This is a genomic window from Fructilactobacillus sanfranciscensis DSM 20451 (assembly GCF_001436035.1).
Taxonomy (GTDB): domain Bacteria; phylum Bacillota; class Bacilli; order Lactobacillales; family Lactobacillaceae; genus Fructilactobacillus; species Fructilactobacillus sanfranciscensis.
In genome coordinates this window covers 1-47,771 of record NZ_AYYM01000008.1, presented here as the reverse complement: position 1 = coordinate 47,771, position 47,771 = coordinate 1, and the positions used below count along the sequence as shown (strand labels likewise).

At 35.1% G+C, this 47,771-nt stretch carries 45 protein-coding genes and 1 tRNA gene; 40 read left to right on the top strand and 6 right to left on the bottom strand.

Annotated features, from left to right (window positions below; genetic code table 11):
• The first annotated feature begins 58 nt into the window (after positions 1–58).
• Positions 59–131: transfer RNA gene (locus FD36_RS03550), tRNA-Thr, on the top strand.
• Between the two features lie 152 nt (positions 132–283).
• Positions 284–652, top strand: a complete 369-nt coding sequence (gene mscL / locus FD36_RS03545; RefSeq protein ID WP_056958024.1) for a large-conductance mechanosensitive channel protein MscL — start codon at positions 284–286, stop codon at positions 650–652.
• A 12-nt stretch (positions 653–664) separates the two neighbouring features.
• Here mscL and helD read toward each other — a convergent pair whose 3' ends face one another.
• Entirely contained in the window at positions 665–2,962 is a 2,298-nt protein-coding gene (gene helD / locus FD36_RS03540) for an RNA polymerase recycling motor HelD (protein WP_056958022.1), read from the bottom strand.
• Between the two features lie 306 nt (positions 2,963–3,268).
• Between helD and trpS the strand changes: the two genes are divergently transcribed.
• The 16 genes from trpS (at position 3,269) to FD36_RS03460 (ending at position 18,719) form a co-directional block, all read left to right on the top strand.
• Positions 3,269–4,288, top strand: coding sequence for a tryptophan--tRNA ligase (trpS, locus tag FD36_RS03535; protein ID WP_014081697.1), 1,020 nt, complete (start codon positions 3,269–3,271; stop codon positions 4,286–4,288).
• A 27-nt stretch (positions 4,289–4,315) separates the two neighbouring features.
• Positions 4,316–5,239, top strand: a complete 924-nt coding sequence (locus FD36_RS03530) for a Ppx/GppA phosphatase family protein (protein WP_056958020.1) — start codon at positions 4,316–4,318, stop codon at positions 5,237–5,239.
• 19 nt (positions 5,240–5,258) lie between these two features.
• Positions 5,259–6,515: a hydroxymethylglutaryl-CoA reductase, degradative gene (locus tag FD36_RS03525; RefSeq protein WP_014081699.1), complete on the top strand. Its 1,257-nt coding sequence runs from the start codon at positions 5,259–5,261 to the stop codon at positions 6,513–6,515.
• A gap of 1 nt (position 6,516) precedes the next feature.
• Positions 6,517–7,479 carry a hypothetical protein gene (locus FD36_RS03520; protein ID WP_014081700.1) on the top strand — a complete coding sequence of 321 codons (963 nt, stop codon included), beginning with the start codon at positions 6,517–6,519 and terminating at the stop codon, positions 7,477–7,479.
• A 13-nt stretch (positions 7,480–7,492) separates the two neighbouring features.
• Positions 7,493–8,203, top strand: coding sequence for an NAD-dependent protein deacylase (locus FD36_RS03515; protein ID WP_056958018.1), 711 nt, complete (start codon positions 7,493–7,495; stop codon positions 8,201–8,203).
• 2 nt (positions 8,204–8,205) lie between these two features.
• A complete protein-coding gene (locus tag FD36_RS03510; RefSeq protein WP_056958016.1) occupies positions 8,206–9,042 on the top strand; it encodes a DUF72 domain-containing protein in 837 nt (278 codons plus the stop codon).
• Between the two features lie 72 nt (positions 9,043–9,114).
• On the top strand, positions 9,115–11,157 hold the full coding sequence (gene metG, locus FD36_RS03505) for a methionine--tRNA ligase (RefSeq protein ID WP_056958015.1): 2,043 nt from the start codon (positions 9,115–9,117) through the stop codon (positions 11,155–11,157).
• 59 nt (positions 11,158–11,216) lie between these two features.
• On the top strand, positions 11,217–11,990 hold the full coding sequence (locus FD36_RS03500) for a TatD family hydrolase (protein WP_056958013.1): 774 nt from the start codon (positions 11,217–11,219) through the stop codon (positions 11,988–11,990).
• Entirely contained in the window at positions 11,991–12,539 is a 549-nt protein-coding gene (rnmV, locus tag FD36_RS03495) for a ribonuclease M5 (RefSeq protein ID WP_056958011.1), read from the top strand. It begins immediately after the preceding gene.
• Positions 12,540–12,549: 10 nt separating this feature from the next.
• Complete coding sequence (gene rsmA / locus FD36_RS03490) at positions 12,550–13,437, top strand: 16S rRNA (adenine(1518)-N(6)/adenine(1519)-N(6))-dimethyltransferase RsmA (protein ID WP_014081706.1); 888 nt, start codon at positions 12,550–12,552, stop codon at positions 13,435–13,437.
• 61 nt (positions 13,438–13,498) lie between these two features.
• The gene (locus FD36_RS03485; protein WP_056958009.1) at positions 13,499–13,732 is read left to right on the top strand and encodes a Veg family protein; all 234 of its coding nucleotides are present in this window, start codon (positions 13,499–13,501) and stop codon (positions 13,730–13,732) included.
• 72 nt (positions 13,733–13,804) lie between these two features.
• The gene (locus tag FD36_RS03480; protein ID WP_056958008.1) at positions 13,805–14,494 is read left to right on the top strand and encodes a metal ABC transporter ATP-binding protein; all 690 of its coding nucleotides are present in this window, start codon (positions 13,805–13,807) and stop codon (positions 14,492–14,494) included.
• A 1-nt stretch (position 14,495) separates the two neighbouring features.
• Positions 14,496–15,293, top strand: a complete 798-nt coding sequence (locus tag FD36_RS03475; protein WP_056958006.1) for a metal ABC transporter permease — start codon at positions 14,496–14,498, stop codon at positions 15,291–15,293.
• Positions 15,294–15,423: 130 nt separating this feature from the next.
• Complete coding sequence (gene purR, locus FD36_RS03470) at positions 15,424–16,254, top strand: pur operon repressor (RefSeq protein WP_014081710.1); 831 nt, start codon at positions 15,424–15,426, stop codon at positions 16,252–16,254.
• A 9-nt stretch (positions 16,255–16,263) separates the two neighbouring features.
• The gene (gene glmU / locus FD36_RS03465; RefSeq protein WP_056958004.1) at positions 16,264–17,643 is read left to right on the top strand and encodes a bifunctional UDP-N-acetylglucosamine diphosphorylase/glucosamine-1-phosphate N-acetyltransferase GlmU; all 1,380 of its coding nucleotides are present in this window, start codon (positions 16,264–16,266) and stop codon (positions 17,641–17,643) included.
• A gap of 71 nt (positions 17,644–17,714) precedes the next feature.
• Positions 17,715–18,719 (top strand): ribose-phosphate diphosphokinase, encoded by a 1,005-nt coding sequence (locus tag FD36_RS03460; RefSeq protein ID WP_056958002.1) that lies wholly within the window; start codon positions 17,715–17,717, stop codon positions 18,717–18,719.
• Positions 18,720–18,774: 55 nt separating this feature from the next.
• Here the strand turns inward: FD36_RS03460 and yidA are convergent, their stop codons facing one another.
• Complete coding sequence (gene yidA / locus FD36_RS03455) at positions 18,775–19,584, bottom strand: sugar-phosphatase (protein WP_056958000.1); 810 nt, start codon at positions 19,582–19,584, stop codon at positions 18,775–18,777.
• Position 19,585: 1 nt separating this feature from the next.
• On the bottom strand, positions 19,586–20,959 hold the full coding sequence (locus FD36_RS03450; protein ID WP_056957998.1) for an HD domain-containing protein: 1,374 nt from the start codon (positions 20,957–20,959) through the stop codon (positions 19,586–19,588).
• 130 nt (positions 20,960–21,089) lie between these two features.
• On the opposite strand from FD36_RS03450, the gene FD36_RS03445 reads away from it, so the two are divergent.
• The 5 genes from FD36_RS03445 to FD36_RS03425 all read left to right on the top strand — a co-directional run bounded on the left by FD36_RS03445 (position 21,090) and on the right by FD36_RS03425 (position 25,642).
• Entirely contained in the window at positions 21,090–21,524 is a 435-nt protein-coding gene (locus tag FD36_RS03445) for a YwiB family protein (protein ID WP_014081715.1), read from the top strand.
• Positions 21,525–21,572: 48 nt separating this feature from the next.
• Positions 21,573–22,112 (top strand): DNA-directed RNA polymerase subunit delta, encoded by a 540-nt coding sequence (gene rpoE / locus FD36_RS03440; RefSeq protein ID WP_056957996.1) that lies wholly within the window; start codon positions 21,573–21,575, stop codon positions 22,110–22,112.
• A 150-nt stretch (positions 22,113–22,262) separates the two neighbouring features.
• Positions 22,263–23,879: a CTP synthase gene (locus FD36_RS03435; RefSeq protein WP_056957994.1), complete on the top strand. Its 1,617-nt coding sequence runs from the start codon at positions 22,263–22,265 to the stop codon at positions 23,877–23,879.
• 118 nt (positions 23,880–23,997) lie between these two features.
• Positions 23,998–25,287 carry a UDP-N-acetylglucosamine 1-carboxyvinyltransferase gene (locus FD36_RS03430; protein ID WP_056957992.1) on the top strand — a complete coding sequence of 430 codons (1,290 nt, stop codon included), beginning with the start codon at positions 23,998–24,000 and terminating at the stop codon, positions 25,285–25,287.
• 106 nt (positions 25,288–25,393) lie between these two features.
• The gene (locus tag FD36_RS03425; RefSeq protein WP_041817614.1) at positions 25,394–25,642 is read left to right on the top strand and encodes a type B 50S ribosomal protein L31; all 249 of its coding nucleotides are present in this window, start codon (positions 25,394–25,396) and stop codon (positions 25,640–25,642) included.
• Between the two features lie 63 nt (positions 25,643–25,705).
• Here FD36_RS03425 and FD36_RS06480 read toward each other — a convergent pair whose 3' ends face one another.
• The 3 genes from FD36_RS06480 to FD36_RS03410 form a co-directional block, all read right to left on the bottom strand.
• Entirely contained in the window at positions 25,706–26,386 is a 681-nt protein-coding gene (locus FD36_RS06480; RefSeq protein WP_225361240.1) for a DUF4097 family beta strand repeat-containing protein, read from the bottom strand.
• Between the two features lie 280 nt (positions 26,387–26,666).
• Positions 26,667–27,902, bottom strand: coding sequence for a multidrug efflux MFS transporter (locus FD36_RS03415; RefSeq protein ID WP_056957988.1), 1,236 nt, complete (start codon positions 27,900–27,902; stop codon positions 26,667–26,669).
• Between the two features lie 3 nt (positions 27,903–27,905).
• Positions 27,906–28,385, bottom strand: coding sequence for a low molecular weight protein-tyrosine-phosphatase (locus FD36_RS03410; protein WP_041817616.1), 480 nt, complete (start codon positions 28,383–28,385; stop codon positions 27,906–27,908).
• Positions 28,386–28,570: 185 nt separating this feature from the next.
• Here FD36_RS03410 and FD36_RS03405 point away from each other — a divergent pair, with 185 nt between their 5' ends.
• The 17 genes from FD36_RS03405 to lysS all read left to right on the top strand — a co-directional run bounded on the left by FD36_RS03405 (position 28,571) and on the right by lysS (position 47,543).
• Positions 28,571–29,359, top strand: coding sequence for a hypothetical protein (locus FD36_RS03405; protein WP_056957985.1), 789 nt, complete (start codon positions 28,571–28,573; stop codon positions 29,357–29,359).
• 91 nt (positions 29,360–29,450) lie between these two features.
• Positions 29,451–30,824 carry a UDP-N-acetylmuramoyl-tripeptide--D-alanyl-D-alanine ligase gene (locus tag FD36_RS03400; protein WP_056957983.1) on the top strand — a complete coding sequence of 458 codons (1,374 nt, stop codon included), beginning with the start codon at positions 29,451–29,453 and terminating at the stop codon, positions 30,822–30,824.
• Positions 30,825–30,996: 172 nt separating this feature from the next.
• On the top strand, positions 30,997–32,472 hold the full coding sequence (gene cshA, locus FD36_RS03395; protein WP_056957981.1) for a degradosome RNA helicase CshA: 1,476 nt from the start codon (positions 30,997–30,999) through the stop codon (positions 32,470–32,472).
• Between the two features lie 163 nt (positions 32,473–32,635).
• On the top strand, positions 32,636–33,805 hold the full coding sequence (gene alr, locus FD36_RS03390; protein ID WP_056957979.1) for an alanine racemase: 1,170 nt from the start codon (positions 32,636–32,638) through the stop codon (positions 33,803–33,805).
• Positions 33,789–34,061 carry a hypothetical protein gene (locus tag FD36_RS03385; protein ID WP_056957977.1) on the top strand — a complete coding sequence of 91 codons (273 nt, stop codon included), beginning with the start codon at positions 33,789–33,791 and terminating at the stop codon, positions 34,059–34,061. The genes alr and FD36_RS03385 overlap by 17 nt, the downstream gene beginning before the upstream one ends.
• Entirely contained in the window at positions 34,058–34,423 is a 366-nt protein-coding gene (locus FD36_RS03380; RefSeq protein ID WP_056957976.1) for a type II toxin-antitoxin system PemK/MazF family toxin, read from the top strand. Before FD36_RS03385 ends, FD36_RS03380 begins: the two co-directional genes overlap by 4 nt.
• 121 nt (positions 34,424–34,544) lie before the next feature.
• Positions 34,545–35,102: an aminoacyl-tRNA hydrolase gene (gene pth, locus FD36_RS03375; RefSeq protein WP_056957973.1), complete on the top strand. Its 558-nt coding sequence runs from the start codon at positions 34,545–34,547 to the stop codon at positions 35,100–35,102.
• A gap of 37 nt (positions 35,103–35,139) precedes the next feature.
• Positions 35,140–38,664 carry a transcription-repair coupling factor gene (gene mfd / locus FD36_RS03370; protein WP_056957971.1) on the top strand — a complete coding sequence of 1,175 codons (3,525 nt, stop codon included), beginning with the start codon at positions 35,140–35,142 and terminating at the stop codon, positions 38,662–38,664.
• Between the two features lie 9 nt (positions 38,665–38,673).
• Positions 38,674–38,961: an RNA-binding S4 domain-containing protein gene (locus FD36_RS03365; RefSeq protein WP_014081732.1), complete on the top strand. Its 288-nt coding sequence runs from the start codon at positions 38,674–38,676 to the stop codon at positions 38,959–38,961.
• Positions 38,962–39,029: 68 nt separating this feature from the next.
• A complete protein-coding gene (locus FD36_RS03360; protein WP_056957970.1) occupies positions 39,030–39,389 on the top strand; it encodes an FtsB family cell division protein in 360 nt (119 codons plus the stop codon).
• A 78-nt stretch (positions 39,390–39,467) separates the two neighbouring features.
• Entirely contained in the window at positions 39,468–39,911 is a 444-nt protein-coding gene (locus FD36_RS03355; RefSeq protein WP_056957968.1) for a S1 domain-containing RNA-binding protein, read from the top strand.
• Positions 39,912–39,960: 49 nt separating this feature from the next.
• On the top strand, positions 39,961–41,316 hold the full coding sequence (tilS, locus tag FD36_RS03350) for a tRNA lysidine(34) synthetase TilS (protein WP_056957967.1): 1,356 nt from the start codon (positions 39,961–39,963) through the stop codon (positions 41,314–41,316).
• Between the two features lie 11 nt (positions 41,317–41,327).
• Entirely contained in the window at positions 41,328–41,870 is a 543-nt protein-coding gene (gene hpt, locus FD36_RS03345; RefSeq protein ID WP_056957965.1) for a hypoxanthine phosphoribosyltransferase, read from the top strand.
• A gap of 67 nt (positions 41,871–41,937) precedes the next feature.
• On the top strand, positions 41,938–43,986 hold the full coding sequence (ftsH, locus tag FD36_RS03340) for an ATP-dependent zinc metalloprotease FtsH (protein WP_056957963.1): 2,049 nt from the start codon (positions 41,938–41,940) through the stop codon (positions 43,984–43,986).
• Between the two features lie 62 nt (positions 43,987–44,048).
• Positions 44,049–44,942, top strand: a complete 894-nt coding sequence (hslO, locus tag FD36_RS03335) for an Hsp33 family molecular chaperone HslO (RefSeq protein ID WP_056957960.1) — start codon at positions 44,049–44,051, stop codon at positions 44,940–44,942.
• On the top strand, positions 44,942–45,970 hold the full coding sequence (gene dusB / locus FD36_RS03330; RefSeq protein ID WP_056957958.1) for a tRNA dihydrouridine synthase DusB: 1,029 nt from the start codon (positions 44,942–44,944) through the stop codon (positions 45,968–45,970). Before hslO ends, dusB begins: the two co-directional genes overlap by 1 nt.
• Before the next feature lie 88 nt (positions 45,971–46,058).
• Complete coding sequence (lysS, locus tag FD36_RS03325; protein ID WP_056958027.1) at positions 46,059–47,543, top strand: lysine--tRNA ligase; 1,485 nt, start codon at positions 46,059–46,061, stop codon at positions 47,541–47,543.
• The last annotated feature ends 228 nt before the right edge of the window (positions 47,544–47,771 follow it).

Sequence of the window (47,771 nt, the reverse complement as noted above, 5' to 3'; positions counted from 1 at the left end):
GCGAAAGCTAAGGTCTTTTTTATTTTGTAAATAATGATAGTTATGTTAAAATCAAACTGCCGCTTTAGCTCAATAGGTAGAGCACTTCCATGGTAAGGAAAAGATTCAGGGTTCAAATCCCCGAAGCGGCTTAAGTACTTATTTCTTTTGCAATAATGTTATTAAAAATCAAGGTGACTAATTAATAGTCACCTTTTTGGATGGAATAGGTATAAAAATTTTGAGATTATTGTTATGATATAATATGTAGTTTTAAATTTAATGTGAGAGGAGATTAATAAGAATGTGGAAGGAATTTAAGGCATTTATTTCTAAAGGTAATGTTGTTGATATGGCAGTTGGGGTAATTGTAGGAGCTGCATTTACTTCAATCGTTAGTTCGCTAGTCAAAAACATTATTAATCCTTTTATTGGGATTTTCCTAGGTAAAATTGATCTTTCTAATTTAGTGTTTAAAGTAGGACACGCTACTTTTAAATATGGAGTATTTCTGAATTCAGTAATTAACTTTTTGATTATTGCGTTTGTTGTATTCATTATTGTTAAGCTACTAAATAAGTCACACACAGTTTCTAAAAAGGAAACCAAAGAAGATCCTAAAGAAAAGTATCTCAAGGAAATCGTTACTTTATTAAAAGAAGACCAAAAATAAAAAGTTGAGAAATCATTTCTCAACTTTTTTTATTTTGATTAGATTATTTTCGATAGCGTTGTTTGAAATTAAAGGACTGATAGTTTGATTACTAATTAAGGTTAACGAATGCATAGCTCTTGTAACAATTGTATATAAAATTCCTAAGCTATGTTGATTAGGATAATTTTCTTTTGAAATATCCCAACCGATAATATCATCGAATTCCATTCCTTTTGCTAGATAAACAGGTAAGATAATCAATTTTTTATCAATCGTGCGAGCAGAGTCAGAAACAAGTAGTGGATCGAAATTCTTTCTTAATTTACGATATAATGTTTCTGCTTCTTGTCGATTTTTGGTAATAATCGCAACTGAATCTTGTAATTTTAGTTTATCTTTAATTACTTGTTGTAAACGATTGAAACTAGCCGTTTGGTTAGGCTCAACGTAAAGAACAGGTTTCTCACCATCCCGATTGAATGCCTCAATATGTTCACCATCAGGTAACAGAGAGCTAGCAAAAGTTGTAATTGGATATGTCGAACGGTAGGAACGGTTTAAATTAATTAAACGGGGATGTTTAACGGGAATAGCATCATTTAATTTTTTGAGTAATTGTGGAGCTGATTCGACGTCTTTAAAGATGGCTTGCTCACTATCACCAATCAAATTAAACTTAGCGTTTTTAAAAATTAATTTTAAATACATAATTTCAGCAATTGAATAATCTTGAACTTCGTCAATAAACAAATATTTAATATTATTATTTTTATTTTCACCAGTAAATTTATCTCGTAAATATAACATTGGAGCTGCATCAGCTAAGCGCATTTGATGAAATTCTAGTTGATGTTGAAATTGTGCTACGTCAGTTTGCCAATCACTGGAATTAATTCCAGTTGGTAAAACGACTTGATTGAGAAAATTAAGATATTGGGTAAATGGATCCCAAAAACTATTATTATAAATTGCATCATAAACAATTCGTAAGTGCTCTTTAGCAATTTTTTTAGCAATATAATCGTGTTCGGCATCAAAATCTTCAAAATCAGATGGTTTCGTATCGATTAAATAATTATGGTATTCTTCATCAGATAATGAATCCATCTTTTCAAGAACCCATTCATCATGAATGTCAGCCTGAACTCTCTTCTTTAATGCTTTAATTAATTTGTTTTTGGTTTGCAATAGTTTGTCTGCTAATTGTAGATTAGAGTTCAGACTCCCGTAGATTTTTTGAATTTCTTCTTTGGCAAAGAAAATCTCACCTTGAAAATAAATATCAGTGAAAACAATTTGTTTTTCAGTTAAATGATTTAAATAATCATCAATTTGATTAATAAAAGTTTGACTCCCTTTTAAATCATTAATTTGATTATTAGTTGTTTGTGATTCAAAGCGACTAAAGAGGGTTTGCACTTTAATTCCCTCTAAGCGTTGTGCAAAAAATTCGGCTAACGTTACTTGTCGCATATTTCGTTCTCCTAAACTAGGGAGCACGTCCCTAATATAGTTAGAGAATAATAAGTTGGGGGAGAACAAAATAATTTGGCTGGCATTTAATTCATCACGACTATGATAAAGTAAAAAAGCGATTCGTTGTAACAAAGCCGACGTTTTTCCAGAACCGGCAACCCCTTGTACTACTAATAAGTCACTTTTAGTGTCCCGAATAATATCATTTTGTTCTCTTTGAATAGTGGCAACGATATTACGAAGTTGCTCAGAACTTTTATCGCTTAACTCTTTTTGTAAAAGTTCATCACCAACGGTTTCGTTAGTATCAAACATGTTAATGATTTGTCCATCTTTAATTTGAAATTGACGTTTTTTTAACAAATCAGTGTTCTGTTTGCCGTTCGGTGTTTCATAACTAACCTTTCCTAAATTTCCATTGTAATAGATACTAGAAATGGGAGCACGCCAGTCGTGAATTAAGAATTCACCGGTTTTATCGTCCAAAAGAGAAGCCGTTCCGATGTATAATTGTTCTGTTTCATCGTACCCCTCGTCTTTAATATCAATTCTTCCAAAGTAAGGAGAGTGTTTTAATTCTTGGTATGTCCGAAGTTGGCGTTTAACGATATTTTCATCTTCTACAACTTTGTTAACCAAACTTCTTTGTTGTTGCAAATCAGCTTTGGTTTCAATTCGGTCATCTGCTTCTAAATAGTTAACTGAGGTGTTGATGCCATAGTTTTTTTGGACTTTTTGTGCTTCTGTTTTGGCGTCTTCCACATCTTGTTTAGTTTTGTTAATTTTTTGGTTTAATAAGTCTGAAATAAAGGTGACACGTTGCTGTTCTTGTTGTTCATCTTGATTGTTCAAAATAACTACTCCTCGTTTATAAGTCGGTGCTTATTTTAATTGTAAAAAAAGGGCCTGTCAATGAGTTTGAACTTTGACATTTGAACATAAAACACCTAAAATTAACATTAAAGTTGAGTAGTGGCGTCGCCTTAACAGAGAGATTACGGTTGCTGAAAGTAGTCAGACAAAACGAAATGGGTAAATGGTTAACAACCTTACAGTTATTAGTGGCATTTTTATAAATGCAAATTAGGTGGTACCACGTTTAGGCGTCCTATTGATTTTTATCAATGGACGTTTTTTTGATAGAAAGGAAAATTTAAAATGACAAAAAAACCAATTATCTTAACCGGAGATCGTCCTACTGGCAAATTACACATTGGACACTTTGTTGGTTCATTGAGAAATCGAGTTGAATTACAAAATACCGGAGATTATGAACCATTCATTATGATTGCTGACATGCAGGCCTTAACGGATAATGCACGGGATCCAGAAAAAATCAGAAACAGTCTTTTCCAAGTTGCCTTAGATTATCTTGCAGTAGGAATTGATCCAACTAAGTCAACGATTTTTGTACAATCACAAATTCCAGCTTTAAACGAATTAACGATGATTTATATGAATCTAGTTTCAGTTGCACGTTTGGAAAGAAACCCAACTGTTAAACACGAAATTCAACAAAAGAGTTTTAAGGAAAGTGTTCCAGCAGGTTTCTTAACTTATCCAGTTTCACAAGCAGCTGATATTACAGCATTCAAAGCTACGGTTGTACCAGTTGGTGATGATCAAGAACCAATGCTCGAACAAACCAGAGAAATTGTGCGAAGCTTTAATAGTGCATATCATACTGATATTTTGGTTGAACCAAAGGGTTACTTTCCACCAAAGGGTGAAGGCCGAATTCCTGGTTTAGATGGTAATGCAAAGATGAGTAAATCACTTAATAATTGTATCTACTTATCTGATGATGCAGAAACTATCAAGAAAAAAGTGATGTCTATGTATACTGATCCTAACCACATTCATGTTGAAGATCCTGGTCAAGTAGAAGGAAATACAGTTTTCACTTATCTTGATATCTTTGCGGATGATAAAGCAAAGGTTCAAGAATTGAAGGACCAATACACTCGTGGTGGCTTGGGAGATGTTAAAATTAAATTATACTTAAATGAAGTTCTACAAAATATCTTGACCCCAATTCGTGAACGTCGGGAAAAATTTGAACAAGATCCCGCTAAAGTTTATCAGATTCTAAAAGAAGGCAGTAAAAAGGCTAACCAAGTTGCAGAAAAAACTTTACAAGAAGTTCGTGATGCAATGGGAATTAATTACTTTAACTAGTTAGGCCCACTAGTAGAGGAGATTCGGATGGAAAATTTTGTCATCATTGATATCGGTTCGAACTCGGTACGCATGGCTGTGTATCAAATTAATGCAGATGGAACCTACCATGAAATAAAACGAATGAAAAACGATACCCGCCTTTCTGAAGGAATGGGAAACAAAAACATTTTACAATTTTCTGCGATGAAACGAACGATTGCGACCTTAAAACACTTCAAATCAGAGTATAGTAAGTTATCTAATGTGACAGTGAAAGCTATCGCAACTGCGGCCGTTCGTCAAGCACAAAATCAACAAGATTTTTTGCACAGCATTAAAGATGAAATTGGAATCACTGTTCAAGTCTTAACTGGTAACGAAGAAGCTTATTACGATTATGAAGGAGTGGTAAAGCGTCTGAGTGTTCGAGATTACGTCTTAATGGATATTGGTGGAGCAAGTGTTGAAATTGTGCACGTGCGGAACAAACAGGCCATAAATTACGTCAGTATTCCCACGGGAGCTGTGAAAATGACAGAACGGTTTAAATTACAAAATGAAATTACAGCCGCAAACTTATTTTCCGCCCAACAATTTATCATCGAAATGTATAGCAAGATTGGTTGGTTAAAGCATCCACTGCACTATCCGATTGTTTTAATTGGTGGAGCTGCTCGAACCTTAGCCCGAATTAATCGGCGTCATCAACACTTTAAATACGTTGATCGAATTCAAGACTATCAACTTACCAGAAAACAAATTAATCATACAATGAGTATTTTTTTGAATGATAATTTAAAACAAAGACAACAAATTAATGGCTTAGAAAGTGACCGCGCTGATGTGATTGTCGGTGGTCTAATTAATTTAACGTCAGTCATGGATTTTATTGATTCAAAACGGGTAATTTTTTCAGATGGTGGAGTCCGCGAAGGCGTTGTGAACGAATACGTTGAAAAGGAACTTTAGTTAAAAAGGAGTTAATCAAATGACAGATTTTAGTGGCTTTTTTCGGAAACCTTATCAAGAACGACTTAAATTAGTGGCTGAATCAGCTAACTTAAATGAAGATCAAATCAAGACGATTAACCAAAATTTTCAATCAGTTGGTAGTGAATTGATTGAAAATTATTTAACTGATTTCGGACTACCTGAAGGAATTGCAACGAATTTTCGGGTGAATGATAAAGACTATTTGATTCCCATGGTAACTGAAGAGCCATCGGTAATTGCAGCAGCTAGTAACGGAGCAAAGATGTTATTAGATGGTGGTGGAATTACTGCCACAGCAGCTAGCAGAGTGCTAACTGGAGAAATCATTTTAAAGACTGATAATGTGCTTGGAGTTCAAGATTGGTTTGAAAAAAATAAAGATAAATTGATTGAGATTGCTTTAAAAGCTCATCCAAGTATTACGCAATATGGTGGAATTCGCGATATTAAATACAATATGATTGATGAAGAACATGTTTCTTTTGAACTCTTTGTTGATGTGGGCGATGCAATGGGCGCAAATACCATGAACTCAATGTTAGAAGCCGCTGCAAAAAACATTGAAATTAGTCTAGGACAAGAAGTTTTAATGAGTATCTTATCTAACTATGGCGATTATAATATTGTAATTGCTAAGGGAAAGGTACCTTTTGATGCCTTGCAACGTGGCGATTTATCAGGGGAAGCAGTGGCTCGTAAAATTGAAGAAGCCGCGCATGTTGCTAATATTTATCCCAAACGTGCTGCTACTCACAATAAAGGCATCATGAATGGAATCGATGCTGTGGTGATTGCTACCGGAAATGATTGGCGGGCAGTGGAAGCAGCAACCCATTCTTATGCGGCTCGAAAAGGCTCTTATAAGGGTCTCTCAAAATGGCGTGTAACGGAAGATGGTTTAGAAGGAATGATCAAGTTACCAATTCCGACTGGGACCGTTGGTGGAGCAACTCACTTATTACCAATGAGTAAAATCAATTATCAAATTTTAGACATTGATAATGCTATCGAAATTATGGAAGTTTTAGCAGGGGTTGGATTAGCACAAAATTTAGCTGCTTTAAAGGCCTTAGTAACGGATGGTATTCAACGAGGACATATGCGCCTTCAACTTAAGTCATTAGCAATGACTGCTGGTGCTAAAGGTGACGAAATTAAAGAAGTTTCTGTGCGTTTGGCTGATTTGCCAGATACGGCGAAAAATCTAGAAAATGCAACTCGAATTTTAAAGGAACTAAAAGGAGAAAAATGATTTGGCAGAAGAATTAAAGTTAGGACCAAAAGCAAAAAGTTTATTAAATGCAGTCTCACGTTTTTTTGATGGAGACGTCCAAGTTCAATTTATTGGGAATTTAAAATCAGGTTATGTAAAACATGATCAAGCTCAAATCATGCAAGATGGAAAAAATTTGTTTGTCCAAATTAATGATGTAACTGAACCTGATTTTACTGCTACCCATGAATTGCTTCATTTGTTAATGACCCTTCGTGGATTTCCCCAAATTTATTTTCCTTTAACAACTGGGGATGATGCGCTAGACGAACAACTTCGGTTTATTGGAACAGAACTTTTTGATGTTGTGGCACACTTTGTGGTTTATTCAGAACAACGTAAACATGGCTTAATTAATTCAAAAATCGCTGAAGAATACATCAAAGGAGTACGGCAAACGATTACTCCTGAAACTAGCAAAATTGATTCAGAAATGATTATCCGAGTAGTAACACTTTTGGATGCCATGGTTTTCTTTGGCAATGAATTTGCTAAACATGATGCAGTTTTTGTACAAAATTTTCCGATTGCAACTAAAGCTGCTCAACGTCTTTATAAAATTATTACAGAAAAACCAACTGACAGTCCTTTTGCACTTCGTCGAAATGTAGTGAAATTGTTTAAAGCTTTTGATGGTCAAATGAAGGGATGGGAGTTACCAGAACTTCAATTAACTGATTTTGCTATGATAACTTCAGTATTTTCTCAACGGCAATTAGGTCTAAAGGTAAGCCAGGTCTTTAAGCTTTATCATTCTAAATTAAAAGATACAAAAACTTTGACACCTGCCTACATTGGTTTTGCATCTGTTGATGATCAAGATTCGTTCGTTATAAGTGGACCAATCAATGCTCAAAAAGCAGAAAAATTTATTCAAAATATTTATGCTAAAACGGTTAAAGAATTATTTGATGAATTAAAAATTCCATATTTAATTAGATAAACGAGGCCAGCTCATGAAAGTGACAGAAATTCAAAAAATGTTTGATGATGCCCATCACATTGTATTTTTAACGGGTGCCGGAGTTTCAACTCCTTCAGGAATTCCTGATTATCGCTCTAAAGGTGGTTTATATACGAATGATGAAACTAATAAACCAGCAGAGTATTATTTAAGTCATGATTGTTTAGTTAATGAACCAGAGACTTTTTATCATTATGTGATGAATAATATGTATTATCCCAATGCTAAACCGAACGTGATTCATGAAAAACAGGAAGAGTTAACGCGTGAAAACCGAGCAGCAATTGTCACCCAAAATGTGGATGGACTTTACCAAAAAGCGGGAGCCATACATCTATCTGAATTTCATGGCAATTTATATGACATTTACTGTCAAAAATGTGGCAAACATGTTGATTATGCTACTTATGCAAAATCAATGTATCATGAAAATTGTGGTGGAATTTTGCGTCCCAATATTGTTTTATATGGTGAAGGAATTAATGAAGAAACGGTCATGCAAAGTTTACAAGCAGTGCAAAAGGCTGATTTGATTGTGATTGTCGGAACCTCCATGCGAGTTTATCCTTTTGCTGGATTACTGGATTATCGTCAACCAAACGCTAAAGTTTTAGTAATTAATCAAGAAGAATTGAATTTACCGGTTCCGTTTATCATGCAAAAAATGGATGCGGTGGATTTCTTTAATGAGTTGCAGGTTTAAGTATGATTAAAATTGGATTAGCAACCTGGACTGACCATCCGTATTTGTCAGAACAACATAAACCCAAAATTACATTACCTGAATACACTGACTTCTTTCCAATTGTAGAAGTTGATAGTCCGTTTTATGCAATTCCAAAAGTTGAGTGGGTCCAAAAATGGGTTAGTGATGTTCCTGATGACTTCCAGTTCATCGTCAAGGCAAATTCTAAAATGACGAAAACTCCCATGCGAAATCAGCTGGAATTAAGTGACGAAGAGTTAGAAAAATTGTTTGTGAGATTTAAAGAAGCTTTTCAACAAATGATTGATACAGGGAAGTTAGCTTCTTTTTTGTTTCAGTTTCCCCCTTCATTTGCCTGTAATCAAACCAATATTCAATATTTACGCCAAATTCGGCAATGGATGGGGAAGTTACCACTTTCCATTGAATTTAGGAATTCATCATGGGCAGGTCCAGAAATTGGTAAAGATGCGGCTGATTTTTTGAGTAGTTTGAAGATGACTGAAGTAGTTGTTGACGAACCACACCAACTTTATAATGGAGTACCGTTTACCCCAGTTATTACTAATCGAAATTTTGTATATCTTCGATTACATGGACAAAACGAAGCAGCTTGGGCAAAAGGAACGAGAGAACGGTATCGCTACCGTTACTCAAAACTGGAATTAGAACGGATTGCCAAAGTCGCCGTTGAATTAAGCCAATCGGCTGATGAAGTAGCAATTATTTTTAACAATAATACTGGAAAAGCAGCCGCCAAAAATGCGATTCAGTTACAAGAAATATTACACTTAAAAGGCAACCAGCAGGCAGCCATGCAGTTGGATTTGTTTTAGGTGATTTTTCTTAGTTTGGCTTTAATAATGATGTAGTATAATAAAAATAATAAAACAACAAGGAGAATCGACATGGCAGAGCAAAAACCAACATTTTATGTTACGACTCCAATTTACTATCCATCAGGTAGACTACACATAGGGAACTCTTATACTACTGTAGCTGCTGATGCGGTTGCACGTTATCGTCGTGCTTCTGGTTATGATGTTTTTTATTTAACTGGAACTGATGAACACGGTTTGAAAATTGAACAAAAAGCCGAAAAATTAGGTGTTCAACCACAACAATATGTAGACAAAATGGCCAAGCAAATCAAAAATTTATGGTCCGAATTAGATGTTTCAAATGACGATTTCATTAGAACTACTGATGACCGTCATGTCAAAGCTGTCCAAAAAATCTTTCAGCAATTATTAGATCAAGGTGACATTTACTTAGGAACTTATGCTGGTTGGTATTCAGTTTCTGATGAAGAATATTTCACTGAATCACAATTAGCAGAAGTTTATCGCGATGACGAAGGAAACGTAACTGGGGGGATTGCACCAACTGGTAACGAAGTCCAATTAGTTAACGAAGAATGTTACTTCTTCAAGATGAGTAAGTACGCCGATTGGTTAATGGACTATTACAAGTCTCATCCAGATTTTATCCAACCAAACGCCCGGATGCATGAAATGATTAATAATTTCTTGAAACCTGGTTTAGAAGATTTAGCCGTTTCTCGAACTACTTTTTCATGGGGAGTGCCGGTTTCAGCTAATCCAAAACACGTGGTTTATGTGTGGATTGATGCTTTGACCAACTATATTACTGCTCTTGGTTATGATAGTAAGGATGACTCACTCTTTAAAAAGTTTTGGCCTGCTAATTTACAAATGATTGGAAAAGAAATTGTTCGTTTCCATTGTATTTATTGGCCAATCATTTTGCACGCCTTAGGATTGCCACTTCCAAAAGAAATTTATGGACATGGTTGGATTACTATGAAAGATGGTAAGATGTCTAAATCAAAGGGAAATGCAATTTATCCTGAAGATTTAATTGCGCGTTATGGCCTCGATGCTACCCGTTATTATTTATTAAAAGCGGTTCCGTTTGCAGGTGATGGGGTTTTCACTCCCGAAGATTTTGTGAACCGGGTCAACTTCGATTTAGCCAACGATTTAGGTAACTTGTTAAATCGTACCGTTGCGATGATTAACAAGTATGAAGGTGGAGTAACTCCTGATTATCATGATACTGATGATGAGGCGAGCCAAGAATTACAAAAAATGGCAGCTGATGCAACTGAAGAATATAAACATTTAATGGATACAGTTCATTTATCTGATGCGCTTTCAGCAGTTTGGAAATTAATTTCGCAAACCAACAAGTACATCGACCAAAGTGAACCATGGGTCTTAGCTAAGCAACAAGCTACTGATGAAGCTAGTGCTAAACAATTAGCCAACGTGATGGCGCACTTAGCTGCTAGTTTACGTTTGATTGCCATTTTAATTAGTCCAGCAATGCCAAATGCGGCCTTTGAAATTCTCAACCAACTTGGGTTAGATGCCGGTACGTTTGACATTAAAAATGCGAAACTTAATGATTTTGTTGGCGGACGGAAAGTTGTTGAAAATGGAGAACCAATTTTCCCACGGGTCGATGTTAAGGAAGAAGTAGAATACATTAAGGGTAAAATGACCGTTAACGAAAAAGCTAAGGGCCGAGCAGCTATGAAACAAGCTGAGGAAAAGCAAGCTACTCCTGGTGTGGCTACTTTGAAAAATCTTAAAGATGACATTGCCTTTTCTGACTTTGAAAAAGTTGAATTAAAAGTGGCTGAAATCAAAGCAGTTGGCAAAGTGGAAAAAGCTGATAAATTATTAAAATTCAAACTTGATGCTGGTGATGATGGAGAACGACAAATCGTTTCTGGAATCGCAAAATGGTATCCTGATTTTGAAAAATTAGTTGGTAAAAAAGTAATTATCGTAGCTAACTTGAAACCAATTAAGCTTCGTGGTGAATTAAGCCAAGGAATGATTCTTTCAAGTGAAAAAGCTAATGGTGACATTCAAGTTGTAACAGTTGACCCATCATTAGAAAACGGTAGCTCATTAGCATAATCAATTAGGCTTCACTAATTAAAATTGGTGAAGTTTTTTTGCTAATTAGGAGGTTTATCATGAAAATTTTTGACTCACATACTCATTTAAATGACGAGCATTTTGCGGGACAGGTGCAAGATTACTTTGATCATGCCCAAAAACTCGGAGTTGTTAAAATGGCAAACGTTGGGTCCAATGCAGCATTAAACCAACGGGCAATAGAATTAGCGCATGCATATGAAGATATGTATGCAATTGTGGGCTGGCATCCAGAAGACTCGCTTAACTATGATGAAGAGGCAGAACGAAAATTAGAAGCCCAACTTGCCGATCCAAAAGTGGTTGCCTTAGGTGAAATTGGAATGGACCTTTTTCAAAAGAGCTCCCCAAAGGATGTCCAAGAACGAGTTTTCCGACGACAAATTCAACTGGCTAAAAATTTACACATGCCCATTTCAGTGCATAATCGAGATGCCTTTGAAGATACTTATCGGATTTTAAAAGACGAACACATTGAAACGGTCGGTGGGATTATTCACAGTTTTAATGGTGACATTGAGTGGATGAAGAAATTCTTAGACTTAGGGATGAACCTTTCTTATAGTGGAGTTGTCAGTTTTAAAAAAACCAAGGAAGTTCATGAAGCAGCTAAGCAAACGCCGATGGATCGAATTTTGGTTGAAACAGATGCACCATATTTAGCTCCAGAACCATTACGGGGACATCAAAATGAGCCGGCTTATACTTTATATACTTTAGAAGCGGTTGCGCGTTATAAGGATTTAAATCCAGATGAAGTAGCAAAAGCAACCTATGCAAATACAATGAGAATTTTTGGATTGGATAAATAAATGAAACGAATTAAAGAAGTAATTGTAGTTGAAGGAAAAGATGATACGAAACGAATTCAACGAGCCGTTGATGCTGATACCATTGAAACTCGCGGATCAGCCATTGATGATGAAACCTTAGATTTAATTGATCGGTTAGCACAAACTCGAGGAGTTATTGTGTTCACTGATCCTGATTTCTCCGGAGAAAAGATTAGACGGATTATTTCAGAAGAAATCCCGGAAGCTAAACACGCGTTTTTGAAAAAGAAAGATGCTGTTCCCGATAATCCTCGTGGTTCATTGGGAGTAGAGCATGCTTCACCAGAAGCAATTAGGGAAGCTTTGAGCTTGGTTTATACTGAAAGTCATGATAATCCAGAAGTAATTAGCCAACAAGAATTAATGGACTCTAATTTAATGGGAAGCCATGATGCAAAAGAACGGCGTTTAGAATTGGGTGAAATTTTACATCTAGGCTATGTTAATGCCAAACAATTACAACGTCGTTTACGTATGTTTGGGATTACAAAAGCTGAATTTGAAGCTGCTTTAAAGCAAATAGATTAGGAGAAAATTAATGAGTGAAACTCCAGAAATTGGAAGTAGAACCAGAACGCTAGCAATCTTAAATGAATATCATTTAAGTGCCAAAAAAAGTTTAGGCCAAAACTTCTTAGATGATTTAAATGTCCTTCATGGGATTGTAGAAGCAGCAGAAATTACTGATGCAGACGATGTGATTGAAATTGGTCCTGGAATTGGGGCTTTAACTGAACAAATTGCTAAACGTGCTCATCAAGTAGTGGCATTTGAAATTGATGATAATTTATTACCGGTTTTAGATGAAACGTTATTTCAATACAATAATGTGACTATTTTGCATGAAGACTTTTTAAATGCTAATTTACCGGAAGTAATTGCTGATAATTTTGACGGTCAACATGCGTTGAAAATTGTGGCAAACTTACCTTATTACATTACAAAGCCAATCTTAATGAGCATTTTAAAGGGTAATGTTCCATATACTAACTTGGTATTTATGATGCAACGTGAAGTTGCTGATCGACTTTGTGCTAAACCAGATACACATGACTATGGCTCTTTGAGCGTGATTAACCAATATCTTGATGATGTTGAAATTGCGATTGAGGTCTCGCATACATCTTTTATTCCGGCTCCAAAAGTTGATTCTGCAGTAGTTAAATTGGTTCCTAAAAAGAGTCGCAAGTTTGTGGCTTATGATCAAAAAGCATTTTTTGGATTTGTCCATGGTTGCTTTATGCATCGTCGCAAAACGTTATGGAATAATTTGCAAGGAGTTTTCGGAAAAAAACCAGAAGTTAAAGAACAAGTTGAATTGATTTTAGAACAGTTAAACATTAAGAAAACAGTTCGTCCTCAAGAGCTAGAAGTTGATCAATTTGTTAAAATGGCAAATGCTTTTCATGAACAAGGATTATTGTGATATAATGAAGGCTTTACAAATTTAATTAAAAAGTGTATAATTCACCTCTGAGGTGATTTGAATGAATTTACCAGATATTAAAAGTTGGATTAAAGGTCATCTTGGAAGTGACATCAAGGTTACTGAACAAGCAGGACGAAAAAGAACGAACGAGTATGAAGGCGTTCTTTCTGAAGTTTTTCCTGCCATATTTATCGTCGATTTGGAATCAAATGAACAACCTGCCCAAGCCTCTTTTACATATTCAAAAATATTAACTGAAGACATTGAGGTTACGTTCATTAATAAAGATTAACGTTAAAAAAAGAGACTGATGGGTCTTTTTTTTTGCAAAAATTTTCGTTTAGCCAATCTAAAGGAGTAACAAATGAACGATTTGATTTTAGAAGCTCATGATTTATGGGAAGACTTTTCCGAAAAGCAAGTGCTCAATAATTTGAGTTTTAAATTAAAGCGCGGAACGTTTTTAAGTATTGTCGGAGAAAACGGGGTTGGAAAAACTACCCTAATTAAAATTATTTTAGGCCAACTAAAACCAACCAAGGGAACGATTGAATTTTTTCCAAACCGAAAAGCTGTGAAGATTGGCTATGTTCCACAATTTAGAAACATTGGAGACGAATATCCACTTTCAGTGAAAAACTTTGTTAGTTTAAACTTCAACGGTTATAAATTACCTTGGTTAAGTCGTCATGAAAAAGCTCGTCTTAAACAAATTTTACAACAAACAAATTTAACTAAAATTGAAAATGAACCACTGGGACAAACATCTGGGGGAGAAAAACAGCGTGCATATTTAGCGCAAGCGTTAATTAATCAGCCAGATTTATTGATATTAGATGAATCAACGGCTAGTCTTGATCCAATTGCTAAAGAAAATTTATTAGAATTGGTCAAAAATTTAAACCAAAAAACGGGGGTAACGGTGATTTCCGTAACTCATGATATCCCTCTTACTAAGCAATTTTCCGACGAATTTTTACTATTAAAAGCAGATGGTTATGAAACTGGTCCGATTAATGATTTAAATGTTTATGATTATCAAGGAGGACAATAATATGTTTAGTCTTGAGTTTATGCAACATGCCTATCTTGCTAGTACGATTATTGCGATTGTTTGTGGATTTATTGGCGTGTTTGTGGTTTCTCGGAATATGCCTTTTTTAACGCATACTTTGTCAGAAATTGGGTTTGCTGGGGCTGCATTTGGAATGTTCGTTGGTTTAAGTCCTTTAGACGGAATGCTTATTTTTACGATGATTAGTTCGGTACTAGTTGGTAAAATGGGATCTAGAGCATCACGACGCGAGGATTCAATTAGTGCTATTTCTGGATTATTTATCGGGTTAGGAGTCTTGTTTTTAGCTTTATCAAATAAGAGTGCTAGTTATGCAACTAATATTTTGTTTGGGAGTGTCGTCGGAATTAACGCGACTGACGTTTATCAAATGATTGGACTCTCCATCATTGTATTGGTAGTTTTATTAGTGATTTATCGTAATTTAAAATTTGATTCTTTTGATCCCATTGGTGCTAAAGCCCAACATGTTAACAGTAGCTTAATGTCAATTGTCTTTTTACTTTTGTTAGCTTTAAGTGTTTCAGTGGTAGCTCAAATTGTTGGATCATTATTAATCTTCATTTTATTAACTTTACCTGCTGCAAGTGCCAAATATTTTGCTCATTCAGTTAGTAAAATGATTGCTTGCTCAATAGCATTTGGGTTAATTGGAGTTTGGGTGGGACTATATCTTGGCTATGTGACGAATTGGCCAGTTAGTTTCTTTATTGCTACGATTGAATGTTTAATTTATTTCAGTGCCTTAGCATTTAACTATTATCAGAAAAAAGCTTAACATTAGCCTTTAAAAACACTAAATTAAAGAATTTAGTGTTTTTTTGTTAAATTTAAATTAAATTTACGCAGAAACCGAACGTTTGTGGTAGAATTCATGTTGTATGTAAATAGATTAACGAGGTGTAATAATGAAAATTAAACGTAGTGAACGATTAGTAGATATGACAGATTATATGTTAAACCGGCCCCATACTTTAATTCCTTTGACATTTTTTGCCAAACGGTATGGTTCAGCTAAATCTTCAATTAGTGAGGATTTAACGATTCTTAAACGCACTTTCCAAGAAAGAGGAATTGGTTTAGTAGAAACGGTTCCTGGAGCTGCTGGTGGAGCAAAATATATTCCTTATATTCTTAAAGAAGACGCCAACAAGTTCATGGACGAAGTCATTGAAATTTTAAATAACAGTCAAAGACAACTTCCTGGTGGTTACGTTTATATGTCTGATATTTTAGGTGATCCATCTAAATTACGTTTCTTAGGTCGGATTATTGCAACACAATATCTAAACCAACAAGTCGATGCAGTGCTTACAGTTGCTACCCGTGGAGTTCCAATTGCTCAAGCTGCTTCTCAATATTTAAACGTTCCGCTTGTCATTGCTCGTCATGATAGTAATATTACTGAAGGTTCAACTGTGAATGTTAACTACATGTCTGGTTCAAGTAAAAAAATTAAACGAATGACAATTTCAAAACGAAGCCTTGATGAAGGTTCAAACGTTTTAATTGTGGATGATTTTATTCATGGCGGTGGTACCATTAATGGACTTTCATCATTAATTAAAGAATTTGATTGTAATTTAGTTGGTAGCACTTTCTTTGCTGAAGGAGTTAGTGATAAAAATAAAGATTTTGGTGATTATACTTCATTAGTTAAAATGGAACATACTGACGATGATGACATGATTATCACTAAAGGAAATTATGACGAAAAAATCTTTGGGAGTACTAAGTAGGAGGATAAAATGAGTGCAAGAAACACAATCATTCTAGCTGCCGGTAAAGGTACTAGAATGAAATCAAAGTTATATAAAGTTTTGCATCGAATTTGCGGAAAATCAATGGTTGATCATGTTTTAACTCAAGTTTCAAAGTTAAATATGGATAACATTGTGACAGTCGTTGGTTTTGGTGCTGAAGATGTTGAAAAAGAACTTGGAAATCGAACTAAGTATGTGGTTCAAAATCAACAGCTAGGTACTGGAGATGCAGTTTTACGTGCCGAAGATTTATTAAAGAATTCTGATGGAACTACTTTAGTAATTAGCGGTGATACACCCTTATTCACGGCAAAAACACTCGAAAAATTGTTTGCTTATCATGCCGATAAACAAGCAACTGCCACTATTTTAACTTCCGTTGCTCCTAATCCAACTGGATATGGTCGAATTGTCAGAAATGATTTAGGAATTGTCGAAAAAATTGTCGAAGAAAAAGATGCCAGTTCAGAAGAACGAAACATTAAAGAAATTAACACAGGGGTTTACGTTTTTAATAACCAAAAATTATTCAAGGCCCTTCACGAAATTAACAATGATAATGCCCAAGGTGAATACTATCTTACGGATGCCATTGAAATCTTAAAACGGAAAGGTGGCATTATTGCTGCTTACCAAATGGATGATTTTGATGAATCAATGGGAGTTAATAACCGAGTTGCTCAAGCAGCCGCTACCAAGGTCATGCAACGTCGGATTAATGAATATCATATGAATAATGGGGTTACAATTGTTAATCCTGATGATACTTATATTGACGTTGATATTGAAATTGGTCCAGATACAATTATTGAACCTGGTGTTCAACTTCAAAAGGGTACTAAAATTGGGCGAGACTGTGTGATTGGAGCTAATTCTAAGATTACCGGTAGTATTATTCATGATGGGGTTACAGTTACTTCTTCAACCATTGAAGATTCTGAAATGATGGATGAATCTAACATTGGACCAAATAGTCACTTACGTCCTCAATCATTGATTGGCAAGCACGTTCATATTGGAAACTTCTGTGAAGTTAAAAAAGCCACGATTGGTGAAGGCACTAAGATTGGTCATTTAACTTATGTTGGGAATGCCACTTTAGGTAAAGATATTAACGTTGGCTGTGGAGTAATCTTTGCTAATTATGATGGTAAAAATAAACATGAAACTAAAGTTGGCGATGACGTCTTTATTGGCAGTAACGCTAACTTAATTGCACCACTTGAAATAGCTGATCATAGCTTTATTGCAGCTGGTTCGACGATTACGGATGATATTCATCAATATGACATGGCTATTGCACGTGAACGGCAAACTAATAAACAAAATTACTATCAAAAATTACCATTTAATGGAGCGGACTAGTTATATTTGCCGAATTACCTTTCGCATAATATAATTAAGTTATTCAAAGAAAAACGTAACGGGGGGAAATTATGGTAACGAAAGCTCAAGATTCAAATTTGAAGATTTTTTCATTGGATTCTAATCGTCCATTAGCTGAAAAAATTGCTAAGCATATGGGTGTACCATTGGGTAAGGTTAATGTTGATCATTTCAGTGATGGCGAAATTAAAATTAACATTGAAGAAAGTGTTCGGGGGAATGATGTTTACATTATTCAATCCACTTCTGCTCCAGTTAACGATAATTTGATGGAATTATTGATTATGGTTGATGCTCTTCGTAGAGCTAGTGCTGCCACAATCAACGTGGTAATTCCTTACTACGGTTATGCACGTCAAGACCGTAAAGCACGTTCACGTGAACCAATTACGGCTAAGTTAGTTGCTGATATGCTTCAAACTGACGGAATTACTCGTGTTGTAGCACTTGATTTACATGCTGCTCAAATTCAAGGATTCTTTGATGTTCCAGTTGACCATTTAATGGGTGCACCATTGTTAGCTGATTACCTTATTCAAAGAGGACTTGATAAAGACGTTGTCGTTGTTTCACCTGATCATGGTGGAGTAACAAGAGCACGTGCTTTAGCTGAGTTCTTAGGCGCTCCAATTGCTATTATTGATAAACGTCGTCCTAAAGCTAACGTGGCACAAATTATGAATATTATTGGTGATGTTAAAGGTAAAACAGCCATCATGATTGATGATATGATTGATACTGCAGGAACCATTACAAAGGGTGCTCAAGCATTAATTGACTCTGGTACTAAAGAAGTGTACGCTTGTTGTACTCATCCAGTGCTTTCTGGTCCTGCAATTCAACGTTTACAAGACTCACCAATCAAAGAAGTGATTGTTACTGATTCTATTCAATTACCAGATGATAAAAAGGTTTCTAAGATTAAACAAATCTCGATTGCTCCTTTAATTAGTGATGCAATTGTCAGAATTGACCAAAATCGGCCAATTAGTCCATTATTCAATTCCCGTTTTGATTATGAAACTGACCAAATTAAGCCTGATAAACAAAAATAAATATAAAAAAAGAGTTATCGCTCAGCTTTGAGTGATAACTCTTTTAATTTACGTTTTATTTGTTGATAAATTTATTGATAGCAAATGCCACACCATCTTCAGAATTGGGTTTAGTGACAAATTGGGCAATGTCTTTGTTTTCTTTAATTCCGTTACCCATGGCAACTCCCAAACCAGCATATTCAATCATACTGTGGTCATTACCTTGATCACCAATTGCCATGACGTTATCGGCCGTTAAACCAAGTTTTTCAGCGAGGTTTTTGAGAGCAGTACCTTTTCCTGCATGACTGTTAACAAATTCTAAGAAGAAGGGCATACTTCTAACAACTTGCATCCGTTGCTTAATTGAATTAGGTAAATTATCCATGGCATATTGAATCTTATCTTCTTCATCAGCGTACATCATTTTGATGATATCGTCTTCACGGGTGATTTCTTCAGGAGTACGGAAGTGAATTGGCAATCTGACCAAGCCAGCTTCAAAGGTACTATATGGACTAATATTACGATTGGTAACGATAATTTCTTTTAATGTTTCAATTTGGAAGTGCACACCCATTTCTCTTGACATCATTTCAATTTGTAAGAAATCTTCGTAGTTAATTCCCATTTTTGAAATTAGCTTACCAGAAACAGTTTCGGTTACTGAACCATTAAAGGCAATCGCGTATTGTTCATCACCTTCGGTTCCTAGTGGTTTTAAATAAGGTCTGATTCCAGAAAGGGGACGACCAGAACAAAGGACCACTTTAATTCCTTTAGCAGCGGCAGCTTTGATTGCATCAATGGTAGCTTGGGCTAATTCATTTTTTTCGTTTAATAAAGTACCATCAATGTCGATGGCAATTAATTTAATATCCATATTATTGGTTCTCCTTGAGATTTATAATCGTATCGTTATTAATGTATCTTTGAAAATTATCGTATATTGGTTTAAATAATTCAACATTAGCGTCAGTTTGAAGCATTTCTTTAGGGAAAAAGAAACGACTATCTCCAACATCTTTTCCAGTAATGGTCCGAACTAAGAGACTAGCCTTTGATAATTCAACTAAGCTTCCATCTTTTTGCATTAATTCAATTTGGGCATTGGGATGCTTACTTTCAGGATTATATACGTCATAAGGCTGGTTATAACTATTATCGGTAGCTGTGTAGTATTCGGGATTAAATCCAGCTGCTTCAATTAACTTTCTTAATTTAGGCAATACATCTTTGGTTTCTTGTGTAAAAATGGCTGATTTAAAGGGTTTTCGATTAACGAACCGATTTGATAAATCAGAAAGGATTGAGTCAGGGGTATCACACCACATTGAGAAATAAGTGTTCAAAACTCCATCATCTAACTTAAGGTAAGTTTCCAAATCACGACTAGGATCGAAGGTACCTTCTAAAAATGGCATCAGCAAGGTTGGATTAAATTTTTCCAACTTAGTTGAACCTTCCGCTAATTCTTTAGCCCGTAACAATAAATGAGCTAAAATGACTTCCATGGAACGTGAGATTGGATGAAAATAGACTTGGAGATACATTTGAAATCTTGAAACAATGTAATATTCAATCGCATGAAGACCACTCATTTTAAAACAAATTCCACCTTGATATGGACGCATTACTTGCAAAATTCGATCCAAATCAAATTTACCGTATTGTACGCCAGTAAAGTAGGAGTCACGTAATAAATAATCCATTCGATCAGCGTCACACTGACTAGAAATCATTTGGACGACTTGCTGGTTATCGTAGGTTTTATTGATGACACTGGCTACTCGATTCGGAAAATCAGGGCCAACTTTACACAATACTTGGTTAACTTCTGTTTCCGGATTGGTAATAATGGCTTGCGTAATTTGTTCATGGTTGGTGTGAAAGATGTGTTCAAAAGTATGCGAGTAAGCCCCATGACCAATGTCGTGAAGTAAACCAGCACATTCTGCTACAATTCGTTCTGAATCATCCCAAAGACCATCTCCAGGCGTCTTAGTGGGATAATTACGTTGAAATTGGTTACAGATTCGACGGACAATTTCATAGACCCCTAAGGAATGAGTAAAACGCGTGTGTTCGGCACCAGGAAAAGTTTGCGAAGTCGTTCCTAATTGATGGATTCTCCTTAATCGCTGAAATTCTTTGGTGTTAATTAAATCCATGATGATTTGGTCTTGAATATAGATATGACTATGAACCGGATCACGGATGACTTTCTCTTGTTCCAAAGGTGTTGAATAATATCCCATAGCGTACCTCCTACATTTGTTAATTATTACTATTATAGCGTAAATAGTAAGCATTAGTCATTTTGGATAGATTAAGATGCAATTTAGTAAAATTGGCGGTAAAATTAAAAGTGATAGCGAGGTAATAAATATGGAAAATGAAAAAAAATATCAAATAATTCATGTCACAGTTGAAACAAAGATTACCCAAGATGGTGAAACAGAAACGCATGATTTTTCTGAAGAAGGTCAACTTGTAGAAATAAATGACTTAATGTATGTTCGTTACCTCGAACATTTAGATCAACAAGAAACACCAGTTACATTCAAAATTACTGACGATAAACATGTTCGTTTAACTAGAAAAGCAGCTAACGACTTGATGCTTGATTTTGTAGAGGGAGAAAAAACGAAAAATCATTACCAAACTCCTTATGGACGTATGGAAATTGGAGCGTTGGCCCAAAAAGTGGATGTTGAGGTTGAACATGGTGCTCCTAAAGGTCATATTTTTGTCGATTATGCTCTTTATTCAAATAACGAAAAAGTAGGAGACTATCAGATTAAATTGCATTTTAGTCTATAAGTTAGTATCATAAGGTATAACGGAAAAAACTAGAAAGGCGTGTTTGATTTGGAACTTAAAAAATTAGATAATGTGGACAAAAACGAATTATCAATGATTGAAGTAGCACATGCAATTCTTGCTGATGAAGGTAAGACAATGCAATTTGCTGATTTAGTTAATGCAATTCAAAAATATACTGGCTTCAGTGATGATGAAATTAAAGCAAAACTAGTTAACTTTTACAGCGATTTAAATGTTGATGGTAGTTTTATTTCACTAGGTGACAACGTTTGGGGATTACGGACTTGGTATCCCTTTGATTCAGTTGATGAAGCAACAATTGGTGAAACTGAAGACGAACCAAAAACTAAGAAACGTCACAAAATTAATGCCTTCTTAGCTGATGCTTCTGATGTCGATGACGTTATTGATTATGATAATGATGATTCTGAAGATGATGATGTTGTTGATTATGATAATGATGATCCTGAAGATGATGATGTTGTTGATTATGATAATGATGATCCTGAAGACAACGATTTTAAAGATGATATTGATGGGGTCGATGACGAAGATGATGATGATTTAGGCGACGGTGAAGAATAAATACTTGACTAATTGATCAGATTCTAATATTATCTTACTTGGGCACTTTACATATCTGTAAAGGCAATCGAGTAAGAAAGCTCTCCGTTCTGCGAATGGGGAGCTTTTTTTAGTTTTATTGTTACGTAACTTTGGATAGGAGTAGCTATTATGACCAAATATATTTTTGTCACAGGTGGAGTGGTTTCTTCACTTGGAAAAGGAATTGTATCTGCATCTTTGGGAAGACTTTTAAAGAATCGTGGCTTGAAAGTTACCATTCAAAAATTTGATCCATACATTAATGTTGATCCAGGAACAATGAATCCTTACCAACATGGAGAAGTTTTCGTTACTAATGATGGGACTGAAACTGATCTTGATTTAGGACATTACGAAAGATTTATTGATAATGATTTAAATAAATATTCAAATGTTACCACTGGTAAGATTTATAAAGAAGTTCTTGAAAAGGAACGTCATGGTGATTATCTTGGGGCAACTGTTCAAGTTATTCCACACATCACCGGAATGATTAAAGAAAAAATGAAACGGGCTGCCAAGACCACTGATTCAGATATTATTATTACTGAAATTGGTGGAACAGTTGGTGATATTGAATCATTACCATTCTTAGAAGCAATACGGGAAATGCGTAAAGATGAAGGTGTCGACAATACTTATTACATTCATACCACTTTGATTCCTTACATCAAGGCTGCCGGTGAAATGAAAACTAAGCCAACCCAACACTCTGTTAAAGAATTACGAAGTGTTGGAATTCAACCAGACATGCTGGTTCTTCGTGCCGAAAAACCAGTAACAGAAGCTATGAAACAAAAAATGGCAATGTTTTGTGATGTTAGTGAAAAAAGTATTATTGAATCATTAGACGCACCAAACCTTTACCAACTTCCACTTAGTTTCCAAGAACAAGGCATGGATACCCAAGTCTTAGACCATTTTGGAATCAAAGCTCCAAAAGCTGATATGACTGAATGGAGAACATTAGAAAATCATATTCGTAATCTAAAAGGTGACGTTAACATTGCTTTGATTGGTAAATATGTGAAGTTGAAAGATGCTTACATTTCCGTTGATGAAGCACTACGCCATGCCGGCTATGCTGATGATACCAATGTTCATATTACAAATATTGATGCAGAAGAGATTAATGACGAAAATGTAGTTGAAAAACTAAAAGGTTTTGACGGATTAATTGTACCCGGTGGATTTGGTAGCCGTGGAGTTGAAGGAATGATTACTTCAATTCGCTACGCCCGTGAAAATGATGTACCATTCTTTGGAATTTGTTTAGGAATGCAAGTTACTACGATTGAATATGCACGTGATGTGCTAGGTTGGAAAGATGCTAACTCAACTGAGTTTGTAAACGATACTAAACATAATGTGATTGATTTAATGGCTGATCAAAATGATGTAACTAGCATGGGTGGAACCCAACGTTTAGGTGCATATCCTGCTAAATTGAAACCTGGAACAGCCACAGCAGCTGCTTATGATAACAAAAAAGAAATTTCAGAACGTCATCGTCACCGTTATGAATTTAATAACAAGTTCAGAAAAGATCTTGAAGATGCTGGCCTAGTAATCTCAGGAACTTCTCCTGATGATCGTTTAGTTGAAATTGTGGAAGTACCAAATAAGCGCTTTTTCATTGCTGCCCAATATCATCCAGAGTTCCTATCACGTCCAAATCGTCCTGAAGGATTATTTAAAGCGTTCATTACTGCTGCCGACAAGTATCATAAAGAACAGGTAAAATAATTCATAAATAATTATTAATTCTTATGATTTTCATTAGATTCCTATTGTAATGTTTGCTATTTTTAACTATGATTAATAATGTTGCACAAAGTGAGAATAGTGAAGAGGAAAATATAATATGAGTATGATGAAAATACACGGTAATCATCGACTCATGGGAGAAGTTACGATTTGTGGTGCAAAGAATAGCACAGTTGCTTTAATTCCAGCTACAATTCTTTCCGACACTCCTGTTGAGTTCGATAAGGTCCCTGATATTTTAGATGTTCACAATTTAATGCTAATCTTGCAGTCAATGAACGTTCCATCTGAATTTAGTGACGGAATATTCAAAGTTAATCCAACTAATATAAAAGAAAGTCGGCTTCCTAGTGAAGCGATTAAAAAACTAAGAGCCTCTTATTATTTTATGGGGGCATTATTAGGTAGGTTTCATCGGGCAATTGTTAGTTTTCCAGGTGGAGATAATATTGGTCCACGACCAATTGATCAACATATTCGTGCTTTTGAAGCATTAGGAGCTGATGTCACTGAAGATGGTGATACAGTTTATATTGATGCGACTAAGCATGGTTTAAAGGGTGGAATTATCGATTTTGAAATGGTTTCGGTCGGCGCAACTATCAATGCAATTCTAGCTGCTACTAAAGCAGATGGAGTTACTGAGATTCATAATGTTGCTAAAGAACCAGAAATTGTAGATATTGTTTCATTTTTAAATAGTATGGGAGCTAAAATTACAGGTGCTGGAACGGATGATATTAGGATTGAAGGAGTAAAATCTCTTTCTGCTACTGAAATTCATACCGTTATTCCAGACCGCATTGAAGCGGGGACTTATTTAGCGTTAGCTGCTGCAATTGGTGACGGAATTTTAGTTAAAAACGTAATTCCAGAACATCTAAAACCATTTACAGAAAAATTAACTGAAATGGGTTTAAAACTAGAAATTAATGATGATAGTATTTTTGTTCCAGAAAGTGGGAATATTCACGGGGTTCAGATTACAACTGAACCATTTCCGGGATTTGCAACGGACTGGCAACAACCAATTATACCATTATTGTTTAATGCGGATAGCGATAGTGTTATTACTGATACTATTTATCCAAAAAGAAAAAAGCACATTCATGAATTAAAAAAGATGGGTGCTATTATTAAGGTGACTGATAATAATCAAATTATAATTAGTCCCAGTCGAGATTTACATGGAGCTATTGTTTCTGCTGGAGAGATTCGAGCAGGGGCAGCACTCTTAATTGCCGGTTTAATGGCAAATGGAGAAACATTAATTACTCATGCTGATCATATTCTACGTGGATATGATAACGTAGTTGAAAAGTTAGCTGGGTTAAATGCTAATGTTGAATTACTTGAAGGAAATGTACCAAGTGCTTCTGAAGCATAGTTTTTGGTATTGCAACAATTTCTTTTTAGTGGTAAACTACAAAAGTTGAATATTTATAAATCAATCTCTGGATTTTATAAGTTCAGGGCAAAAGGAGCGTAATATTATGAAAAAAGGAATTCATCCAGATTTTCACCAAGTAGTATTCCAAGATTCAAGTACTGGCTTTAAGTTCATTACTGGTTCTACTGCTACTTCTGAAGATACAATTACTATGGAAGACGGTAACACTTATCCATTGATTCGTGTTGAAATTTCATCAGATTCACACCCATTCTACACTGGTAAACAAAAATCAGCTCAAGCAGATGGTGCTGTTGATCGTTTCAACAAGAGATATGGTCTCAACAAATAATTTTAAGCAAACTAAAAGACTTAACCAATTGGTTAAGTCTTTTTTTGTTCAGTTTTAGTTAGACTATTCTGTGGAATTTTCGCTATGGTTGATTTTAGTTTTGGGCAAATCCAAATCTCCACCAGCAGTATCAATCTTACTTTTATTAATCTTAGAATTTTTAATTTCAACATCGCCACTGTCGCTGTTAATTATAACTTGATTGTATTTCGTGGCTTTTTGATTGTTAATTTTAACATTTCCAGAATCACTGTTAAGCTTAAGTGTTTTAGCAATCAAGTTACTAATAAAGATATCACCACTTTCAGAGTTTGCTTGCATCGAATTGAATTGAGAATTACTAATTTTAACATCTCCTGATTCACTAGATAGATAATTATCATTTTCTACTTTAACTTGATCTATGTTAATGTCTCCACTTTCTGATTTGATTGTTAAATTCTTTGAATTAGTTTTAGTCAATTTGACGTCACCACTGTGACTAGCAATCAACAATTTTTTAATTGCTGCATCGGTTTGAACATCAGCCGCTTTAGATTTAATTTTTAAATCAGTAAGTTTCAAGTTTGAAGGAATTGTCACAGTGACAACAGACTTGGGCTGTTTAGAATTAATTTGAATTCCCCAAAGATGTTTTTTATGAGGATAAGAAACTTTAAGCTTGCCATTTTGATTAGTAATGGTCGTTTTTTTAAGATTTGGAAATTTAGATTGAACTTGGAACTCACTCCCAGTTTTTAAAATTACTTTAGTCGGAGCATCAATTATGAGATGTTGGACCTTGTCAGTATTTTTAACAGTTTGTTTTTTTGTATCAGCATTAACTTTGCTGTTTAAACAAATAATTAAACAACTAGCTATTGTGATACCTGTTACTAATTGTATTGTTTTCTTAAGCGTTAAAATTAATCCTCTCTTTTTAATTATGGTTTTAACTTATCATCATTTTTGACTCATCACAAGTTAGAAAATAAAAAGGCCGTCTTCAGTAGGATGTGAACTGAAGACGGTCTTCTAATTTTATTTATGCTCTAGCTTTACTAAGCGTTTTTGTTTCACTTAAAACCAACATTAGGTTAATTAAAACTAATACTGATGTTGAAATAAAGACACCGGAGTAACCAAAGACAGATGATACAATTGAACCAATCATTGGTCCAGTAAAATTACCAACAGCTTGAAAACTTTGATTCCAACTAAAAATTCGTCCAGTAACTTGTACTGGCGTATTTTTGGCAATAATCGCTTGTACCGCTGGAAGCATACAAGCATTAGATATTCCAAGTAAGAATCTTAGTCCCATTAGTTCCCAAACATTAGTAACAAATGCCATCGGAATGTAAAGTATGATTGCCAGAATGAATCCAAAAATCATGATTTTTTCGGTTCCAATTTTATCACCTAATGCTCCAAATCTAGGAGCAGCTATTAGGGTCGAGATCCCAGGTACGGCTGCAACAATCCCACTAAAAAAAGTAACTGAAGGACTATTGTTCATGATTTGACGTACGTAGAGTGACAAAATGGGGGAAATTGAATAGTTAGAAGCTTGAATAATCATTGTAGTAATAAACATTCCAAAAATTAATTTAGGGCGGGTTAAAACTTTAATCACTTGCTTAGTATGTAAGTTCTTTTCTTTCGTAACAGGGGTGAATTTTTCCTTTACGAAAAAAATAGTAATTAAGAAGACTAAAAACATTAAGGTACCGGTGATGAAAAAAGTAACGCGATAACTGAAAATTGAGGCTAAAATTCCGCCTGCAAATGGTCCAAGTAATGAACCAGAAACACCGCCAGTCGATAAAATTCCAAGTGCTTTTCCACTTTCTCTTTTAGGAACTTGAATTGCCAAAAGCGCATTTGAATTAGGAAAGTAACCAGAAAAAATTCCTTGGATAAATCTAAGCGCAATTAATTGCCATACACTTGTGCTAAAACCCATTAAGAGGACGACAACTGACATGACAAATGATGCACGAAGCAACATAACCCGTCGGCCATAACGATCAGCTAAGCTTCCCCAAATAGGAGAAACCACCGCAGCTGCCATGAAAGAAGCAGAAAAGGCTAGTCCACTGTATAAATTAAGTTGGATTTGAGTGTATTTTCCAAGTGTATCGATGTAAAGTGAAAGAAACGGCATCATTCCACTAAAGCCCATTGAAGTTAAAAACAAACCAAACCAGAGCGCAATTAAGTTACGGTGCCAAATTGATTTTGGAACCTGTTCTGGTTCGTTGGTACTAGGTTTTTCCATTAATTATCCTTCCTTTCTTATTTTTTCCATTTTTTTCAACCAAAGTGGTAATGATTGATTTAACATTTGGTAGGTTTTATCAAATCGATGTGTATACCAGGGATCAACGATACTGGTACCTTTCTGACCTGGTACAATGTCCATACATAAGTGAAGTTTGGATAGATCTCTATTAGGAATTATTTGTTTTAAGTCTGCAAGATTACTTTCATCCATTGTAATGATGTAATCAGCATTGGAAATATCAGCAGCAGTAATTGGCCGTGAATAGTGGCCATTGTAATTTAATTGGTGTCGATCCATTTCTGCTTGGGCGCCAGGATGAGGTGGATTTCCTAATTCCTCGCTACTTGTTGCTACAGAATTAATCTGATAATAATCTGCGATTCCCTTTTCACTTGTCATTTTTTTGAACATTGATTCTGCCATGGGAGAACGACAAATATTTCCCAGACAAACGAATAGAACCTTTGTTTTAGTCATATTTAACCTCCATGTCGAAAATTCCAATATTACTATCATAGCAATTACTGAATTCTTTAGCACGCATTTGAAACTTGAAAAATAAAATTATTCAATAAAGATTAAATTTTTCTATACTATCTCTGTAATTAAGCTAATATCATAGTATAATTAATCCAATTGATGTTTTAAAAGGTGGTGGGTAAATGTTAACAAACTTAATTTATTTAAAGGTGAGTCCTATTGATCGTTTTGCGATTACTTGGGGCATTTCTGCTGGTGATTATATTAATGGAATTAGCAAAATACCACAAAATATTATTATGATTAATGATGATGTTGACAGCTCAAATAGTTTTAATGTTCATTCTAATTTTCCAACCATTACCGGTCAAAGCCAGGTTCGAGATTATGTGATTCGCGGTTATAAAACCGGAAAAGTTCCGAAATGGATGGATTATAAAACTAAAGATGGTTTAGATTCATTGAGTGATGATGAAATTGCAGATTTATTATATTTAGCTCATATGGATGTTCCCCGTAAGCGCAATCCATTTTCTGTTAAATTGGGAAATGAATTTGTTTATTTAGGCGGCACCAATGGCTTTAATAGGTTTTATTTTCGGAGTTTTCAAGAACTAAATCATATCTTAGAATTAAGTATTAAAAGACATTTACGCCATCAACGAAATAATAAACGAATTTTTGCTCGGCCAATTCAAATGAAAGATATTGATCCTGAAATTCTTCATGATCTCTTACACTTTAGTGTAGAGGGAATGATTATTGCATTTGAATTAGGACAAGAAGTGAAGCGACAAGTTAAAATGCCATTATTTAGAGTTGCTAAAACGCAAACTAAGGTGATTTGGGGAAGCGAAGGGCAGTTGTTAGCCAATGCAAATCAGGTGGGAATGTTAACTTATAATACTTTAAGTAATAAATGGTCAATTGATTTGAAAGTTAAGTTTGAACAAGATTTGAATGATCTTTAGAGTGGAGGCGGATTAGAATGAATTAATCCGTTTTTTATTTTGTTGTATAATTAGTAGATGATTTTGTAAATTAAAAGTGGGAGTCAAATTTATGAAGATGAAACTTGAAGAAATCGCTAAAGCTGTTAACGGAACGATTAGTAATAATGCAAATGACATTGAAATCACCAGTGTTGGTTTTGATAGTCGTAAGTTGGAGCCTGATTCACTATTCATTCCTTTAGCAGGAGAACACGATGGTCATGATTATATTCAAAGTGCCATTGATCATGGGGCAGTTGGAACATTTTGGAAAGCTGATCATGCTAACCAGGCACCAGATGATTTTCCAGTAATCTTAGTTTCCAATCCATTACAAGCTCTCCAAACTTTGGCTAAGTATTACCTTACAAAGATTAATCCGCACGTTGTAGCCATTACCGGTAGTAATGGAAAAACTACAACGAAAGATCTAATTGCTTCAGTTTTAGAAACTAATTTTAATGTTGCTAAAACACAAGGAAACTTTAACAATGAGATTGGAGTTCCGGTTACAATTTTATCCATGAATTCTAATACTGAAGTTTTAGTAGTTGAAATGGGAATGGATCGTCCAGGACAATTACACGAGCTTAGTACACTTGTTAGCCCTGATGTTGCTGTTATTACCATGATTGGGGAAGCACATATTGAATTTTTTAAAACACGTGATCGGATTGCTGATGCTAAATTAGAGATTATTGATGGGTTACGTGAAGATGGAGAATTTGTTTTTAATGGAGATGAACCACTTTTAGTTGATCGGGCTAATAAATTAAAGGTCAATAAAAAAACGTTTGGTAAATTAACAACTAATAATATTTATCCAATTAAGATAATTGACGGTGATAATACAACCAAATTTACTACTAATGTTTGGGATGGGTTAGAATTTACTATTAATTTATTGGGTGAATATAATGTGTTCAATGCTTTAGCAGCTTTGGAGGTTGGTCGTTTATTCGAAATCAAGTCTCAGAACATGCAACTTGGATTAGAACATGCAAACTTAACTAAGAACCGGACAGAATGGATTAAAGGTAACCAAGGTGAGATGATTTTAAGTGATGTTTATAATTCTAATCCATCAGCTGTCAAAGCAGTTTTAAAAGCTTTTGAGAATACTCATGTGATGGGGAAACGGATAGTTGTTTTAGGAGATATGCTAGAACTTGGTGATCAGTCTAAAGAAATGCACGCAGGTTTGGCAGATGATCTAGATCCTGATCAAATTGCTGATGTTTTTTTAATCGGTGATGATATGCAAGCATTATCTGACGCTTTAAATAGTAAGTATCAAAGTGGAGTTAATTTGTTTTACTATAAAATTAGCGAAATGGACGTAATGATTGAAAAATTAAAAGCAATGATTCAACCTAGTGACGAAGTTTTATTAAAAGCTAGTCATGGAATACATTTAGAAAAAGTATTAGATGCATTAGAGTAGTTGACACGCTCAGTGTTTGCTTAATTTTGTAAAATATGCTATCATAGGATAGCTATATTAGAAGTATTAGAGAGAAATAAAGTGTAATCAAACAAGTTGCGCTTCAAGGGAAACGGATTTTTTCTGAGCAATTTGTTGTATTTACGGTGATGTTTCAATAGGAGGAACACATTTGAATTTTAAAGATTTAGGACTATCAGATAGTCTATTAAAAGCCGTAGCAGATAACGGCTATGCAGAACCAACTGCTATCCAAACAGAAACAATTCCATTGACCCTTAAAGGTGAAGATGTGATTGGACAAGCACAAACTGGTACTGGAAAAACTGCTGCATTTGCATTACCAATTCTACAAGGAATTGACGTTAATGACCCAAATGTACAAGCATTAGTAATTTCACCAACTCGTGAATTAGCGATTCAAACTCAAAAAGAAATTCAAAAGTTGGGTCGTGGCGAAGGTGCCCGTGCACAAGTTGTTTACGGTGGCTCAGACATTCGTAAACAAATTTACGATTTAAAGAAGAAACCACAAATTGTTGTTGGAACTCCTGGTCGTTTACTTGATCACATTAAACGTCGTACTCTTAAACTAGAACATGTAAAATTCTTAGTTTTAGATGAAGCAGATGAAATGTTAAACATGGGATTCTTAGAAGATATCGAAAGTATCATCAAGAACACCCCCTCAGATCGTCAAACAATGTTATTCTCAGCTACTATGCCTGATCCAATCAAGCGAGTTGGGGTACAATTTATGACTGATCCTAAACAAATTAAAGTTAAATCTAAAGAATTAACAACTGATTTAGTTGATCAATATTACGTAAAAGTTAAAGATAACGAAAAATTTGAAACAATGACTCGTTTATTCGATGTTGAACAACCCAAAGTAACCATTGTTTTCTGTCGGACTAAACGTCGTGTTGATGAAGTTGCTAAAGGTTTGATTGCTCGCGGTTACAAAGCTGCTGGTCTTCATGGTGATTTAACTCAAAGTCGTCGTACTCAAATTATGAACGAATTTAAACGTGATCAAATCAATTATCTTGTTGCAACTGATGTTGCTGCTCGTGGAATTGATGTTTCAGGTGTTACCCATGTTTATAACTTTGATATTCCTCAAGACCCAGAAAGTTATGTTCATCGTATTGGACGTACTGGTCGTGCCGGACATCATGGTACTTCAGTAACCTTTGTAACTCCAAACGAAATGAGCTACCTTCGTTTAGTTGAAAAACTTACTAAGGTTCGGATGTTACCATTAAAGCCACCTACTGAAGATGAAGCTTTAGCTGGTCAAATGAAATTTGCCATTGAAGATGTTGATAAGTTGGTTAAACGGACTAATACCGAAAAATATGAAGACGTTGCAAATACATTGCTAGAAAATCATGAAGCAATTGATTTAGTAGCTGCTTTGTTAAACGAAATGTCACGTGATCAAGTTAAGGTTCATATCACTCCAGAACGTCCACTTAAAGGACATGGTGGTGGTCGTGGCCGTAGTCGCGGAGGATACCGTGGTAACAACAGTCATAGCCGTGGTGGATATCGTGGTAGTCGCGATAACAATAGTCGTGGTGGACATGATCGTCGTAACAGCTCTGGTCGTAGTAACAAATTCGTAATTAAAAATAAACATTAATTAGTTTAAATTAATATGTTTAAAAAGTGATTGAATTCTATTCGAGTTCAATCGCTTTTTTGTATAATTTTATAAATTAAAATTTGGGGGGTTGTTTTTAAATTGTAAAGTCAAAGCTTTTTTAATGGTATAATTGAACCATGTTTTATTGAAGGAGTAAGTTATGGTAATCGGAAGAAATCGAAATGCCCAATTAATTATTAATGAAGATGCAATATATTCAAATATTAATGCTGAAATTCAACGATTGGACCAGCAAACTGAAATGTTTATGGTTGTAAAAGCGAATGCATACGGTCATGGTGCGGTTCAAGTTGCCAGACTTGCAAAATTAGCAGGAGCTACTGGTTTTTGTGTGGCCATTTTAGACGAAGCAATTCAACTTCGTGAAGCTGGTTTCGTTGATGAGCCGATTTTGGTGTTGGGACTTACCGATATTGAATATTTACCTTTGATTGTTAAGTACAATATTGATGTAACCGTGAGTTCCGTGTCTTGGCTTAAGCAAGCCAATCGAGTTTTTGAAGATTTAAAACTAAAAAATAAAATTAAAATATTTTTAGCGTTAGATACTGGGATGGGACGAATTGGGTTACAAAGTTCTGCTGAAGTTACAGAATTTCTTGATTTTGTTAATCAAAATGCAAACAATTTAATTTTGGATGGCGTGTTTACGCACTTTGCGACAGCTGATGAACATAATCATGATTACTTTGATTTTCAATATCAAAATTTTAAAAATTTAATGCAATGTTTTAAAACTAAGCCACGCTATGTTTCGGTGGCTAATTCAGCGACAAGTTTGTGGCACCAAGTCACCGGAGCAAATATGATTCGCTATGGAGTTGCTGCTTACGGATTGAACCCTTCAGGTCAAGAATTAATTGCTCCAATTAAGTTAAATCCAGCAATGAGTTTGACGACTGAATTGGTTTATGTAAAAAAAGTTAATCCAGGTCGTTCAATTGGTTATGGTGCTACTTATTCGATTGATAAAGCTCAATGGATTGGAACAGTTCCAGTTGGCTATGCAGATGGAATTTGGCGCTCAATGCAAGGATTTAAAGTATTAATTGATGGACAGTTGTGTCCGATTGTTGGTCGAGTTTGTATGGACCAGTTTATGGTTCGCTTGCCTTATGAAATGCAACCTGGAGCTGAAGTAGTTATTGTAGGTAAACAAGGTACACAAACTATTACGTTGCAACAAGTAGCAGATCAGTGCCACACCATTCATTATGAAATTGCCTGTGGTTTTACTGAGAGACTACCAAGGGTCTACAAAACGTTAAGCAAAAGCAATGGGGGAAATAATCATGAAATGTCATTATGATGGTAAATTAACTGATAAAGATTTTGTCCGATTGGCTGCAAAAATTGATGAGCAGCATGCTGCCTTTGTGAATGCTAATTTTGATAAAAATCCCGTAGTTAATCAGATGGTATATGGTTATGATTCGATGAAGAGAATTAGTCAAAAAATTGTAGCTGAATATGCCGAGGCTTCGAAACAAGATTTAACTAAAACTTTAGTAGATATTTATAATCAAGATCCTAAATTTAATTACATGAAAGGAAATCAAAAATGACAGACACCCGAATAAAACGGGGAGATATTTTTTACGCAGACTTATCGCCTGTAATTGGTTCAGAACAAGGTGGTTTGCGTCCCGTCTTAATTGTGCAAAATAATATTGGTAATAAATATAGTCCGACAGTAATTGTTGCTGCAATTACTGCTAAAATAGCAAAACCCAAGATGCCGACTCATGTTGCCATTAAAGCTAGTAATTCTGGAATCGGTAAAGATTCGGTAATTTTATTGGAACAAATTCGAACGATTGATAAACAACGGTTGAAAGATCGGGTTACGTATATCTCTGATACGTTGATGGAAAAAGTCGATAAAGGTTTGGCTTTAAGTGTTGGATTAACAGACTCAATTAATTAAAAAATACATAGAAAAGGAGTGAGATTTCTCACTCCTTTTGCCTTTTCTAGAGCCATAATCTACTGGTTAATTATGTTACAATTAAAATGATTGTTACAATTCGAGTAAGGAGAAATTAAGAATGAAAATGATTGTTGGATTAGGGAACATTGGTAATGAATATGCAGGTACACGACATAATACAGGATTTATGGCGGTTGAAAAATTTGCGGCAGAACACGATATTGAAATTAATAAGCAAAAAATGGATGCAATGTTCGGAACGGGAATGGTCGATGGCGAAAAAGTCATGGTAGTAGAGCCAACCACCTATATGAACGAGTCTGGTCGTGCAGTTCATCCTTTGATGCAATTTTACAAGCTTGACTTAGATGATGTCGTCATTGTGTATGATGATATGGATTTACATGTTGGTCGAATTCGCTTACGTAATCATGGTTCAGCTGGTGGACACAATGGGATTAAAAGTCTTATTGCCCATTTAGGAACTGATCAATTTAATCGAATTAAAATTGGAACGGATCATCCTAAACGCCAAAGTGTGGTTGATTATGTACTTGGTAAATTTACCTTAGAACAACAAGGACCACTTTCTGAAGCACTTGATAAGACGGTGAAAGCACTTGATGAATGGGTAGCCGGAACCGATTTTGCTAAGTTAGAAAATCAATTTAATTAATTAAACCAAATTAAAAAACGATAGGAGGTGTAAATTGATGCAATTAAATGAGTTTTTAAAAGAAGTTCCTCAATATCAAACTATTTTAGATAATTTAGAACCTGATACTAAGCAGTTAGTAACGGGAACTAGTGGAACTGCACAAAAATTAATTTTAAGTGAGGTTTTAAAAGACACCAAAAAGCCGATGATTTTTGTAACTGATACGATGGATCATGCTGATCAGGCTGTCAAAGAGTTTGAAGAAGTTTTGCCAGATCAACAGGTTTATGAATTTCCTGCTGAAGAATTAATTGCAGCTGAAATTGCGACCAGTTCACCCCAATATCGTTCTTCAAGAGTAAAGGCGATGAGTGCTTTACAAAGTGGTAAACCAGTTGTAGTGATTGTTTCAACATCTGGGTTAAAACGATATTTACCAGAACCAGCTACTTTTAAGGCTAGTGCTTTACAAGCAAAAATTGGTAGTGAATTTAACTTTGCTGATTTACAAAAACAGCTAGCCAGTATGGGATACATCAGAAATAATTTAGTTTCAATTCCTGGTGAATTTGCAGTTCGGGGATCAATTATTGATATTTATCCTTTAAATTCCGAATATCCTGTTCGACTTGATTTTTTTGATACCGAAGTTGATTCGATGCGTTATTTTGATGCAGCCACACAACGAAGTATAGAAAATATTCAAGAGTTAACCGTTTTACCAGCCACTGACTTTTTGCCATCAGAGGCAGATCGACAACATGGAATTAAAGAATTAACGAAGCAAATCCAAAAAACTGATAATGAAGAGTTAATTAAAAACATTAATTTAGTAATTAAAGACTTAGGGACTAAAGCTACTGATTCATTGTGGATGCAGTATGCAGAATTTATTTTCCGTAAAGCAACATCAATTTTAGATTATTTAGATCCTCAAGGGGTTGTGGCTTTTGACGACTATGCACGAGTAAGGGATGCTAATAAGCAACTTGAAACTGATGAAAATAATTGGAAAAATTCAGTTATGCAAAATGACCAAATTTTTGAAAAACAAAAATTTAGTTTGAATTTTAAAACGATTATCGAAGAAAATCAACATCCTAAAATGTTATTGTCCTTATTCCAAAAAGGATTAGGACGAATGAAATTAGATGATATTGTAGATATCAAAGTTCGTCCTGTGCAACGTTTCTTTGGGCAAATGCCAATGTTGAAGACGGAAATGGATCGTTATCAACAAGAAAAAGCCACAGTAATCATAATGGTTCCAAATCAAGAAAGAATGCAGAAGGTCACGCAGACTTTGGCTGATTTTGATATGGAAACCATACAAACAAATGTCAATGATATTCAACCACATCGAGTGCAAGTTGTTGAAGGTAATTTTGATTTGGGGTTTGAACTACCAGCCGCTAATTTAGTGGTAATTACTGAAAATGAGTTATTCAAACGGGTTTCTGAACGGAAACAACCTCGTCGAATTCGTCATCAGACCTTTACGAATGCCGAACGAATTAAAAGTTATACGGACTTAAAACCTGGAGATTTTGTGGTTCACGTTAATCATGGGATTGGTCGTTACGATGGCATGAAAACCATGGAAGTTGATGGAAAACATCAAGATTACCTAACGATTACTTTCAAAAATGATGCCCACATTTTCATTCCTGTTACGCAATTAAACTTGATTCAAAAGTATGTGGCTTCTGAAGGAAAACAACCACGTATGAATAAATTAGGTGGTAACGAATGGGCGAAGACTAAAAGTAAGGTTTCGAAAAAAGTTGATGATATGGCCGATGAATTGGTCGAGCTTTATGCGAAACGAGAACACGAAAAAGGTTTCGCTTTTCCATCAGATGATGATTATCAAGTAGAATTTGATAATGACTTTCCTTACACACCAACTCCCGATCAAGTTCGAAGTGCGGATGAAATCAAACATGATATGGAACAGCCACATCCTATGGATCGCCTACTAGTTGGTGATGTTGGCTATGGTAAGACTGAAGTTGCAATGCGAGCTGCCTTCAAAGCAGTTGAAGCTGGCAAACAGGTGGCATTTTTAGTACCAACGACGGTACTTGCTCAACAACACTATGAGACGTTAGTGAAAAGATTTGCTAATTTTCCCGTTAGTGTAGGAGTTCTATCAAGGTTTAATAGTGCCAAACAAACCAAACAAGATTTGGCTGATTTAAAAGATGGAAAGTTAGATATTGTGGTGGGAACTCATCGATTGCTTTCAAAAGACGTTGTGTTTAAAGATTTAGGGTTATTAATTGTTGATGAAGAGCAACGTTTTGGGGTAAAAGCTAAAGAAAAAATCAAGGAATTACGGTCTAATGTGGACGTGTTAACTTTGACAGCTACTCCAATTCCGAGAACTTTAAATATGTCGATGATGGGGGTTCGTGACCTTTCGGTAATCGAAACAGCTCCTGCTAATCGATATCCAATTCAAACCTATGTAATTGAACAAAATGACGCCACGATTGTGGATGGAATTCGTCGAGAAATGCAACGGGGCGGACAAGTCTTTTATTTACACAATCGGGTTAAAGATATTGAACAAGTAGTTGGAAAATTAGAAAATCTACTTCCGGATGCACGCATTGCCTACATTCATGGACAACAAACAGAAACTCAAATGGAACGCGTGCTCTATGATTTTGTTAATGGTGATTACGATGTTTTAGTTACAACTACCATCATTGAAACCGGAATTGATATACCAAACGTTAATACGCTTTTTGTCGAAAATGCTGATCGAATGGGGCTTTCGCAGTTGTATCAAATTCGTGGTAGAATCGGACGAAGTAATCGAGTTGGGCAAGCATACTTTATGTACCAACCTAATAAAGTTTTGACGGAAGCAGGTGAAAGTCGGTTAGAAGCTATTAAGGACTTTACTGAGCTTGGATCAGGTTTTAAAATTGCCATGCGAGATCTTTCAATTCGGGGAGCAGGAAACGTATTGGGAAGTCAGCAACATGGATTTATTGATTCAGTTGGTTATGACATGTACACTAAGATGCTTTCTGATGCTGTGGCACAAAAACAAGGGAAGAAACGTAAAATTGATAAAACTAATTCTGCGGTTGAATTGGGAATTGAAGCTTATCTTCCTTCTGATTATATTGAAGATCAGCAACAAAAAATTGAACTTTACAAACGAATTCGCCAAATGGATAGTACTGAACAATTTACTGAATTACAAAGTGATTTAATTGATCGTTTTGGAGAATATCCAGCAGCGGTTGCTAATTTACTAGATGTTGATTTAATTAAAATGTTAGCAGACTTTGATTTAGTTGATAAAATCAGAAAAGATAAGCAAACAATTGTAGTAACTTTCAGTACATTAGGAACAAAATTCTATTCTAGTAAAGAAATTTTACAAGCAATTGCCAGTACTGAATTTCGTTCAACCGTTAAGATGATTGATGGACGTTACCAGATTCGCCTAATTGTGCAACCAACGATGGAAGTCATTGATTGGCTAACTAACTTAAAACAGTTTGTCCAAGAATTAGAAAAAATTAGAAATGAACATGAGATGCAAGACGAAAAAGAATAGGATAATTAAATGAGAATTGATAAATTTTTAAAGATTTCCCGAATTATCAAACGACGTCCGGTTGCCAAAAAAATTAGTGACCAAGGTCGAGTTTTTGTGAATGGAAGAGAAGCCAAGTCAGCTACTAAGGTTGGAGTTGGTGATGAAATTCTCATTAAGTTTGGGAACAAAGAACTTACAGTACGAGTTGAACAAATTTTACAAACTACTAAAAAATCTGACTCAGATCAAATGTACACGGTTTTAAATGAAAAATATATCCGCGATTATGATAAAGAATCAGAAGAGTTATTGTAAAATACAAATTGTTGATGTATCATGATTGAAAGAACAAAATTAAGGCTGATTAGGTTGGAGGAATAAAGTTGGGCAAACGGCAAAGCAATGTAGCTCAAATACACGCTAATATTGGAAAACCCAAACAATCAAAACAGTTAATGTCAACTCGTCGAAAAAAGCGAGCTTTGATGATTTCTGGAGTTATTGCAGTTGTAACTTTTTGCTTAGGTTTTCAACTTTATGGAGCAAAGGCTAATCTTAATCAAGTTAATGGACAAATCCATTATGAAAAAATCAATCTAAAAAAACAAAAAACTAAAGCAGCTGAGTTAAAACAAAAAAATAAATTACTTAAAAATGAAGATTATGTAAAAGATTTAGCACATACCAAGTACGGATATTCGCAAAAAGGTGAAACAAATTATCATTTGAGTAGTAGTAAATAAGAAAAATGGGAGTTCTTACGAACTTCCATTTTTAGTTATGTTATAATTAGAACCAATATTATTTAGGAGGAACAGCTTTTGACACTCAAAGTTGGTGAAATTGTTACTGGAAAAGTTTCTGGGATAACAGGATTTGGTGCATTTATTGATCTTGGTGACCATAAAAACGGATTAGTACATATTAGTGAAGTTTCAGATGGCTTCATCAAAGATATTCATGACGTTTTAAACGTTGGTGATGATGTTAAAGTTAAAGTGATGAAAATTGGTGATGATGGTAAAATTGGCTTATCAATTAGAGCAGCCAGTGATAAACCGCAAGCAGATGCCAAATCGCATCATATGCATAAATCACAAAGTAATTCACACCGCCCACGTTCCTCACAACCTAAACATGAAAATAAACCAGAAAAATTTGATGATTTACTTTCTAATTTTTTGAAACAATCAGAAAGTCGCTTGTCAGATATTAAAAAGAATACTGAAGGTAAACGCGGAGGTCGTGGAGGTCGTCGCAGTTAATAATGAACTGAGCATTTAGGTGCTCAGTTTTTTGTTAGGGGGAGTTTTAGTGAAGTTACAAAGTCAATTCAATCTTCAAGTCGCCCAATCAAATTGGTGGAAATCAAATGAACCCATCGTAATTGCAGTCTCGACCGGAGTTGATTCGATGGTACTTTTGCATTTAATTCAACAGTTAAAGCAATACCATCCCCAAATAACTGTTGCTCACGTTAATCATCAATTAAGGAAACAAAGTGAAGATGAAGAACAATATTTAAGAGATTACTGCAATGAACACCAGCTACAGTTGGTGGTTAAACGTTGGGAACATGGTAAAATATCGAGCGGGATGGAAGCTCAAGCCCGTAAATTTCGCTATCAATTTTTTAAAGAGGTTATGCAAAAGACAGGTTCTAAAGTTTTAGTGACCGCTCATCAACAAAACGATCAAGCAGAAACCGTTTTAATGAAATTAGTTCGGTCTGGAAATTTGAAAGAAGTTGCTGGAATTAAACCAGTTCGTAAGTTTGCTGGTGGAAAATTAATTAGACCATTATTAAAAGTTTGTCGTTCAGAAATTGAATCGTATGCGATTACGAATCAAATCCATTGGTTTGAAGACGAAACCAACCACGATGATGAAGTTCAAAGGAATCGGATTCGTCATCATGTGCTTCCTAATTTAGTTGAAGAAAATAAAAATGTGGTTGATCATTTGGCAACCTTTGCAGATGATTTACAAAAGCAAAATGATTTAGTTGCAAAATTATTGGATTCCTATCTTAATAATCTTGATTCATTTAAACAAACTTCAAATAGTATTGAAGTTAATTATGATGATATTTCTAATATGATTGAGCCCGCTTTACAGCAAATGATGCAGCGATTAATGCCAGTGAGTTTAACCAAAACTCAACTATTTGAAGTTGTTCAACTTTTACAAAATCAAAGAAAACCACAAGGTAAAATCCAATTAGGCAATGGTTTTGAATTGCAAAAGGTTTATCAAAAAGTAAAAATCAAGAAAATTAAAAGTGAAAATAAAACTTTTCGTGAAAAAACTGGTTTTATGGTAGTATTAAATCATTGGTATGATTTGCCTAGTGGCAAGTCAGTGGCTATTTTCAATTCTGAAAAGGTTCCTAATGGAAACTACCTACGCCAAAGTTATTTTTGGTTAAATGACTCTCAATTTCCCCTTCAGATTCGACCAAGTGAAATACATGATCGAGTTAAATTGAAGGGTGGAGGACATAAACAATTACGGCGAATTTTGATTGATCATAAAGTTAATAATGAAGAACGTAAATTAATGTTTTCTCTAGTTGATTGTCATAATGAGGTTCTTTCAATCTTAGGAATCCAGGAAAGTAGCACGAATAAATCAGTGCAAACAAATTTATACGTATTATTAGTTAAATAAGGAGATTATTAATGAACGACGATATCCAAAAGGTACTTTATAGTGAAGCAAAAATTCAAGATACTTGTGTTGAATTAGGAAAGCAACTCACTAAAGATTATCAAGGTAAGACCCCATTAGTTGTTTGTGTTTTGAAAGGTGCAGTTCCTTTTATGGCAGATGTCATTAAACGAATGAACATTTATATGGATCTTGATTTTATTGATGTTTCTAGTTACAAAGGCGGAACTGTCTCTACCGGTGAAGTTGAATTAGTAAAAGACCTTGATTCTGACGTTAAGGATCGCGATGTTCTTTTTATTGAGGATATTATTGATACTGGTCGTACTTTAGATTATCTTAAAAAATTACTTAAAAATCGTGGTGCAAAATCTGTTAAGGTTTGTACTCTGATGGATAAGCCAGAGGCTCGTAAAGTAGATACTGTTCAAGCTGATTACGTTGGTTTTGATGTTCCTAATGAATTTTTAGTTGGGTACGGGTTGGACTATCAAGGTAAATATCGCAATCTTCCATATGTTGGAGTTTTAAAACCGGAAGTTTACAAGGCTTAATAATCGTTTCAATTCATTAAAAGTGATAATATTTGTTTGTTAAGCAATAAAATTATGGAGGACACAAATGAAAAATAATAAAAATGGACTTTTTAAAAGTAGTCTGTTTTATATCATCGTCTTTGTGTTAGCAATGGGAGTTATTCTTTTTGCAACTGGTGGTGGAACTGGTGGCAGTTCCGCTCAAAGTCAAAAGATTCAATCAAGTCAATTTACTAATGATTTAAAAGATAATAAAATCAAAAGTTTTGCGATTGAATCAAGTGACGGTGTATATAAAGTAACTGGAGAATACCGAACTCCACAAAAAGTAAAACAAGATAATGGCATGTCTTTTAACGTTAGTTCAAAAGGGATTGTCAAAGCACCAAAGGAAACTACTAAAACTAGTAAGTTTACAACGAATGTCGTAAAAACTGATTCTTCGATTAAAGAAATTAATGCTTTGGCAAAGAATCATAATGTTAAGACAACCGCTAAACAAACCCAATCAAATGGATTTTGGTTAAACTTACTTGTTTCAATTCTTCCATTAATTATCTTTATTTACTTGTTTTACATGATGATGAAACAAGCTGGTGGTGCAGGTGGTCCTGGCGGAGTTATGAAAGTTGGGAAAAGCCAAGCAAAACCAGTTAAAAGTAAAGTTCGTTTCAATGATGTTGCGGGTGAAGATGAAGAAAAACAAGAATTAGTTGAAGTCGTTGAATTTTTGAAGGATCCAAAGAAATTCACTAAATTAGGAGCTGAAATTCCTAAAGGTGTACTTTTAGAGGGACCTCCTGGTACTGGTAAAACTTTACTTGCAAAAGCAGTTGCTGGTGAAGCCGGAGTTCCATTCTTCTCACTATCAGGTTCAGATTTCGTTGAAATGTTTGTTGGAGTTGGAGCAAGTCGTGTTCGTGACTTATTTGCTCAAGCTAAGAAAAATGCTCCTGCTATCATTTTCATTGATGAAATTGATGCTGTTGGTCGGAAACGTGGTTCTGGTATGGGTGGTGGACACGATGAACGTGAACAAACCCTTAACCAATTGTTAGTTGAAATGGATGGTTTCTCTGGTAATGCTGGAGTAATCGTGATTGCTGCGACAAACCGTGCTGATGTTCTTGATCCCGCTTTAACTCGTCCTGGTCGTTTTGACCGGAAAATTTTGGTTGGTCAACCAGATGTTCGTGGTCGTGAAGCAATTCTTAAAGTTCATTCTAAAGACAAACCAATGGGTCCTGATGTTGACTTGAAAGAAATTGCCAAGCAAACACCTGGCTTTGTGGGTGCTGACTTAGCTAATTTACTTAATGAAGCTGCTCTATTAGCTGCTCGTCGTGATGGTAAATTTATTACGGCCGCTGATATGGATGAAGCAGAAGATCGAGTAATTGCAGGTCCTGCTAAACGTAATCGTGTGATTAGTAAGCATGAACGTGAAGTTGTTGCTAACCATGAAGCTGGTCACACAATTGTGGGATTAGTTTTGAATGATGCTCGAGTAGTTCACAAGGTTACTATTGTTCCTCGTGGACGTGCTGGCGGATATGCAATTGTGCTTCCTAAAGAAGATCAACAATTACTATCTAAGAAAGATGCCCTTGAACAAATTGCTGGGATGATGGGTGGTCGAAGTGCTGAAGAAATTGTCTTTAATTCAGAATCTTCTGGTGCATCTAATGATTTCCAACAGGCGACTCAAATTGCACGGGCAATGGTTACCCAATATGGGATGACCGATGAACTTGGAACAGTTGCTTTGGAAGATCCAAATACTGATCCATATGCTGCTCCTAAGTATTCTCAAGATACAGCAGCCAAAATTGATGCCCAAGTCAAACGTTTTACTGACGAAGGTCATAAAAAGGCTCGCGAAATTATTGAAGAACATCGGGCTCAACATAAATTAATTGCGGACGCATTGCTCAAGTATGAAACTCTAGATGAAAAACAAATTCTAAGTTTATACAATACTGGTAAAATGCCAGAAGAACAAGACGAAAAACCTGCTAATGAAGAAGAGACTTTTGATGAAGCAAAGAAAATCGCTGAAACAAAAGATAGTGAACAAGACGAAAAACTTGAAAATAAAATCAAGGATGATGAACACAAAAATCCAAAAGATTAAATAACGAAGAAGAACGTGAGCAGAATTGCTAGCGTTCTTTTCGAATTTAAGGAGAAATTAAAATGAAAGAAAATGATGTATTGGTAAAAGCCCTTACGAAAGATCAAAACTTTCGAGTTTATGCCATTAACGCTACTGGGGTAGTGGATTACGCTCAAAAAAATCATGATTTATGGAGTACTTCAGCTGCTGCATTGGGAAGAACATTAGTAGCAACGTTATTACTATCTAATTCAGCTCTTAAAGGTAAAGAAACGATGACGGTGCGTTTGAATGGTCAAGGACCAGTTGGTTTTATGGTAATTGATGCTGATGCGAACGGACACATTAAGGGTTATATTCAAAATCCCCATATCAACTTACATTTGACGAAAGAAGGAAATGTTGACGTTGCTCAAGGAGTTGGTACTAATGGATTCTTAGAAGTTTTGAAGAATCAAGGTGGCAAAGAACCTTATACCAGCAGTGTTCCTTTAGCCAGCGGTAAAATTGGTGATGATTTTACTTATTATTTAGCGATGTCTGAACAAATTCCTTCAGTAGTTGGTGTCTCCGTTGATATCAATGGAGAAAATAAGATCCAAGTTGCTGGTGGTTTCCTAATTCAAACAATGCCAGGTGCTGACGATGATGCAATTACAAAATTAGAAAAGAAATTAAAAGAAATTCCAAGTATTCCAACTATGCTAGCAGAAGATCCTAATCCAGAGCATATTTTAGATGTCTTATTTGGTAAAGATAATTTGGACATTGTGCAACATCTTCCTGTATCATTTGAATGTAATTGTTCTAAGGAAAAGTTTGCCAAAGATATTGCAGGAATTGGTAAAAAAGATCTCCAACAATTAATTGACGAAGATCATGGTGCTGAAATTGTATGTAATTTCTGTGGAAAGAAGTATAATTTTTCAGAAGATGATTTAATTAAAATGATGAATGAAAAGGAAAAAGAGTAATGAGTAAAGATAGATCGTGGAAACTAGGCAATCTTAAAATTGATAATCCATTAGTAGTTGCTCCCATGGCAGGTGTTACTAATTCTGCTTTCCGTTTGATTTGTAAAAAATTCGGGGCCGGATTAGTTGTTTGTGAAATGATTTCTGACCGTGGAATTATGTATAACAACAAAAAAACTTTAGACATGGTAAACGTTGAAGCAACTGAGCACCCAATGAGTATTCAAATCTTTGGTGGAAATAAAGATACTTTAGTTAATGCAGCCAAATTTATTGACCAGAAAACTGAAGCAGATGTGATTGACATCAACATGGGTTGTCCCGTTAACAAAGTAATTAAATGTGAAGCAGGAGCTCGTTGGTTATTAAATCCTGATAAAGTTTATGAAATGGTTTCTGCAGTAACAGCTGCAGTTGAAAAGCCAGTAACAGTTAAAATGAGAACTGGATGGGACGACAAACATTTGTACGCTGTTAAGAATGCCCTAGCAGCTGAGAAGGCTGGTGCTGCAGCAGTTGCTATGCACGGGAGAACCCGTGAACAAATGTACATGGGTAATGCTAACTGGGAAATTTTGAAAGAAGTTTCTGATGCTTTGACAATTCCCTTTATTGGGAACGGAGATGTAACATCTCCACAAATGGCAAAACAAATGCTTGATGAAGTCGGTGCTACTGCTGTTATGATGGGACGTGCTGTTGAAGGAAATCCTTGGATTTTAAAGCAAACTAACCATTACCTTGAAACTGGAGAAGTATTACCAACTCCAGATATTGAAGACCAAATGCAAATTGCTAAAGAACATTTGCATGGATTAGTTGAACTAAAAGGTGATTATGTTGGTGTTCATCAATTTAGGGGACAGGCAGCTTATTATCTTAAGGGATATTCACATTCAGCTCGTGCCAAAGTTGCAATCACAAGTGCAGATACTGAAGCTGAAATGTTTAAAATTATGGATGATTTTGTAGCACAAACTAAAGATCGTGAGAAAAAACGTGCTGCGAGAGCGCATGAAAGAGTTTAGTTATGTTAAAATTAAACTAATTATTAAGTAGTTTGGAGGAATTATAGTGGCTCAAGATCCTAAGCAAAAAAGAAAACAAGAAAGACAAATGAATGATCAAATGCGAGTTCGTCATGAAAAAATGGATGAATTACGTGAAGAGGGTATTGATCCTTTTGGTCATGAGTTCAAACCAACCGCTTTAGCAAAAGACTTAACCGAAGAATATGACAAATATTCAAAAGAAGAATTAGAAGAAAAAGACGTTACTGTGACTATTGCAGGACGGATGGTTGCTAAGCGTGGTAGTGGTAAAGTTGGATTTGCTGATATTCTTGATCGTTCTGGAAGAATGCAAATCTATATTCGTAAGGATGTTGTTGGTGAAGAAAAATACCATATCTTTAAACGTTCTGATATTGGTGACTTCTTAGGTTTTACTGGAGAAGTAATTAAGACTGACATGGGTCAATTAACTGTTAGAGTTACGGACGTGACATTCTTATCAAAAGCACTTCGTCCACTACCTGATAAATTCCATGGTTTACAAAATAAAGAACAAAAATACCGTCAACGTTATCTTGATTTAATTTCTAACCGCGAGAGTTTTGATCGTTTTCAAAATCGTGCCAAAATTATCAGTGCAATTAGAAACTTCTTAGATAACGAGATGGACTTTACTGAAGTAGAGACACCTGTATTACATGCTTCTGCTGGTGGAGCTTCAGCTCGTCCATTTATTACTCATCATAACGCTTTAGATATTCAATTATATCTTCGGATTGCACTCGAACTTCACCTTAAACGTTTAATCGTTGGGGGAATGGGACGAGTATACGAAATAGGCCGTGTTTTCAGAAATGAAGGAATGGATAAAGAGCATAACCCAGAATTTACTGAATTAGAAAGTTATGCTGCTTATTTTGATTTCAAAGATGTAATGGATGAAACTGAAGGAATTTTCCGTGCAGCCGCTAAGGTTGTTACAGATGATGGTAAAGTTACCTATCAAGGGAATGAAATTGATTTAGATAAGCCATTTAAGCGAGTTCATATGGTCGATGCTATTAAAGAAGTTACTGGTGTTGATTTTTGGCCAGAAATGACTATTGATGAAGCTCGTAAATTAGCTGATGAACATCACGTTAAATATGAATCATACTGGAAGGTTGGACACATCATTAATGAATTCTTTGAAGAATTCGTTGAATCAACCATTGTTGATCCTACATTTGTTTATGGACATCCAATTGAAATTTCTCCATTAGCTAAGAAAAATGCTGATGATCCTCGTTTCACTGATCGTTTTGAACTTTATATTCTTGGAAATGAATATGCTAATGCTTTTTCTGAATTAAATGATCCAATTGATCAAAGACAACGTTTTGAAGCACAAGTTGCAGAACGTGAGGCTGGAAATGATGAAGCTCAAGGTATTGACGAAGATTTCATTAAAGCTTTGGAATATGGAATGCCACCTACTGGAGGTTTAGGAATTGGAATTGATCGTTTAGTAATGCTCTTAACTGATGCACCTTCTATTCGAGATGTTCTCTTATTCCCAACCATGCGTCCGGAAGAAGATCAAGATTAATAAATTAAGTAAGTGATTGAATTCAATTGAATTCAATCACTTTTTTATTATAAAAAGTTCAAATTATTGTTGACAACAATTTGGTAAGAGGGTAATATTTATATAGTTGTGAGAGAGTATTACTATTTTTATTTAAATGTTAAAAAATACATTTTATTTATTGACATTTATGGTATAACCATGTAATATAGTTAATGCACTGTTACAGGTGCTTGAGTAGATCTTTGA

Bases quoted from the DNA above. Each gene is read 5' to 3' on its own strand.
- trpS (WP_014081697.1), top strand. From the start codon at position 3,269: ATGACAAAAAAACCAATTATCTTAACCGGAGATCGTCCTACTGGCAAA.
- FD36_RS03485 (WP_056958009.1), top strand. From the start codon at position 13,499: ATGAATTTACCAGATATTAAAAGTTGGATTAAAGGTCATCTTGGAAGT.
- FD36_RS03475 (WP_056958006.1), top strand. From the start codon at position 14,496: ATGTTTAGTCTTGAGTTTATGCAACATGCCTATCTTGCTAGTACGATT.
- FD36_RS03435 (WP_056957994.1), top strand. From the start codon at position 22,263: ATGACCAAATATATTTTTGTCACAGGTGGAGTGGTTTCTTCACTTGGA.
- FD36_RS03365 (WP_014081732.1), top strand. From the start codon at position 38,674: ATGAGAATTGATAAATTTTTAAAGATTTCCCGAATTATCAAACGACGT.
- mscL (WP_056958024.1), top strand. From the start codon at position 284: ATGTGGAAGGAATTTAAGGCATTTATTTCTAAAGGTAATGTTGTTGAT.
- hpt (WP_056957965.1), top strand. From the start codon at position 41,328: ATGAACGACGATATCCAAAAGGTACTTTATAGTGAAGCAAAAATTCAA.
- FD36_RS03425 (WP_041817614.1), top strand. From the start codon at position 25,394: ATGAAAAAAGGAATTCATCCAGATTTTCACCAAGTAGTATTCCAAGAT.
- FD36_RS03530 (WP_056958020.1), top strand. From the start codon at position 4,316: ATGGAAAATTTTGTCATCATTGATATCGGTTCGAACTCGGTACGCATG.
- FD36_RS03515 (WP_056958018.1), top strand. From the start codon at position 7,493: ATGAAAGTGACAGAAATTCAAAAAATGTTTGATGATGCCCATCACATT.
- FD36_RS03500 (WP_056958013.1), top strand. From the start codon at position 11,217: ATGAAAATTTTTGACTCACATACTCATTTAAATGACGAGCATTTTGCG.
- metG (WP_056958015.1), top strand. From the start codon at position 9,115: ATGGCAGAGCAAAAACCAACATTTTATGTTACGACTCCAATTTACTAT.
- alr (WP_056957979.1), top strand. From the start codon at position 32,636: ATGGTAATCGGAAGAAATCGAAATGCCCAATTAATTATTAATGAAGAT.
- purR (WP_014081710.1), top strand. From the start codon at position 15,424: ATGAAAATTAAACGTAGTGAACGATTAGTAGATATGACAGATTATATG.
- hslO (WP_056957960.1), top strand. From the start codon at position 44,049: ATGAAAGAAAATGATGTATTGGTAAAAGCCCTTACGAAAGATCAAAAC.
- FD36_RS03480 (WP_056958008.1), top strand. From the start codon at position 13,805: ATGAACGATTTGATTTTAGAAGCTCATGATTTATGGGAAGACTTTTCC.
- dusB (WP_056957958.1), top strand. From the start codon at position 44,942: ATGAGTAAAGATAGATCGTGGAAACTAGGCAATCTTAAAATTGATAAT.
- FD36_RS03400 (WP_056957983.1), top strand. From the start codon at position 29,451: ATGAAGATGAAACTTGAAGAAATCGCTAAAGCTGTTAACGGAACGATT.
- rnmV (WP_056958011.1), top strand. From the start codon at position 11,991: ATGAAACGAATTAAAGAAGTAATTGTAGTTGAAGGAAAAGATGATACG.
- FD36_RS03415 (WP_056957988.1), bottom strand. From the start codon at position 27,902: ATGGAAAAACCTAGTACCAACGAACCAGAACAGGTTCCAAAATCAATT.
- rsmA (WP_014081706.1), top strand. From the start codon at position 12,550: ATGAGTGAAACTCCAGAAATTGGAAGTAGAACCAGAACGCTAGCAATC.
- yidA (WP_056958000.1), bottom strand. From the start codon at position 19,584: ATGGATATTAAATTAATTGCCATCGACATTGATGGTACTTTATTAAAC.
- FD36_RS03450 (WP_056957998.1), bottom strand. From the start codon at position 20,959: ATGGGATATTATTCAACACCTTTGGAACAAGAGAAAGTCATCCGTGAT.
- FD36_RS03525 (WP_014081699.1), top strand. From the start codon at position 5,259: ATGACAGATTTTAGTGGCTTTTTTCGGAAACCTTATCAAGAACGACTT.
- FD36_RS03460 (WP_056958002.1), top strand. From the start codon at position 17,715: ATGGTAACGAAAGCTCAAGATTCAAATTTGAAGATTTTTTCATTGGAT.
- lysS (WP_056958027.1), top strand. From the start codon at position 46,059: ATGAATGATCAAATGCGAGTTCGTCATGAAAAAATGGATGAATTACGT.
- mfd (WP_056957971.1), top strand. From the start codon at position 35,140: ATGCAATTAAATGAGTTTTTAAAAGAAGTTCCTCAATATCAAACTATT.
- FD36_RS03385 (WP_056957977.1), top strand. From the start codon at position 33,789: ATGAAATGTCATTATGATGGTAAATTAACTGATAAAGATTTTGTCCGA.
- FD36_RS03410 (WP_041817616.1), bottom strand. From the start codon at position 28,385: ATGACTAAAACAAAGGTTCTATTCGTTTGTCTGGGAAATATTTGTCGT.
- pth (WP_056957973.1), top strand. From the start codon at position 34,545: ATGAAAATGATTGTTGGATTAGGGAACATTGGTAATGAATATGCAGGT.
- FD36_RS03445 (WP_014081715.1), top strand. From the start codon at position 21,090: ATGGAAAATGAAAAAAAATATCAAATAATTCATGTCACAGTTGAAACA.
- FD36_RS03430 (WP_056957992.1), top strand. From the start codon at position 23,998: ATGAGTATGATGAAAATACACGGTAATCATCGACTCATGGGAGAAGTT.
- FD36_RS03380 (WP_056957976.1), top strand. From the start codon at position 34,058: ATGACAGACACCCGAATAAAACGGGGAGATATTTTTTACGCAGACTTA.
- FD36_RS03405 (WP_056957985.1), top strand. From the start codon at position 28,571: ATGTTAACAAACTTAATTTATTTAAAGGTGAGTCCTATTGATCGTTTT.
- FD36_RS03510 (WP_056958016.1), top strand. From the start codon at position 8,206: ATGATTAAAATTGGATTAGCAACCTGGACTGACCATCCGTATTTGTCA.
- glmU (WP_056958004.1), top strand. From the start codon at position 16,264: ATGAGTGCAAGAAACACAATCATTCTAGCTGCCGGTAAAGGTACTAGA.
- ftsH (WP_056957963.1), top strand. From the start codon at position 41,938: ATGAAAAATAATAAAAATGGACTTTTTAAAAGTAGTCTGTTTTATATC.